The 48,503-nt window shown below is 66.1% G+C and carries 44 protein-coding genes; 24 read left to right on the forward strand and 20 right to left on the reverse strand.

Features of this window, described 5'->3' with window-relative positions:
• The coding region (locus AUL36_RS24230) for a hypothetical protein (RefSeq protein ID WP_192843837.1) at positions 1–195 on the forward strand (195 nt) is incomplete at its 5' end.
• Positions 196–280: 85 nt separating this feature from the next.
• On the opposite strand, the gene AUL36_RS13915 is transcribed toward AUL36_RS24230, so the two are convergent.
• Genes AUL36_RS13915 through AUL36_RS23830 form a run of 4 tightly spaced genes read right to left on the reverse strand, consistent with a single transcriptional unit; the run spans position 281 to position 2,737 of the window.
• Positions 281–1,273 carry a DUF3618 domain-containing protein gene (locus AUL36_RS13915; protein ID WP_062221755.1) on the reverse strand — a complete coding sequence of 331 codons (993 nt, stop codon included), beginning with the start codon at positions 1,271–1,273 and terminating at the stop codon, positions 281–283.
• Positions 1,270–1,665 carry a phage holin family protein gene (locus tag AUL36_RS13920; RefSeq protein WP_062221757.1) on the reverse strand — a complete coding sequence of 132 codons (396 nt, stop codon included), beginning with the start codon at positions 1,663–1,665 and terminating at the stop codon, positions 1,270–1,272. Before AUL36_RS13920 ends, AUL36_RS13915 begins: the two co-directional genes overlap by 4 nt.
• The gene (locus tag AUL36_RS13925) at positions 1,662–2,585 is read right to left on the reverse strand and encodes a hypothetical protein (protein ID WP_062221759.1); all 924 of its coding nucleotides are present in this window, start codon (positions 2,583–2,585) and stop codon (positions 1,662–1,664) included. Before AUL36_RS13925 ends, AUL36_RS13920 begins: the two co-directional genes overlap by 4 nt.
• Before the next feature lie 11 nt (positions 2,586–2,596).
• Positions 2,597–2,737 (reverse strand): hypothetical protein, encoded by a 141-nt coding sequence (locus AUL36_RS23830; RefSeq protein ID WP_156418389.1) that lies wholly within the window; start codon positions 2,735–2,737, stop codon positions 2,597–2,599.
• A 286-nt stretch (positions 2,738–3,023) separates the two neighbouring features.
• On the opposite strand from AUL36_RS23830, the gene dnaK reads away from it, so the two are divergent.
• The 7 genes from dnaK to AUL36_RS13960 all read left to right on the forward strand — a co-directional run bounded on the left by dnaK (position 3,024) and on the right by AUL36_RS13960 (position 10,670).
• Positions 3,024–4,952, forward strand: coding sequence for a molecular chaperone DnaK (dnaK, locus tag AUL36_RS13930; protein WP_058635866.1), 1,929 nt, complete (start codon positions 3,024–3,026; stop codon positions 4,950–4,952).
• A 246-nt stretch (positions 4,953–5,198) separates the two neighbouring features.
• A complete protein-coding gene (locus AUL36_RS13935; RefSeq protein ID WP_058635856.1) occupies positions 5,199–6,287 on the forward strand; it encodes an acyltransferase family protein in 1,089 nt (362 codons plus the stop codon).
• A 274-nt stretch (positions 6,288–6,561) separates the two neighbouring features.
• Positions 6,562–7,704, forward strand: a complete 1,143-nt coding sequence (gene dnaJ / locus AUL36_RS13940; protein ID WP_058601124.1) for a molecular chaperone DnaJ — start codon at positions 6,562–6,564, stop codon at positions 7,702–7,704.
• A gap of 88 nt (positions 7,705–7,792) precedes the next feature.
• The gene (locus AUL36_RS13945) at positions 7,793–8,476 is read left to right on the forward strand and encodes a class I SAM-dependent methyltransferase (RefSeq protein WP_244497129.1); all 684 of its coding nucleotides are present in this window, start codon (positions 7,793–7,795) and stop codon (positions 8,474–8,476) included.
• A gap of 93 nt (positions 8,477–8,569) precedes the next feature.
• The gene (locus AUL36_RS13950) at positions 8,570–9,202 is read left to right on the forward strand and encodes a class I SAM-dependent methyltransferase (protein WP_058601126.1); all 633 of its coding nucleotides are present in this window, start codon (positions 8,570–8,572) and stop codon (positions 9,200–9,202) included.
• Positions 9,199–9,777, forward strand: a complete 579-nt coding sequence (locus AUL36_RS13955; protein WP_062221761.1) for an NADPH-dependent FMN reductase — start codon at positions 9,199–9,201, stop codon at positions 9,775–9,777. Before AUL36_RS13950 ends, AUL36_RS13955 begins: the two co-directional genes overlap by 4 nt.
• A gap of 287 nt (positions 9,778–10,064) precedes the next feature.
• Complete coding sequence (locus AUL36_RS13960; protein ID WP_062221806.1) at positions 10,065–10,670, forward strand: HdeD family acid-resistance protein; 606 nt, start codon at positions 10,065–10,067, stop codon at positions 10,668–10,670.
• Positions 10,671–10,715: 45 nt separating this feature from the next.
• Here the strand turns inward: AUL36_RS13960 and AUL36_RS13965 are convergent, their stop codons facing one another.
• Positions 10,716–11,474, reverse strand: coding sequence for an SDR family NAD(P)-dependent oxidoreductase (locus tag AUL36_RS13965; RefSeq protein WP_058601117.1), 759 nt, complete (start codon positions 11,472–11,474; stop codon positions 10,716–10,718).
• A gap of 197 nt (positions 11,475–11,671) precedes the next feature.
• Between AUL36_RS13965 and AUL36_RS13970 the strand changes: the two genes are divergently transcribed.
• Positions 11,672–12,961: an ABC transporter substrate-binding protein gene (locus AUL36_RS13970; protein ID WP_062221763.1), complete on the forward strand. Its 1,290-nt coding sequence runs from the start codon at positions 11,672–11,674 to the stop codon at positions 12,959–12,961.
• Positions 12,958–13,647 (forward strand): DUF1345 domain-containing protein, encoded by a 690-nt coding sequence (locus tag AUL36_RS13975; RefSeq protein ID WP_202814760.1) that lies wholly within the window; start codon positions 12,958–12,960, stop codon positions 13,645–13,647. Before AUL36_RS13970 ends, AUL36_RS13975 begins: the two co-directional genes overlap by 4 nt.
• Here AUL36_RS13975 and AUL36_RS13980 read toward each other — a convergent pair whose 3' ends face one another.
• The gene (locus AUL36_RS13980) at positions 13,648–14,121 is read right to left on the reverse strand and encodes a GNAT family N-acetyltransferase (protein ID WP_062221766.1); all 474 of its coding nucleotides are present in this window, start codon (positions 14,119–14,121) and stop codon (positions 13,648–13,650) included.
• 134 nt (positions 14,122–14,255) lie between these two features.
• Between AUL36_RS13980 and hrpB the strand changes: the two genes are divergently transcribed.
• The 3 genes from hrpB to AUL36_RS13995 all read left to right on the forward strand — a co-directional run bounded on the left by hrpB (position 14,256) and on the right by AUL36_RS13995 (position 19,170).
• Positions 14,256–16,718, forward strand: a complete 2,463-nt coding sequence (gene hrpB / locus AUL36_RS13985) for an ATP-dependent helicase HrpB (RefSeq protein WP_062221768.1) — start codon at positions 14,256–14,258, stop codon at positions 16,716–16,718.
• A 421-nt stretch (positions 16,719–17,139) separates the two neighbouring features.
• On the forward strand, positions 17,140–18,546 hold the full coding sequence (locus AUL36_RS13990) for an ActS/PrrB/RegB family redox-sensitive histidine kinase (protein WP_082640207.1): 1,407 nt from the start codon (positions 17,140–17,142) through the stop codon (positions 18,544–18,546).
• A 48-nt stretch (positions 18,547–18,594) separates the two neighbouring features.
• Positions 18,595–19,170 carry an ActR/PrrA/RegA family redox response regulator transcription factor gene (locus AUL36_RS13995; RefSeq protein WP_062221770.1) on the forward strand — a complete coding sequence of 192 codons (576 nt, stop codon included), beginning with the start codon at positions 18,595–18,597 and terminating at the stop codon, positions 19,168–19,170.
• Between the two features lie 63 nt (positions 19,171–19,233).
• On the opposite strand, the gene AUL36_RS14000 is transcribed toward AUL36_RS13995, so the two are convergent.
• From AUL36_RS14000 to AUL36_RS14010, 3 genes are all read right to left on the reverse strand, one after another.
• Entirely contained in the window at positions 19,234–21,003 is a 1,770-nt protein-coding gene (locus tag AUL36_RS14000) for a putative bifunctional diguanylate cyclase/phosphodiesterase (protein WP_192843838.1), read from the reverse strand.
• Positions 21,004–21,311: 308 nt separating this feature from the next.
• Entirely contained in the window at positions 21,312–21,824 is a 513-nt protein-coding gene (locus AUL36_RS14005; RefSeq protein WP_058599180.1) for an MmcB family DNA repair protein, read from the reverse strand.
• Positions 21,825–22,063: 239 nt separating this feature from the next.
• Complete coding sequence (locus AUL36_RS14010) at positions 22,064–22,762, reverse strand: alpha/beta fold hydrolase (RefSeq protein ID WP_062221774.1); 699 nt, start codon at positions 22,760–22,762, stop codon at positions 22,064–22,066.
• Between the two features lie 245 nt (positions 22,763–23,007).
• Between AUL36_RS14010 and AUL36_RS14015 the strand changes: the two genes are divergently transcribed.
• Positions 23,008–24,060, forward strand: coding sequence for an aldo/keto reductase (locus AUL36_RS14015; RefSeq protein ID WP_062221776.1), 1,053 nt, complete (start codon positions 23,008–23,010; stop codon positions 24,058–24,060).
• An 80-nt stretch (positions 24,061–24,140) separates the two neighbouring features.
• On the opposite strand, the gene AUL36_RS14020 is transcribed toward AUL36_RS14015, so the two are convergent.
• The 4 genes from AUL36_RS14020 to AUL36_RS14035 all read right to left on the reverse strand — a co-directional run bounded on the left by AUL36_RS14020 (position 24,141) and on the right by AUL36_RS14035 (position 30,315).
• The gene (locus AUL36_RS14020; RefSeq protein ID WP_062221778.1) at positions 24,141–25,517 is read right to left on the reverse strand and encodes a diguanylate cyclase domain-containing protein; all 1,377 of its coding nucleotides are present in this window, start codon (positions 25,515–25,517) and stop codon (positions 24,141–24,143) included.
• 146 nt (positions 25,518–25,663) lie between these two features.
• Entirely contained in the window at positions 25,664–27,802 is a 2,139-nt protein-coding gene (pnp, locus tag AUL36_RS14025; RefSeq protein WP_058599176.1) for a polyribonucleotide nucleotidyltransferase, read from the reverse strand.
• Positions 27,803–28,127: 325 nt separating this feature from the next.
• Complete coding sequence (rpsO, locus tag AUL36_RS14030; RefSeq protein WP_058599175.1) at positions 28,128–28,397, reverse strand: 30S ribosomal protein S15; 270 nt, start codon at positions 28,395–28,397, stop codon at positions 28,128–28,130.
• A 259-nt stretch (positions 28,398–28,656) separates the two neighbouring features.
• Positions 28,657–30,315 (reverse strand): methyl-accepting chemotaxis protein, encoded by a 1,659-nt coding sequence (locus AUL36_RS14035; RefSeq protein WP_082655853.1) that lies wholly within the window; start codon positions 30,313–30,315, stop codon positions 28,657–28,659.
• Between the two features lie 335 nt (positions 30,316–30,650).
• Between AUL36_RS14035 and AUL36_RS14040 the strand changes: the two genes are divergently transcribed.
• The 7 genes from AUL36_RS14040 to AUL36_RS14070 all read left to right on the forward strand — a co-directional run bounded on the left by AUL36_RS14040 (position 30,651) and on the right by AUL36_RS14070 (position 37,108).
• Positions 30,651–32,393 (forward strand): alkaline phosphatase, encoded by a 1,743-nt coding sequence (locus AUL36_RS14040; protein WP_062221782.1) that lies wholly within the window; start codon positions 30,651–30,653, stop codon positions 32,391–32,393.
• Positions 32,394–32,471: 78 nt separating this feature from the next.
• On the forward strand, positions 32,472–32,936 hold the full coding sequence (locus AUL36_RS14045) for a hypothetical protein (protein ID WP_062221784.1): 465 nt from the start codon (positions 32,472–32,474) through the stop codon (positions 32,934–32,936).
• Between the two features lie 5 nt (positions 32,937–32,941).
• A complete protein-coding gene (locus tag AUL36_RS14050) occupies positions 32,942–33,613 on the forward strand; it encodes an ABC transporter ATP-binding protein (protein WP_062221810.1) in 672 nt (223 codons plus the stop codon).
• Positions 33,614–33,617: 4 nt separating this feature from the next.
• A complete protein-coding gene (locus AUL36_RS14055; protein ID WP_062221786.1) occupies positions 33,618–34,925 on the forward strand; it encodes an FtsX-like permease family protein in 1,308 nt (435 codons plus the stop codon).
• 99 nt (positions 34,926–35,024) lie between these two features.
• Entirely contained in the window at positions 35,025–35,894 is an 870-nt protein-coding gene (gene panC, locus AUL36_RS14060; RefSeq protein WP_062221788.1) for a pantoate--beta-alanine ligase, read from the forward strand.
• A complete protein-coding gene (panB, locus tag AUL36_RS14065; RefSeq protein ID WP_062221790.1) occupies positions 35,891–36,709 on the forward strand; it encodes a 3-methyl-2-oxobutanoate hydroxymethyltransferase in 819 nt (272 codons plus the stop codon). The genes panC and panB overlap by 4 nt, the downstream gene beginning before the upstream one ends.
• Before the next feature lie 6 nt (positions 36,710–36,715).
• Positions 36,716–37,108 (forward strand): VOC family protein, encoded by a 393-nt coding sequence (locus AUL36_RS14070; protein WP_062221792.1) that lies wholly within the window; start codon positions 36,716–36,718, stop codon positions 37,106–37,108.
• 781 nt (positions 37,109–37,889) lie between these two features.
• Here AUL36_RS14070 and AUL36_RS14075 read toward each other — a convergent pair.
• The 3 genes from AUL36_RS14075 to AUL36_RS14085 form a co-directional block, all read right to left on the reverse strand.
• Positions 37,890–38,321, reverse strand: coding sequence for a GFA family protein (locus tag AUL36_RS14075; RefSeq protein WP_062221794.1), 432 nt, complete (start codon positions 38,319–38,321; stop codon positions 37,890–37,892).
• A 167-nt stretch (positions 38,322–38,488) separates the two neighbouring features.
• A complete protein-coding gene (locus AUL36_RS14080; protein ID WP_058599165.1) occupies positions 38,489–38,824 on the reverse strand; it encodes a hypothetical protein in 336 nt (111 codons plus the stop codon).
• 171 nt (positions 38,825–38,995) lie between these two features.
• On the reverse strand, positions 38,996–39,466 hold the full coding sequence (locus AUL36_RS14085; RefSeq protein ID WP_062221796.1) for a hypothetical protein: 471 nt from the start codon (positions 39,464–39,466) through the stop codon (positions 38,996–38,998).
• Positions 39,467–39,671: 205 nt separating this feature from the next.
• On the opposite strand from AUL36_RS14085, the gene AUL36_RS14090 reads away from it, so the two are divergent.
• The gene (locus AUL36_RS14090) at positions 39,672–39,893 is read left to right on the forward strand and encodes a DUF1330 domain-containing protein (protein ID WP_306302834.1); all 222 of its coding nucleotides are present in this window, start codon (positions 39,672–39,674) and stop codon (positions 39,891–39,893) included.
• 712 nt (positions 39,894–40,605) lie between these two features.
• Here AUL36_RS14090 and AUL36_RS14095 read toward each other — a convergent pair.
• The 3 genes from AUL36_RS14095 to AUL36_RS14105 form a co-directional block, all read right to left on the reverse strand.
• Complete coding sequence (locus tag AUL36_RS14095) at positions 40,606–41,220, reverse strand: hypothetical protein (RefSeq protein ID WP_062221798.1); 615 nt, start codon at positions 41,218–41,220, stop codon at positions 40,606–40,608.
• A 429-nt stretch (positions 41,221–41,649) separates the two neighbouring features.
• A complete protein-coding gene (locus tag AUL36_RS23840) occupies positions 41,650–42,060 on the reverse strand; it encodes a hypothetical protein (protein ID WP_156418393.1) in 411 nt (136 codons plus the stop codon).
• A gap of 155 nt (positions 42,061–42,215) precedes the next feature.
• Positions 42,216–42,761, reverse strand: coding sequence for a hypothetical protein (locus AUL36_RS14105; protein WP_156418394.1), 546 nt, complete (start codon positions 42,759–42,761; stop codon positions 42,216–42,218).
• Positions 42,762–43,536: 775 nt separating this feature from the next.
• Here AUL36_RS14105 and AUL36_RS14110 point away from each other — a divergent pair.
• A complete protein-coding gene (locus tag AUL36_RS14110) occupies positions 43,537–44,748 on the forward strand; it encodes a pentapeptide repeat-containing protein (protein ID WP_192843840.1) in 1,212 nt (403 codons plus the stop codon).
• 411 nt (positions 44,749–45,159) lie between these two features.
• Here the strand turns inward: AUL36_RS14110 and gyrB are convergent, their stop codons facing one another.
• Positions 45,160–47,610 (reverse strand): DNA topoisomerase (ATP-hydrolyzing) subunit B, encoded by a 2,451-nt coding sequence (gene gyrB, locus AUL36_RS14115; RefSeq protein ID WP_062221802.1) that lies wholly within the window; start codon positions 47,608–47,610, stop codon positions 45,160–45,162.
• Positions 47,611–47,836: 226 nt separating this feature from the next.
• Between gyrB and AUL36_RS14120 the strand changes: the two genes are divergently transcribed.
• Positions 47,837–48,503: cytochrome P450 (locus AUL36_RS14120; protein ID WP_156418396.1), on the forward strand; the 667-nt coding region annotated here is incomplete at its 3' end.

Raw genomic sequence — 48,503 nt, forward strand, 5'->3', positions numbered from 1 at the left:
CGTATGCGTCCGCCCGCCCCCATCGCGCCGGCGCGCTCGGTGCGGCGCGGCGACCTGCCGCCGGATGCGGTTCTCGAAGGGCCGGCCCGCGTGGTGCGCCCGGAAGACCTGCCGCCCGACGCGGTGCTGGAAGGCCCCGCGCCCGGCGGTCGGGCAAGCGACCGTTCCCTGTTCCGAGACTTCTTCAACAACTGATCGCGAACCGGGCGAAGGCGACACAACGAAAAAGGCCGTGGGGCAGTCCCACGGCCTTTTTTGCATTTCTGGAGCCTGCCGCGCGTCAGATCGCCGGCCGCTCCTTCGAGGAGGAGGCGTCGTCCGGGCGCAACTCCTCCTTGGCCGCACCGGCCGCAGCCTTGGCGACGGAGGAGACCTTTTCGGCGATCGTCTCGCCCGACCCGTCGGAGGGCTTCAGCCCCTTATTCTCGGCCTCGGCGCTGCCCGCCTCGTAGGCTTTGGTGGCGGCGGTCTCGACCGCTCCGGCCATGTCGCGCCCGCGCTCCAGCGCATCGTCGCGCAGGCGATCGCGTGCCTCGCCCATCAACTCGTCCTCGACACGGGTGGAAGGCAGAGCCGCGCCGATGGCCGCCCCCACCGCCAGCGCCACCGCGCCGAGGATCAGCGGTTCCTTCTGCAAGGTGTCGAGCAGCGAGCGCTGGGCGTAGCGGCCGTAGGACGAGGCCTGATCGCCCAGATGCGAGGCGCTGCGATAGGTCGAGGAACCCGCATGGGCGAGGGCGTCGCGCGCATCGTGGGTGAGCCGCGTCGCGCTGTCGGAGGCGGCCGACGCGCCGCTCGACACGGCACCCGCCGCGCCGGACACGCGATCGGCCAGCCCGGAGGCCACCGAGCGCGTGCTGTCCGCCACCGCGCCGCCGGCCGAGCGTGCCCGGTCGGCCAGACCCGGCGACGCGTCGGCCTGCGAACCCGCGCGGGCAGCAACGCCACTCGTGCCGGAGCCTTCGCCGAGCGAAGACGGATAGCGCTCCGGCGACCGGCCGGTGTCATGGCCGTGGCTGCTCGACCGTGCGCCTTGACCGAGAAGCAGCCACGCGGCACCAGCCCCGATCAGGCCGAGGGCCAGCGGATTGTCGCGCACTTGCCGATTCAGATTGTGCAGCATCTCCGCGCCCTGGCCCTCGCGGGCATAGGTCATGAACTCGTCCACCATCTGGCCGGGAGACAGCTTGCCCTTCAAGCTGTCGAGCGTGGCGTCCAGGCTGGAGCGGCGATCTTCGGCCTCGCGGGCCAAGCGGTCTGTCTCGAGGCTCATCGGGTCTGCTCCTTGGCGAGTTGGCCGTCCTTTTGAAGCTGGCCGAGCGTGCGCTCGGGCGCGAGATTGACGGCTTCGAGGCTTTTCTTGCCAGCGGCCAGAAGCACGACGCCGATGGCGGCGATGATCACGCCGACCAGAAGCGCGGCCCAGGCGGGGTCCATGTATTTCGCCATCGCCGTGACCAGCGCGCCGGCGAGGATGATCAGCGACACGAGAAGGCAGATCGCGCCCGCCACGAGCGAGCCGCCGGCCAGTTGCATCTGGCTCAGCTTGTCGGAGAGTTCCGCCCGGATCAGGCGGCCCTCGGTGCGAAACAGCTCCGTCGCCTCGCGCAGGACATCGGCCAGAAGATCGGGAACGCTGCGGGTTTCACGCGGCTCGACGCTCATCGCTTGTCTCCCTGAAGGCTGGAGGAGGAGCCCGTCAGGCTCTGCGTGTTGGTAGAGCCCGATGTGCCGGGCGCGCCGAGATCGGCGCGAGACTCGGTGCGGCCGGCCGAGCCGGATTTCGCGCCGCCCGACAGAAGATCGGCATCCGGCGCGCCGGGGCCGAGCGGATCGGCGGCGAGCGCGGACGAGCCGGACGATGCGATGGCTTCGCTGGTGGGCACGCCCGACGCGAGGCTCCCCGGCATCGAAGCGCCCATCGCGCCGGCGGGCGGGCGCGTGACGGCGCTGGCGCCGGGAACATGGCCCGTGCTGCCGCTGGTCTTGGTGACGGTGCTGTCGTGACCGGACGACGCGCCGTGCGAGGCGTAGCGCGCGGCGCTTTCGCCGGAGCCCGTGTGGGAATGCTCGCTCTCGGCTGTCGGCAGAGCGCTCCTCACCCTGTCCGCGTCGGCATGATCGCCCGAGGCGCGGGCGAAGCGGCCCAGCGCCACGCCGGCCAGCGTCGCGCCGATCAGAAAGGCGGCGGGCTGGCGACGGGCGAAATCCGCGACCGAGCGCGTCACGTCCTGGAGATCGCGACCCTTGAGCGCGCCGGAGGCCTGCTCCAGTCCGGCCGCGACCTGCCGCACGAGGCCGGCGGCCATGGACTGGTCGCGCTCTCCGAGTTCGTCGGAGGCCTTGCGAATGGCGGCGGTAAAATCCTCCAGACTGCTGGCGGCGGCAGCTTTCCCGCTTTCAGCCGTCTCATAGGCCTTGGACCGCGCTTCGGACATGAGGCTCGACGCCTCGTCGCGCAGACTGGCCGAGGCCTGCGAGGCCTGCGCACGGGCCGATTGGCCTTCGCGTTCGGCGGCCTGCGACAGGGTCTGGCGATCGTCGCTCCAGCGCTCTGCGCCGGTTGGATTGTGCGTTGATGACATCCCGGACCTCCTCAGCGCAGCCCGAGAAACGACAGGATCGCCAGAACGACCACGATGAGGCCGATCAGATAGATGATACTGTGCATGGCTCCGCCTTCTTGTTGTGTGGGCGTCTCCTCCGCGTCGTCGGATGCGGCGAAGACCGTTCGCAAGCCAAGCGAACCATTCGGGGCGAAGTTCCTGCGCAAGGCTCGCCCAAAGGGGGGTTTTCCTTTGGGCGTCCATGCTTAGGCGGGTATGGAGCGGGAAAATCGCAAGCTGTGGCGCGCCGATCGAAACGGTGTCTTGCGCCCCTCAAGCCCCATTCATATATAGCCTCCAGCCTCGCCGGGAGGGATCATCCCCGCCCCTCGGCGACACGACGAATCCGCTAGGTGCCGCCTTTCGGAATGCCTCGAACGGGGGTCCGGGCTGCACGCTCTTAAAGGAGAAATGAACATGGCGAAGGTGATCGGTATCGACCTTGGCACGACCAATTCCTGCGTCTCCGTCATGGACGGCAAGACGGCGAAGGTGATCGAGAACGCCGAAGGCGCGCGTACGACACCCTCCATCGTCGCTTTCTCGACCGACGGCGAGCGTCTGGTCGGCCAGCCGGCCAAGCGCCAGGCGGTGACCAACCCCGAGAACACGCTGTTCGCGGTCAAGCGCCTGATCGGCCGTCGCTACGACGACCCGACCGTTGCCAAGGACAAGGGCCTCGTGCCCTACAAGATCGTCAACGCTTCCAACGGCGACGCCTGGGTCGAAGCGCATGGCGAGAAATATTCGCCGAGCCAGGTCTCGGCCATGATCCTTCAGAAGATGAAGGAAACCGCCGAAGCCTATCTCGGCGAGAAGGTCGAGAAGGCCGTCATCACGGTTCCCGCCTACTTCAACGACGCGCAGCGTCAGGCGACCAAGGACGCCGGCCGCATCGCCGGCCTCGACGTCCTGCGCATCATCAACGAGCCGACGGCGGCCGCGCTCGCCTACGGTCTCGAGAAGAACGACGGCAAGACGATCGCGGTCTACGATCTGGGCGGCGGCACGTTCGACGTGTCCGTGCTCGAAATCGGTGACGGCGTGTTCGAGGTGAAGTCGACCAACGGCGACACGTTCCTCGGCGGCGAAGACTTCGACATGCGCCTCGTCGATTACCTGGCCGGCGAGTTCAAGAAGGATCAGGGCATCGACCTGAAGAACGACAAGCTCGCTCTTCAGCGCCTGAAGGAAGCGGCCGAAAAGGCCAAGATCGAACTCTCGTCCGCTTCGCAGACCGAGATCAACCTGCCTTTCATCACGGCGGACGCGACCGGCCCGAAGCACCTGACGCTGAAGCTGACGCGCTCGAAGTTCGAAGCGCTGGTGGACGATCTCGTGCAGCGCACGGTCGGCCCGATGAAGGCCGCCCTCAAGGATGCGGGCCTGACGCCGAACGACATCGACGAGGTCGTTCTCGTCGGCGGCATGACGCGTATGCCCAAGGTCCAGGAAGTCGTGAAGGGCTTCTTCGGCAAGGAGCCGCACAAGGGCGTCAACCCGGACGAAGTCGTCGCCATGGGCGCGGCGATCCAGGCCGGCGTTCTGCAGGGCGACGTGAAGGACGTTCTCCTTCTCGACGTGACCCCGCTTTCGCTCGGCATCGAGACGCTGGGCGGCGTGTTCACGCGCCTGATCGACCGTAACACGACGATCCCGACCAAGAAGAGCCAGGTCTTCTCGACCGCCGAGGACGGCCAGAACGCCGTGACCATTCAGGTCTATCAGGGCGAGCGCGAGATGGCGGCCGACAACAAGTCGCTCGGCCGGTTCAACCTCGAGGGCATTCCGCCCGCACCGCGCGGCGTGCCGCAGATCGAAGTGACCTTCGACATCGACGCCAACGGCATCGTCAACGTGTCGGCCAAGGACAAGGGCACCAACAAGGAGCAGCGGATCACGATCCAGGCTTCGGGTGGTCTCTCCGACGCCGACATCGAGAAGATGGTCAAGGAAGCCGAGGCCAACGCCGACGCCGACAAGAAGCGCCGCGCCGCCGTCGAAGCCAAGAACCACGGCGAAAGCCTCGTCCACTCGGCCGAGAAGTCCCTCAAGGACTATGGCGACAAGGTTTCGGCCGCCGACCGTCAGGCGATCGAGGACGCGATTGCGGACCTGCGTGCCGAGCTCGACAAGTCGGACGCCGATGCCGACGCCATCAAGGCCAAGAGCGAGAAGCTCGGCGAGGTCTCGATGAAGCTCGGTCAGGCCATGTACGAAGCCTCGCAGAGCGATGGCGGCGCGGACGCGACCGCTTCGCAGGGCGGGGCCAAGGCCGAGCATGACGACGTGGTCGATGCCGACTTCGAGGAAGTGCAGGACGACGGCCGCAAGAAGTCGGCCTGATCTCCTTCTATCACTGCCAGCAGCCCCGGTTCGAAAGAGCCGGGGCTGTTTCTGTTTGGAGCGGATGCTCGGCCTCCCATAGGCGGCACCGCCCGACCTCCACCACCTGAAGGTCAAACCGATATCTCCAAGCAAGGCTTAACGTTAACCCGAGGTAAACCTCCCACTCTGACTGCCGGGTGAGCCCTTTCCGTCTATAATGGCCTTCAGCACCTGAGATGGACTGGGCCCTGAGAGGCGAAGCCGATGCATTTCCGCATTTTCGATTGCTGGCGTTTTGCCGCCGCGCTTCTCGTGATGACCTATCACTTCCTGTTCTTCGCGCCGGGCCAAGCCGCCTATACGGAAACCGATCTTCTGTTCCGGCTCCTGCCGCTGCTCGACATGTTCTTCATGATCTCGGGCTTCGTGATCATGAGCCGCTATGGCGACCGCATCGACACGCTGCCGGCCTATGCGACGTTCCTGCGTCGGCGCATCGCTCGGCTTTACCCCTTGCATCTTCTGACGCTCGCCTTCTTCGTCGGCGTGGCGCTGATCGGCCGCGCCGGCTTCGTGCATCTTCAACTGCCTGAGCGTTGGGATCTCCACGCGGTGCCGCTGCATCTCCTGGCCATCCATGCCTGGGGCACGACGAACGCACTCTCCTTCAACTACCCGTCCTGGTCGGTCAGCGCGGAAATCTTCTGCTATCTCCTGTTTCCCCTGGTGCCCTTCGTGGTGCGCAGGGCCGGCGCGCTCGGCCTGACGCTCACGCTCGCGGCTTATGTCGTGGCTCTGGAAATCGCCAGCCGCGCCGGCTTCTTCCCGAGTGGCCATTGGACCACAGCCGACACCTATGGCGCTTACCGCGCGCTCGCCGATTTCATGGCCGGCGGCCTCGCCTCGCTTCTTGTCACCCGGCGCGCGCTGAACGTGACCTCGCATGCGCCGGGCCTCGTCAGCCTGGGACTAGCCGTCGCCTGCATGGTGTGGCAGATCGACGTCCACGCCACGCTTCTCTTTTTGTTCGGCGCGATCCTCCTGATCGGCCTGTCGGAAAGCGCGCGGCCCGACTCCACCCGCGCTCTGGCGCCGGCGATGAAGCTCACCTGCGTTTCCTTCGGCATCTATCTCTGGCATCCCGTCATGGAGACGCTGTTCCTGTCGATCCTTTGGAAGCGCGTCATCGAGCCGACGGGCTGGATCGGCTTCCACGCCTATCTGGTGCTGCCGATCCTGGCCTCGATCCTCGTCGCGCTGCTTTGGCATTATACGCTGGATGGCCGGATCGCCGCGCTTCTGGCGGGCACGCACCGCCGCACCGCCCCTGCCGCGCGCCTCGCCAACGCCTGACGCATCGCGGTCAGCGCCTGAGTTTCTTCGATTTTTCGCGCCACGGCTTCCATTGCGAGAGCCGTGGCGTAAACATGACAGGTGGCTACGATACGGCCATGCGGCGCGCGCGGCCGTCTTTCTCGCGAGCCTTGCCTATGGTAACGCGCCGGAACAGCGCTTACATGCCAGAACGCGCCTTTGCGGCGCGCGCCGGGATCGGCTTGCCTCGTCTTTGCGACAGGGCGCGGCCATCCCGCATTCCACTCGGTGCGAGAACGGTGAAGCAGTGTCCGTGAAGGTCGATTACTACGAAACGCTCGGCGTCGCGAAAACCTGTGACGACAAGGTTCTGAAGGCGGCGTTCCGCAAGCTCGCCATGCAATATCATCCGGACAAGAACCCTGGCGACGCTGTCGCCGAGGCGAAGTTCAAGGAGATCGGCGAGGCCTACGAGGTTCTGAAGGACCCGCAGAAGCGCTCGGCCTATGATCGTTACGGACATGCCGCCTTCCAGAACGGCGGCGGTGGCGGTGGGTTCCGCGGCGACTTCTCCTCTTCCATGGCCGATATCTTCGACGACATCTTCGGCGAGATGATGGGCGGGCGTGGCCAGACCCGGCGTCAGGGCGGCAATTCGGGCGGGCGCGAGCGCGGCTCGGACCTGCGCTACAACATGGAAATTTCGCTGGAAGAGGCCTATCTCGGCAAGACCGCCGAGATCAGCGTGCCCACCACGATCCAGTGCGACGTGTGCAACGGTTCGGGCGCCAAGGCTGGCACCGCGCCGCGCACCTGTCCCACCTGCGGCGGCATCGGCCGCGTGCGCGCGGCGCAAGGTTTCTTCTCCATCGAGCGTACCTGCCCGACCTGCCAAGGGCGCGGCGAGATCATCGCGGACCCCTGCGGCAAGTGCGGCGGCGAAGGCCGCCTGCCCGAGGAGCGCAACCTTTCGGTCTCGATCCCGGCCGGCATCGAGGATGGCACGCGCATTCGCCTCGCCGGGGAAGGCGAAGCGGGCCTGCGCGGCGGCCCGGCGGGCGATCTCTACATCTTCCTGTCAGTCAAGCCACACGAATTCTTCCAGCGCGACGGGGCGGACCTCTTCTGCAAGGTGCCGATTTCCATGACCACCGCCGCGCTCGGCGGCTCCTTCGAGGTCACGACGCTCGACGGGGCCAAGACGCGGGTCAAGGTTCCCGAAGGCACGCAGTTCGGCAAGCAGTTCCGCGTCAAGGGCAAGGGCATGCCGGTTCTGCGCTCGGCGCAGATGGGCGATCTCTTCATCCAGATTTCCATCGAGACGCCGCAAAGCCTTTCGCGTCGCCAGCGCGAACTGCTACAGGAGTTCGAGGAAATCTCCTCGTCCGAGAATTCGCCGCAATCCACCGGCTTCTTCTCGCGCATGAAGGAATTCTTCGAAGGCCTCAGCGACTGAGCCTTCGCTGAAAGGGTCGGCTTGCCCTCCCTTTCCCGCCCTTCGGGCGGATCATCCAGGCATAGGTGGGGTCGATCCGGCCGCGCCTGTGTCTCGCGCCGGGAGCCATGCCCCGACACGGGTCCTGCCGGATCGCTTTGAGGGAGATCCGCGCCTGTCGACCACCCCGCTCCGCAAGCCGCCTTTGGCCGAGGCCAGTTTCCTGCGCGAATGGCTGCGCCAGCCGCTGAAGGTCGGGGCCGTGTCGCCCTCGTCCAAGGCGCTGGCCGAGCGCATGGCCTCCTACGTGCCCCTGCCGGGCGAGGACGGCGTGATCCTGGAACTTGGGCCGGGAACGGGCGTCGTCACCCGCGCGCTGCTGAAGCGGGGCGTGGAAGCGGACCGGCTTCTGTGTCTCGAATACGCGCCCGAATTCTGCGCGCTTCTGCGCTCGCTCTTTCCCGCCGTGCATATCCTGCGAGGCGATGCCTATCGGCCGGGGGCGGACCTCGACGCATGGCTGGATGGACGCCCCCTCGCCGCCGTCGTCTCCAGCCTGCCCCTGATGGCGCGACCGGAGGACGAGCGCAGCGCGGCGCTCGGTGCTTATCTTGATCGTCTGCCGGTCGGCGCGCCCTTCGTGCAGTTCACCTATTCGCCCGCCCTGCCGGTTCGGCCCGAGCGCGTCGAGGCGAAGGTGGAGGTCAGCCCCTGGGTGAAGCTCAACATTCCGCCCGCCCGCGTTCTCGTCTATCGGCGAGGCTGCCCCAAGCTCGCCGGCACCATCGGTTAAAAAAACATTTCCTTCGCATTTGCGTCATCAAGCTTGTCTCATTCCGGCGGTATGAGAGGTTAGCAGAAGCGACTCGAACCGGGAGGAATGGCGATGGAACGCCGTACGGACGCCGCGACGACGAACAAGGACGAGCGGAACGCCGATCTCGCCCGTTTTTTCGGAACCTGGATTCGCCATCCGATCAAGATGGGCGCCGTCGCCCCTTCATCCGCCCGCTATTGCGCGACCATGGTCGGCGCGGCGACGACGGAGCTGAACGGGCCGATCCTCGAACTCGGGCCGGGTCTCGGCGTCGTCACCCGCGCGCTTCTGAATGCCGGCGTCGCGCCCGAGCGCATCACCTCGATCGAATATGATCGCGAATTCGCCTCGACCCTGCGCGAGCGCTTTCCGCGCGTGAACGTGATCCACGGCGACGGGTTCGATCTCGATGCCACGCTCGGCGACGATGGCGAGACGAAGTTCGCCGCCATCCTTTTCGCCATCCCGATCGTCCACATGGAGCAGGCGGAGCGTCAGGCGCTGTTCTCGCGCTACTTCCGCCGTCTCATGCCGGGCGGCAACCTAACCCAGCTGTCCTATCTCTGGAAGCCGCCGGTCAAATCCGTGGCCGGCGTGTTCGACGTGTCCTCCACGCCGATCGTCTGGGACAACATCCCCCCGGCGCGCGTCTGGATCTATTCGCAGGCCGCGCCCTTCGCAGCGGCAGGCGCGGTGCATTGATCCCACGCCTTCTCGTTCTTTCCGGCTCGCCCCGGCCCGATGCGCCCGAATCGCGCCTCGCGGCCGAGGCGGCCCGGCTTCTGGCGGCTTCGAACACGCTGCTGACGGCAGCGAGCCTCGCCGATTATCCGCTTCCGCTCTTCGAGGGCGGGAGGGACGAGGCCTTGCCGCAGAATGCTTGGCTTCTGGCGCAGCGCATCGCCCTGCAGGATGGGGTCCTGATCGTCAGCGGCGAGCACCATGGCGGAATGCCGGCCCTGTTGAAGAACGCGATCGACTGGATCGCCCATGCGGCGGCGCGCGAAAACCGCCCGCTCGATCCGTTCCGCCGACTGGTGGTGGCGCTGGCCGCCGCCGCACCGGACGCGATGGGCGGCCGCGAAACCCTTGGACAATTGCGAACCGTTCTGGCCTATCTCGGCGCGGAGGTGATGACGCGCGAGTTTCGCTTGGGCGAGGCGGGCACGGCCATCGACGCTAGCGGCCAGCTGACGCGGCCGGGCGATGCCGAGCGGCTCAGCGACTTTCTGGATGGGGCGCTGGATCATGTGGGCGCATTGGGGCGTCAGGCCTGAAAGCATGCGGGATAGATCGGAGGCCGACACCACGGCTGGTTTAGACCGCCCCGTTTCGTTGCACCGGCTCCCCTCGTGGTTTTCCCGGCCTTCGAACACCTGCCAGGGAACGCGATTGACGCCCGGCGGCCATTGGGTATCCGGAGCGATCCGCCAGAGCGCGCCGTCCAACTCGTGATGAGCGCGCAGGCTGCATGGGCCGAACTTGCTTTCCCGCGATCTTTGGGCATGTTCCCCAGCGAAGGCGTCCTGCCGGCCAAATGGCCTATCGGCCAGAGGAGTTGCATGTGAGTTTCGATCCCGATCCGCCCATGGACCCAGCGACGGTGCGACGGGACATGCGGCGGTATCTCCACGCCCATTGGCGCGCCTTCAGCCTTCAGGGGTTGCTGATGGCTTTCGCGGGCGTTGCGGCGCTGCTTCTGCCCTTCGTCGCGACCATCGTCTCCACGCTCTTCTTCGGCTGGCTTCTGATCCTTCTGGCCTTCGCCGGGCTGATCGCCTGTTTCCGAATGCGCGGAGCGGAAGGGTTCTGGAGCAATCTCGCCTTCACGCTGCTGACGCTGCTGCTCGGCGCGATCATCCTGTTCGACCCGTTCGCTGGAGCGGTGACGCTGACCACGGCGCTTGCCGTCTATTTCCTGCTGGTCGGGCTCGCGACCTTTCCGCTGGCCCTCGCCTTTCGCCAGTCGACCGGGCGCTTCGTGCTTCTGGTCGTGTCGGCGCTGGTCAATGTGGCGCTGGCGCTGTTCCTCGTGATCGGCCTGCCGGGCACGGCGGTCTGGGCCGTCGGCAGCTTTCTCGGCATCTCACTGTTGATCTCCGGCATCAGCCTGCTTCTGGCCGCGCTCGACGCGCGCACCGGGCCGAAGGGCGGCTCGGGCCGGCGCTGAGCGGACACGCAAGGCGGGGCGCGCGGTCGCCCCGGCCGCGATCGATCAAACGTGCTGACCGCCATTGATGTGGATTTCCGCACCGTTCACATAGGACGCCTGTTCCGAGCAGAGGAAATAGATGATGTCGGCGACTTCGGCGGTCTTGCCGAGCCGGCGCATCGGGATCTGCTCCACGATCTTCTCGGTGCCCGGCGAGAGGATCGCCGTGTCGATCTCGCCCGGCGCGATGGCGTTGACGCGCACCCCGTCCGGCCCGAAATCGGCGGCCATCTCGCGCGTCAGCGAGGCGAGCGCGGCCTTGGACGTGGCATAGGCCGTGCCCGCGAAGGGATGCACCCGGCTGCCGACGATCGAGGTCACGTTGACGATCGAGCCCTTGGCGGCGGCCAGTTCCGCGTGGAGCCCACGCGCCAGCATGATGGGCGCGAAGAAGTTCACCTGGAACACGTCGCGCCAGACATTCATCGGCGTGCGGATCGAGTCCATGCGCGCGCCCTTCTCGGCTTTGGGCGAAATCGCGGCATTGTTGACCAGCGCGTTCAGCTGGCCGCCATTTTTCTGGAGCCGCTGGCGGATTTCCGAAACCGCGAAGCCGACATCCTCGGGGTTGGCGAGATCGACCTTGATGTGGTCCTCCGCGCCCGCCGGCCAGGGGCAATCCACCGCGAAATCCTGCCGCGAGCAGGTGATGACGCGCCAGCCCTCTCGCGAAAAGCGCTTGACCGTGGCATGGCCGATGCCGCGCGAAGCGCCGGTGAGGACGATCGTCTTGCGGGAATCGCGCGGCTGGGCTTCGGACACGGCGGAACCTCATGGATAAGAAGAGCGCCCACGCGCCTCGCGCGGGCGTTCGGCCGGTTGATTTCACGCGGACCTGCCCCTCCTTTAGCGCAAGGGTGCGCGGAAGGGAAAAGACTTCCTTCCGCCTCGCCCCGGCCTCCCGTCCCGCCGCACCGGGACGAGGCCGCGTGCGCGTTGCAAGGAAAGGTCGCCGCCACATGACACGAGGCTTGGAGCGCGAGGCGCAAGGGGAATGTGGGGTCGAAGCGAGCGGGCGCGCCGCCCGCTCGAGGGGATCGCGCTGGGGCCTGGGCCGCTCCGCCCGCGTCGCTCTCGTCAGCGCGCTCGCCCTTTTGGCTGCGCCGGCCGGCGCCGCCCCGTTGCCCGATCTTGCCAACTGGAGCGGGGTCGAGAGCGCGGCGCGGGGGACCAGCGTGCGGATCGCCGTGCCCAATGCGCCGCCCGCCGCGCTCGCCTATCTCCAATGGGCGTCGGGGGAACTCAGCCATCTTTACGGTGTGACGCTGGAGGTTTCCGCCGAGGCGAGTGCCGCGTCGGCGCTCGCTTCGACGAAGGGCGGAACCGTCCCCGATCTCGTCTGGATCGAGGGCGACGGCTTTCCCGCGATGATGAAGGCTGGCCTTCTCTCCGCTCCCTTTGCGGACCGTTTGCCCAACTGGCGCTTTGTCGATCTCGAACAGCATCCGAGCGTCCTGTCGGATGCGGGCGAGCCGAGCGATTTTCGTCTCGCGCCCTGGGGCCTGCAAAAGCTGACCTTCTTCACCGACACCGCGCGCACCGGCCCGGTGGAGGGCTTGCCCCGCTCGGCCGAGGCGCTGGTCGCCTATGCCGAAGCGCACAAGGGCCGGGTCGCCCTCCCCGCGCCCGGCAGCCTGACGGAGCGGCGCTTTCTGGAACAGATGCTGTTCGATCTGGCGGACGAGCCCTCCGTCCTTCTGCGCCCGGTGGAGGAGAGCGACTTTTCCAGCGTCAGCGCGCCGCTCTGGCGCGCTCTGGATCGGCTCCGCGCGGCCAGCTGGCACGAGGGCCGCTCCTTTCCCTGGAGCGACGGCGAAGCGCTCGACCTTCTGGCCAAGGGCGAGGTGGACGTCGTGGCTGGCCTGAACCCGATGGGCGCAGCCAGCGCGATCCGCCAGGGCCATCTGCCGACCACCGCCCGCCCCTTCCTGTTCGACGGCGGCACGATCGGCGGCACGCATTTCCTCGCCATTCCGCAAGCTGCCACCCAGCCCGCCGGGGCACTGGTCGCAGCCAACTTCTTCTTGTCGCCCGAGGCCCAGCTTCGCAAGGCCGATCTCGCCGGCTGGGCGGACTCGAGCGTGCTGGCCGCCAAGACCCTCCCCGCCCCGCTGGCGGATCGGATGCGCGCGGAAGCGCGAGACCCCGCCATCCCGTCGGCGCGGGCGCTGGGTTTCACCATCGCCGAGCCGCATCCCGGCTGGGGCGACAAATTGGCCGAGGAATGGGCGCGGAGGTCGAAGCCTTGAGCCAGACACCGCTTTCGCCAACCCGGCGCGCCCGCAACTGGCGCCGCTTCGGGCTGGTCCTGAAGAACCGGCCGCGCCTTCTCGTGTCGATCGCTTTGATGGCGGCGAGTTTCGCCCTCCTGCCCCATTCCATACGCGGCTCGACCCGCGCTTTGATCGCCTGGGATGTTGGGGTGCTCTCCTATCTCCTCTCGGTCGGGCGCATGATGATGCGCGCCGATCTCGGCCTCCTGCGCGCCCGCGCCCGGCGGCAGGACGAAGGGCGGCTCGCCGTTCTGATCGTCACCAGCCTTTGCATCTTCGCAAGCTTCGGGGCCATTGCGGCCGAGCTGCACGGCCTCGGCAACAACGCGACCCATAGCCCCGGCCGCCTAGCGCTTGCGGGCGTCACCGTGCTCTTGTCCTGGGTGATCACGCAGGTCGTCATGGCGCTGCACTATGCCGGGGAATTCTACGGCGACCCCAAGGCCGAAGGCGGCCTTGCCTTTCCGGGTGGCGACACGATGCCGGACTATCTCGATTTTCTCTATTTCAGCTTCACCATGGGCGCAGCGGCCCAGACCTCGGACGTCGCCGTCACCTCGCGCGGAATGCGCCAGCTCGTGCTGGCCCACACGATCCTCGCCTTTCTGTTCAACACGACGATCCTCGCGCTGGCGGTGAATGTGGGGGCGAGCGTGATCTGATTAGAACTCGAGGATCATGTCCCAGCGATCCAGCCCCGGCCCGTAGCCGTCCGGGGTCACGGACAGGGTTCGGAAGCCGAAGCGGGCGTAGAAACCTTGCGTGTGCTGGCTCGTGTCGAGCCTGATCCGGCGAAGGCCGGGCTTCGTCGCAGCCATGCGCAGACGCGCCTCGGTCAGCGCGCGCCCGAGCCCTTGGCCGTGGGAGGTGCGATCGACCATGCCCCAACACAGTTCGCCCGTTGCGCCATCGGCCGAGACGCCGAGCCCGCCGCAGGCGACGACGCGGCCTTCGCGCTCCAGAACGAGATAGGTGCCATCGGAGCGCTGCCGATCCAGAAAGCGCGCGAAGTCGGCGCGCTCGGACAGGGCGAAGAAGCGCGGCACATTGCCGTCGAACAGGGCGAGACAGGCGTCGCGGTCTTGGGGCTCATAGGGGCGCGGGCATGGGATGGCGCGATCGGGGTGCTCACTCATGCGCCCCGCATGGCCATTTTCGACGGGTCTGGCAAGATCGGGGGGCTGGACCGCTTCTCTCCTCGTCGCGCTTCTGATCGCACATCGGCCCGCGCCGCTGGACTTGCGCGCCGCCGCCCGCCAAAACGCCCGGCATGATCGCGCTGCCCACGCTTCCCGTTTCCGCCGTCCTGCCCGATGTCTCGCGCGCACTGGCCACCCATGGCTCGGCCGTGCTCGTCGCCCCGCCCGGCGCGGGCAAGACGACGCTGGTGCCGCTGCATCTCCTGAACGACCTGCCCGAGGGGCGCATCCTTCTGGTCGAGCCCCGGCGCATCGCCGCGCGCGCGGCGGCCAGCCGCATGGCCTCGCTGGCGGGCGAGGAGGTCGGCGGGCTCGTCGGCTGGCGGATGCGGCTCGACACGCGCGTTTCGGCCCGCACGCGGATCGAGGTCGTGACCGAGGGCGTGCTGACGCGCCTTCTCATCTCCGACCCCGAACTCAACGGGACGGCGGCGATCCTGTTCGACGAGTTTCACGAGCGCTCGCTGGACGGCGATTTCGGTCTGGCGCTGGCCCTCGATGTGCAAGGGGCGCTGCGGCCGGACCTGAAGCTTCTCGTCATGTCCGCGACGCTCGATGGCGCGCGCGTCGCCTCGCTCCTGTCGGATGCCCCGGTCGTCCAGTCCGAAGGCCGCGCCTTTCCGGTCGAGATTCGGCACCGCGACCGCGCGCCGGACGAGCCGGTGGAAGACGCCAGCGCGCGCGCCGTGCTGGAGGAGCTGACGGGCGGCTCGGGCTCCATCCTCGTCTTCCTGCCCGGCCAGCGCGAGATCGAGCGCACGCTGGAGCGGCTGCAAGGGCGCGTGCCGGAGGATGTGATCCTCGCTCCGCTCTTCGGCGCGATGGAAGGCGCGGCGCAGGATGTCGCCATCCGCCCCGCTCCGGCCGGGCGGCGCAAGGTCGTGCTCGCCACGACGATCGCCGAGACGTCGATCACGATCGACGGCGTGACCACGGTGATCGACAGCGGGTTGAAGCGCCAGCCGGTTTTCGAGCCCGCCACCGGCCTGTCGCGGCTGGAAACGGTGCGCGTCTCTCGCGCCTCGGCCGAGCAGCGCGCCGGCCGCGCGGGGCGAACCGCACCGGGCACCGCCATTCGGCTGTGGCGCGCCGAGCAGACGGCGGCGCTGGAGCCCTTCGACCGGCCCGAAATCCTTTCCACCGACCTTTCCAGCCTGCTTCTCGACTGCATTAGCTGGGGCGCGACCGATCCGGCGAGCCTGCCCTTTCTGGACAAGCCGCCCGCGCCGGCCGTCGCCGAAGCGCGGCTCCTCCTGGAAGACCTCGGCGCGCTGGACGAGAGCGGGCGGTTGACGGAGGCGGGCGAGCGCATGCGCGCCCTGCCGCTCGGGCCGCGCCTCGCGCGCATGGTGACGGGCGCGGCGCAGGGCGAAAGCCGGCGTCTGGCCGCCCGCCTCGCCGTGCTGCTGGGCGAACACGGACTCGGCGGCAACGAGACCGACCTGTCGGAGCGCCTGCGCCGATGGGGCGCCGACCGCAGCCCGCGCGCCAAGGCCGCCCATGATCTCGCCGCGCGCATCATGCGCCAGGCGGACGGGCCGGGCGAGTTGGAGAGCGACGAGCCCGGCGCGCTGCTCGCCCTCGCCTATCCCGATCGGATCGCCATCGCGCGCGGGGCGCGCGGCAGTTTCGTCCTGTCGAACGGGCGCGGCGGGGCACTGGAGGAAACCCACGCGCTGGCACGCGAGCCGGCCTTGGTCGTGGCCGATCTCGGCGGGCTGGCTCAGCCGAATACGCAAGCGCGCGTCGGGCGCATTCGCGCCGCCGCCCCGCTTTCGCGCGAGGCGCTCGAAGCCGTCATGGCCGCGCGCATTCGCGAGGAGGAGGTCGTCGCCTTCGACCCCGGCAGCCGCAGCGTGCGGGCGCGCCGCCTGCGCCGGCTCGGCCGCACCACCTTGAGCGAGGCGACCCTGCCGCTTCCCTCCGATGGGCGCGTGACGGAGGCGCTGATGGCCGGCATCCGCCGCCTCGGCATGGGCGCGCTGCCTCTGGGCAAGGACGGCGAGCGGTTGCTGCAACGCCTGCGCTTCGTGGCACAAGCCGATGAAAGCTGGCCGCGCTTCGACGACGAAACACTTCTGGACACGCTGTCCGACTGGCTCGGCCCCTATCTGCCCGGTATCTCGTCGCTCGGTGCCATCGAGGCGGGAAACCTGCATGAGGCGCTTCTCTCGCGCCTGCCGCCCGGCGAAGCGCGCCGCCTCGACACGCTGGCCCCGACGCATTTCCCCGCCCCCACCGGCTCGCACCATCCGATCCGCTATGAGGCGGACGGGCCGGTTCTGGCGATCCGCGTGCAGGAACTCTTCGGTCTCAAGGCGCATCCGCGCGTGGCCGGCGGGCGCTGGCCGCTGACGCTGGAGCTTCTGTCGCCCGCCCATCGTCCCATTCAGATCACGCGCGACCTGCCGGGCTTCTGGGCCGGCTCCTGGGCCGACGTGCGCGCCGACCTGCGCGGGCGCTACCCCCGCCATCCCTGGCCCGAAGACCCGGCGTCCGCCGCGCCCACGAACCGCGCCAAGCCGCGCACCTGAAACCGGGAACAGAACCCTGCGGATCGGCCCATCGGCCCTTTCCGCCCATGGGCGTCGCCGCCGATGCCCGCCGGCAACGCCCCCCCTCGCCGGTCCTCCGCCGCAGGGTGACGTGCCCGGCTCTGAAAATCCCTCTCAGAATCTTCGGCTGAAGGCGGGCCGAGGGATGTTTCGCCGGCCCGCATGGAGCGAGGCGCACCGATGGGAGGGCGCAGGGCCAAACCTCCGACACTGCGAAGGACGGGCCAGACGCCGAACTCGCTCCGAGGGATGAACAGACCCGACCGGCCGCCTCCGTAAAGGTTATGCAAGGCGCTGGTCAGCCAGTTCCGCGACCACCGCGCCGCGCGTCCATCGGCCACCCTGTCGGACGACATCGGATGTTCTATCTCTTGACGGATCAAGGGAAAGCTGCACCGCGATGATGAAACTGCCCGGTCCGTCCGACTTCGACGCCCCGACCTGGCCGCCGCGCCGCCTGCGCGAAAGCCAGCGGATGCGGGTGGCGACGTTGACGCGGCTGCGCTGGCTATCGGTCGGCGGGCAGATGGCGGCCTGTATCTTCGTCGCCTGGGGCCTGTGGTATCCCTATCCCGTTATCGCCTGTCTCAGCCTGATCGCGCTGTCGGCGCTTCTCAATATCGCGATCGGGCTGAGCTATACGCGCACGCAGCGCCTGTCGCCGCGTCAGGTCACGGCGATCCTGACCTTCGACATCCTGCAACCGACCGGCCTTCTGTTTCTCACGGGCGGCATTCAGAACCCGTTCTCGATCTTCCTGATCGTGCCCGCCATGATCGCGGCGGCCACGCAGCCGGCCGCCGTTACGATCGGCCTCGGCATTCTGGCGGTGGCGGCGGCGACCTTTCTGGCCTTCTTTCACTACCCCGTGCCCTGGCCGTCGGACCTGCCCTTCAACCTTCCCTTTCCCTATCTCGGCGGCATGTGGTTCGCGCTGGTGACGACGCTGGTCTTCGCCACCTTCTATATCTACCGCGTCGCCGCCGAAGCCCGCACCCTGTCGGACGCGCTGACCGCAACGGAAATGGTGCTCCAGCGTGAGAACCACTTGTCGGCGCTGGATGGCCTGGCGGCGGCGGCCGCGCACGAACTCGGCACGCCGCTCGCCACCGTCGCGCTGGTGGCCAAGGAAATGGGCCGCTTCACCCCGCCCGACCATCCGATGCGCGAGGACATCGATCTCCTGATCACCCAGACCGAGCGATGCCGGGCGATCCTGCGCCAATTGTCCAGCCTATCCTCGTCCTCGGAGGAGCATATGGCACATTTGCCGCTTCTCTCCCTGATCGAGGAAGTGATCGCGCCCCATCGCGATTTCGACATTGCCATTCGCGTGTCGGCTGGGCGCCGAACGGGGGCGGAGCCGGTGCTTCGGCGCAATCCCGGCATTCTCTACGGGCTCGGCAATATCGTGGAAAACGCCGTGGACTTCGCCACGGGCGAAGTCGTGGTGGATGTCTCCTGGACGGCCGATCATGTGGCGATCCGTGTGATCGACGACGGCACGGGATTCTCGTCCGATGTCCTGTCGCGGATCGGCGATCCCTATGTCTCGCCGCGTGAAAGCGAGCCGCGCCAGTTCGGCGGCAATCTCGGCCTCGGCGTCTTCATCGCCAAGACGCTGCTGGAGCGCTCGGGGGCGCAGATCACATTCGGCAACCGCCCGGAAGGCGACCCGCAGGGCGCCAGTGTGCAGATCGTCTGGGCCCGCTCGACGCTCGACACAAGACTGGCCTCCCAAAGTGCTTCGCCGTCCACACATTATGCAGCCGATAGTTTCAGCGAGTTTGACGTTTCCCGGCTTTGATTTCAGTCCCCTGGTGCCCCATATCTTGATGCACAAGGGATATGGGCCATGCTGACGCACGAGAACGATTCTTCATCCCTCGCCGAGATCCGTGTCGAGGGCGACAACTCCATTCTTCTGGTCGACGACGACAAGCCGTTCGTCACGCGCTTGGCGCGCGCTTTCGAACAGCGCGGCTTCGACGTTCGTACCGCCGAAAGCGTATCGGATGGAACGGGTGCCATCCGCGCCGCACCGCCCGCCTATGCCGTCGTGGATATGCGGCTCGGCACCGGCAACGGGCTCGATGTGATCGAGGCCTTGCGTCAGGCCAGGCCCGACGCGCGTGTCGTCGTTCTCACGGGCTACGGCAATATCGCGACGGCCGTAAACGCGGTGAAGCTCGGCGCGATCGATTATCTCGCCAAGCCGGCGGATGCCGACGAGGTGATCGCCGCCTTGATGCGCGATCCTAACATCAAGGCCGAGCCGCCCGAGAACCCAATGTCGGCCGATCGCATTCGCTGGGAACATATCCAGCGTGTTTACGAGATGTGCGATCGCAACGTATCGGAAACGGCCCGCCGCCTGTCCATGCACCGTCGCACGCTCCAGCGCATTCTCGCCAAGCGCGCGCCCCGCTAGACCGATCCGCTTCGGGCTCGCTGAATTCGATCCTGCGGGAAGCCTCTCATTGCCCCCGTGCGGTCATGTTCGGCCAGCCGCGTTCAGGCGTGTCGATAGGTGGGTCTGAGCCAGGATGAAGCCCGCGATGTCCTTTTCCGGCATCGGGCGGCTGATGAGGTATCCCTGCACCTCGTCGCAGCCATTCGCTTCCAGCCAAGCCAGCTGAGACGCGTATTCGATTCCCTCCGCCACGATGCGAAACCCCATCTGGCGAGCGATATTGATGGTTCCCCTCACGATCACCTCGCTGTCGCGGCATGAGCCGATGCCGTCCACGAAGCTTTTGTCGATCTTGAGTTGCCGGAAGCGACGGTCGCGGATCAGGCTCAGGGACGAGTAGCCGGTTCCAAAATCATCCAGCGCGATGGTGGCTCCGAGCGCCTTGAGTTCCGTCAGCGCTTGGCGCGTCAACGCGTCATTGTCGAACAGAGCGGTTTCCGTCATCTCCAGAACGAGGCGCGTCGGCGGTAATCCACTGTCCCGCAACGCTCGGGCGACCTCCAGCACGAAGCCCGGCTGCTTCAACTGCAACGGCGAAATGTTGACGGCCAGCGCGATCTCGGCTGGCCAGGCCAAGGCGTCCTGCGCCGCACGGCGAAGAACCCATAGACCGATCTTGCCGATCAATCCGCTTTCTTCAGCCAAAGGAATGAAGCGATCGGGACCGATCGGCCCCCTTTCGGGATGTGTCCAGCGCAGCAGCGCTTCGAAGGACGACAGCGAACGGGTCTGCATGTCCATGATCGGCTGATACACGAGATGAAGCTCGTCATGGTCGATCGCCCAGCGCAGATCAGCTTTCAGCTTCTGGCGCTCCTGCGTCTCTCCGGCCATGTCGTCCGAAAAGAGGCGATAGGTGTTCCGCCCTTCCGCCTTGGCCCTGTAAAGCGCGATATCGGCGTTTCGAGACAATTCCTCCAGATAGCCATCCTGGCTGCGCCCCAAGGCGATGCCGATGCTGGCCGTGACCACGAACGAATGCTCCATGATCTCGACCGGCGGGATGAGAGCCTCCAGAACCGTGCGCGCGAGTCTGGCCTGCGTCGCGGGATCGTTGCCACGAAGGTATAGGACGAATTCGTCGCCGCCGAGCCTCGCCAGAAAGACATCGTCGCTGACGACCGCCTTCAATCGACGGCCGATTTCGTTGAGGAGAAGGTCGCCCGCGCGATGACCGAGCGTGTCGTTGATCAGCTTGAATTCATCGACATCGATGTAATGAATCGCGACCGGATGCGCTTCGCTCATCAAAGCCCGTTCGGCAAACTCCTCGAAGGCCGCGCGGTTCGGAAGGCCGGTCAAGGCATCGATGAACGCGAGGCGCTCGACGCGAGTCTGCGCGTCGTGATGCCGGATCGCGATGGCGCAGAGATCGACGCAGGTCTCGACGATGCGCCGCTCCATCTCGCCGGGACCGCGATGGCTCGTTCGATAATAAAAAGCGAAGGTTGCAAGCACGCGGCCATTATCGCCGATGATCGGGCTCGACCAGCAGGCCCGCAGACCAAACGGCAAGGCCAAACCGCGCGCCACCTCCCAAAGAGGATCGCTCTCGATGTCGGTGACGACGACCTCTCGACCATGAAAGGCTGCCGTGCCGCAGGAGCCGGCCTTCGGTCCGCAGGGGATTGCATGAAGCAACGTGCGATAGGAGTCCGGCAGACTCGGCCCCGCCAGCAGATGCAGACGCCCATCCCCGTCGAGGGTCATGATCGAGCAGATGACATCCGAGGCCAGTTGCTCCGCGCTTCGGCACAGCAACTCCGCAAAGGACGAGAGGTCACGTCCCATCGCAATTTCACGGAGCATCTCCGTTTGCAATTCGAGCAACCTGATCACGACGAAATGGCTTCCTCAAGACTTGCCCACGGGCGCTCCTTGAAGTTGTATCCAAAATTCGTTGACAAAGCGGTTTGCTCGACCCTGCGTATCGAGGAAACTTTGGCAAGGGCCCTCGGCCTTGTGTCAGACTTGGGCCGCTCTATTTGGCATCAGCCTATGGCCTATTGCGCAAAGAGCGCGCGAGGGATGACAGACGGCTCAGGCGACCGGGCTGGGCGACTGGGCTGGATCGAGATGCCTGAGATTTTGGAACGCGCTCAACCGTCCTCGTCCAGCGCCAGACCGCCCTCCGTCAGGAACGGGTTGGCGCTCCATTCCGCGCGCAGGAGACGATCGGAGGCGATGCGCGCGAAGCGCAACGTCAGGGCCTTTCGCGTGGCGGGCGACATGCGCTCCTCCGGCGCCTCGCGCAGGATTTCCGCCCCGTAGCCATCCGACAGGATGAGGCCGCAGCATTCGGGAAAGATGTCGGTCGGAACGCCGGGATGGGTCGCGAAATACAGCCGGTCGCAATGCAGCCGATAATCCGGCCATTTGCGATCGACGCGGAAATCCTCGATCGAGGATTTGATTTCCACGATCGTGAACTCGCCCTTTTCCGACAAGCCGAGCAGATCGGCGCGCCGCCCGGTCACGAGCGGAATTTCGGGCAGGACGGACACGCGCATCTGAATCATCAGGCGCTGCACGCCCCGACGCACCAGCATGGCGCGTTCGGACTGGCGCCCGTCGATCAGCGGATCGCGCTGGTTCAGCGAAACGATAGGCATAACGGGGAGTTAACCTATGCTTGAGCTTATCGGCAAGCCAAAACGGGAACAAAAGCAAAACGCGACAGGGTGTCGCGTGAGGTTCGCAACGCCTGCGGATAGCTCTCGGGCAGATGGGAGGTGCGGCCTATCCCTTCCCGCCACAGGCCAAGCAGGCCTTCGAAGGTCAACACGGCGAAGGGTTCCGCGCGCGGGCCGAGCTCGCCTGATCGACGCGGTCCGCTTGTCCAACAACCCGCTCAGAGGCCCGGCGCTTCGTCCACGAAACGATGGCGGATTTCGGCGGCGACGCGCATCGGCGCCTCCAAGCTCGGCAGGTGGCCGCATTCCTCCAGAAGCACGAAGCGGGCGTCGGGCATGGCGCTCGCCATGGCCTCTCCGGCGGAAGGCGGCGAAAATTGGTCCTCCGCGCCCCAGAGAAGAAGCGCGGGGCAGGTGATACCAGAGACATCGGCTGTGCGATCGGGGCGCGAGAGCAGCGCCTCGTTCTGCGCCAGAAGAAGGCTCGCGCCGGCTCGCCCGGTCATCAGGCGGAATGTGTCGGCCGCCGCCGCACCGCGCCCTTCCGGCTCGAACACGATGCGCCGCGCCATGTCTTCCAGCATATCGGCTCCGCCATCGGCCTCGATCGCGGCGCGGCGGCGCTCCAGCGGCGCGGGGTCCGTCACCCCCGCCGGCCCCGCGCCCATGACCACGAGCCCCCGCACCTGGGCGGGCGCCATCAACGCCACCTCGCGCGCGACATGGCCGCCGAACGAGGTGCCGGCGACAAGAAACGGCCCCTCGCCGGCCGCATTCAGCACCGCCTTGGCACAGGCCTTCATGTCGGGCTCGGCCGGGATCACGGTCCGGTAGTCGAAGTCCGGCCGCAGCAGCGGCACGAGCGGTTCGTAGAGATCGCCGTCGCAGGCAAAGGCAGGAATGAAGACGAGGCGCATCGGGTCGCTCCGGTGTCGGGATCGGGGCACGGTTGCCTGATATAGGGCGCCATCCCCCGGTGCCGACGAGGAAGCGCGTCTTTCTCCACAAACGAAGTTTGCCCGCCTCCCCATTTGCTGCGCGGGCGAAGCGGGCGTAAGAGCCGGCATGGAACGTCCTCGATGCGACGCTCCGATCGGACCGGCCCGAGCAGGCCCGGATCGACCGCCGCCCATCCTTTGCGCCTTTCACGATCGGACCTTTCATGCAGACACGTCCTCTCGGCCGCACCGGTCTCCAGGTCAGCCGCATCTGTCTTGGAACCATGACCTTCGGCGAGCAGAACACGGAGAGCGAGGCTCATGCCCAGCTCGACCGCGCCCATGAGTTCGGCATCAACTTCCTCGACACGGCAGAGCTTTACCCGATCCCGCCCAAGGCCGAGACGCAAGGGGCGACGGAGCGCCATATCGGCTCCTGGCTGAAGGCCCGGGGCCTTCGCGACCAGCTGGTGATCGCGACCAAGGTCGTCGGCCGCTCCGACTCCACCTGGTTCCGCGCGGACGGGTCGAAGCCGCGCCTCGATATCCGAAATATTCGCGAAGCACTGGAAAGCTCGCTGAAGCGCTTGGGCGTCGAGGCGATCGATCTCTATCAGGTTCATTGGCCGGACCGGCCGACCTCGGGCTTCGGCTCCGTGCCGACGCGCTGGAAGTCGCCCGAAGAGGACCCGAGCGAAGTCGCCATCGAGGAAACGCTGGATGCGCTGGGCGAGCTCGTAAAGGAGGGCAAGGTCCGCCACCTCGGCCTGTCCAACGAATCCGCCTGGGGCACGATGCGCTACCTCGCCCATGCCGAGCGGACGGGCGCACCGCGCGTCGCCAGCATCCAGAACGCCTATAATCTCCTGAACCGGGTGTTCGAGCCGGCGCTGGCCGAGGTCGCGCTGCGTGAAGACGTCGGCCTTCTCGCCTACTCGCCGCTCGGCCAAGGCTATCTGACCGGCAAATATGCCGGCGGCGCGCGGCCGGCCGGCTCGCGCAAGGCCCTGTTCGACCGTCTTCAGCGCTATGAGAAGCCCGGCACGGCCGAAGCGGTGGACGCCTATGTCGCGCTGGCGGAGCGCTTCGGCTTGAAGCCCGCCACCTTCGCCAACGCTTTCGTTCTCGCTCAGCCTTTCGTCACGGCCACGATCATCGGCGCGACGACGATGGAGCAGCTGGAGGAATGCCTGGCGGCCGAACACGTCACCTGGACGGACGAGATGCAGGCGGCGGTGGATGCGGTTCACCAGCGCGTCGGCAACCCCGCGCCCTGATAGGGTCTGACCGGCCCACCCGCTTTTCGCGCGGGTCGGGCCGGCCTGCGTCGAAGGGCGTCGGGCCTATGGCCCCGCCTTCAATCCACGCTGGCGCGCTGGGGAACCTGGTTCGCGAAACACACGCGCGTCTTGCCGCGCCGCTTGCCTTCGTAGAGCGCATCGTCAGCGCGGCGCAGCAGCGTATCAGGCGTCAATCCGTCCTGTGGAGCCACGGTCACGCCGATCGTGGTGCCGACCTGAACCTCCACGCCGCTTTCTAGACGGATCGGCCGGCAGATCGCCTCGATCAAGGCTTCGGCCCGCGAGCGCGCGACGTCGGGAAACGGCACCGGGAGAAGCAGAACGGCGAACTCGTCGCCGCCGAGCCGGGCGGCGAGGTCGCACGGCGCCAATTGCGTTCGGATGCGATCGGCCACCGCGCGCAGAACCTGATCTCCCGCATCGTGGCCTTGGCTGTCGTTGACGGCCTTGAAGCCGTCGAGGTCGAGATACAGAAGCGCAAAGCCATGCTGCGACTCGATGAGGTTGCCGCAGGTTTCCTCCAGGCGCTCCGACAGCCGGATGCGGTTCGGCAGGCCGGTCAGCGGATCGTGCCGCACCTGCCATTCGCCGACGCTGAGAAGGCGGGCGGCCGCGTTGATCCGTCGATGGAGGAAATAGCCGCTGGCCGCACAGGCGAGCACCAGCGCCGCCCAGATCGGCAGGGCCACCCACAGAAGCTCGGCTCCCGCATGGGCGCTGCCCCATACGAAATAGGCGGTCGGCCGTCCGTCGATCGTGTCGATCGGCACGCTGGTCATATCGGAGGGCGGCTGGCGCTGCAATTGCAGGTTCTGAAGCGCCGAAGCCTGCTCCAGTTCCGTGATGATCTCCGCGTCGAGCCGTTTCACGAGGATCAGGACAGGCAGGTGCTGCTTGGCGGGAAAATCGCGCAGCGCCAAGGGCGTCACCGCCGCCATCGCCGGAATTCCGTCCGCCAGGAGATTGCCCACGGTGGCGTTGCCGGGCATCCAGCGGAGCACATCCGCCAGAAGCGGCTGGAGCCCCTGCGTCAGAACATCCTCGACCTTGGCTTCGATGCGCGCGCCGTCCCTGAAGGCGAAGAGGGTCTTGCCATCCGGTTGGACCACGAAAACGTCATCGACGCCGAAGGTGCGGAACACCGACAGGCCGACATTGGTCTCCATCCAGTCCAGATCCCTGGCGTCGATCACATGCGCGCCGACATCTTCCCAGGTGCCGTAATCGATGGTGGTGCGCTTGAGGTCGGTTTGGTTCATGCGCAGGGCCGCCGTCACCAGCCGTCGCTGCGCCTCGTCCATGGAGCGGGTCTGCTGGTTCGCCACCACCAGGATACCCGCCAGCAGGGCCGACAGGAGAACGCAGATCAGGAGGCCCAGCGGGACGATGAAGCGCCGGAGGGAGCGGCGGTAATGGCTGTCGAGACTGTTCATCGGGATGGCCGTTTTTTCACTCATCCTGCCCGAGCGAGATGAAGGAACAGCTGTCACGGAAGGCCGCGATTTAACGAAGGCACGAAAAAGGGACGGGTGTCGCCACCCGCCCCTTTCGATCGTCAGGTCCGTTTCAGACGGCGGACTTACTCCGCAGCGTCTTCCTTGGGGGCCTTCTTGACCTCTTCGCCGGTGGCCTGATCCACGACCTTCATCGAAAGGCGAACCTTGCCACGCTCGTCGAAGCCCATGAGCTTGACCCAGACCTTCTGGCCTTCCTTGACCACGTCCTGCGTCTTCTGAACGCGGTCTTCGGCGAGCTGCGAGATGTGGACGAGACCGTCGCGCGAACCGAAGAAGTTCACGAAGGCGCCGAACTCGACGCACTTGACGACCGTGCCCTCGTAGATCTCGCCGACTTCCGGCTCGGCCACGATGGAGTGGATCCACTTGCGGGCCGCTTCGATCTCCTTGCCCGAGGAGGAGGCGATCTTCACCGTGCCGTCGTCCTCGATATTGATCTTGGCGCCGGTCTTCTCGACGATCTCGCGGATGACCTTGCCGCCCGAGCCGATCACGTCGCGGATCTTGTCGGTCGGAATGTTCATCACTTCGATGCGCGGGGCGAACTCGCCCAGCTCGGCGCGTGCCGTGCCGAGGGACTTGTTCATCTCGCCCAGGATGTGGACGCGGCCGCCCTTGGCCTGATCGAGCGCGATGCGCATGATCTCCTCGGTGATGCCCTGGATCTTGATGTCCATCTGCAGCGAGGTGATGCCGTTCTCGGTGCCGGCGACCTTGAAGTCCATGTCGCCCAGGTGATCTTCGTCACCCAGAATGTCCGACAGAACCGCGAAGCGCTCGCCTTCGAGGATGAGGCCCATGGCGATGCCCGCGACCGGGCGCGCCAGCGGAACGCCGGCGTCCATCAGAGCCAGCGAGGTGCCGCAGACGGTGGCCATGGAGGACGAGCCGTTCGACTCGGTCACTTCCGAGACGGCGCGGATCGTGTAGGGGAAGGCTTCCTTGGCGGGCAGCATCGGGCGGATGGCGCGCCATGCGAGCTTGCCATGGCCGATTTCGCGGCGACCCGGCGAGCCCATGCGGCCCGTCTCACCCACCGAGTACGGAGGGAAGTTGTAGTGAAGGAGGAAGGTTTCCTTGTAGGTGCCCGTCAGGCTGTCGACGAACTGCTCGTCCTCGCCAGTGCCGAGCGTCGCGACCACGAGGGCCTGCGTCTCGCCGCGCGTGAAAAGCGCGGAGCCGTGGGTGCGCGGCAGGATGCCCGCTTCCGCCACGATCGGACGAACGGTGGAAAGATCGCGGCCGTCGATGCGGCTCTTGGTGTCCAGGATGTTCCAGCGGACGATCTTGGCCTGCAGTTCCTTAAAGACGGTGCCGACGTCTTCCTTGGAATAGCGGAGCTCGGTCGCGCCCTCGGGGAAGAAATGCGCCGTGACCTTCGCCTTCACTGCATCCACGGCGGCGTAGCGGGCCTGCTTGTCGGTGTTCTTGTAGGCGTCGCGCAGTTCGCCCTCGGCAAGCCCGAGCATCTCGCTCTCGAGCGCCGAGAAGTCGGGCGCATTGTGCTGGCGCGGCTCCTTGGCGGCGTGCTCGGCCAGCTTGATGATCGCGTCGATCACCGGCTGGAAGCCGCGATGACCGAACATGACGGCGCCGAGCATGGTCTGCTCGTCCAGCTCGCGGGCTTCGGACTCGACCATCAGGACGGCGTCCTGCGTGCCGGCCACGACGAGGTCGAGCTTGGACTCGGCCATCTCGTCCACATGCGGGTTCAGCTTGTACTCGCCGTTGATGTAGCCGACGCGCGCGCCGCCGATCGGGCCCATGAAGGGCACGCCCGAAAGCGTCAGCGCGGCAGAGGCGGCGACCATGGAGAGAACGTCGGGATTGTTTTCCAGATCATGCTGGAGAACGGTGACGACGACCTGCGTGTCGTTCTTGTAGCCTTCGGCGAAGAGCGGGCGGATCGGACGGTCGATCAGACGCGAGACCAGCGTCTCGTTTTCGCTCGGGCGTCCTTCGCGCTTGAAATAGCCGCCCGGAATGCGGCCGGCCGCGAAGGCCTTTTCCTGGTAGTTGACGGTCAGCGGGAAGAAGTCCTGGCCGGGCTTGGGGGACTTGGCCGAAACGACGGTGGCGAGAACGGTGGTCTCGCCATAGGTGGCGAGCACGGCGCCGTCAGCCTGACGGGCGATCTTGCCGGTTTCGAGAACCAGCGTGCGGCCGGCCCATTCGATCTCGACCTTATGGGTATTGAACATGAGAATATGCCTCTCGTGCGGGCCGCGATGGGCGGCCGGGGCAGAATTTCAAAACGCGCACGGGCAAGACGGCGGGGTGCTTCGCGGGGGGCTTTGCGAGCCGCCCGGTCACGCTGCGATCCGGGGCGCAAGCCCGCGAACCCACGCCGGGAAGCAACCGGCAATCCTGCCCCATGAGCGTTCCACTCGTCGGGAGGGCCAAGCCCTCCCTGGCAGCCCCCGCGATCGGCGCGGGTTTGCCGGGGCATGGGCCCTGCCCGAAGGGCGGGGCCAAGGGGCGGGCGGGGCAGGATCCGTGATCGGACCAGGCCCCGTCCGAATGGTTTTAGCGGCGCAGGCCGAGGCGCGTGATCAGCGTGGTGTAACGCGCTTCCTCGCGCTCCTTCAGGTAGTCGAGAAGACGACGACGCTGGGAAACGAGCTTCAGAAGGCCACGACGGGAGTGGTTGTCCTTCTTGTGGCCCTTGAAGTGCTCGGTCAGATTGGCGATGCGCTCCGACAGGATCGCGACCTGGACCTCGGGCGAACCCGTGTCGCCGGCCTTGGTGGCGTATTCCTTGAGAAGCTCGGACTTGCGCTCGGGCGTGATCGACATCGTGATGTCCTTCGTGTTGGAGGATGGGGTCGCCCATAGCCGGGATGTCGTCCAGCCAGGGCCATGAAAGCGCAAGGGGCGGCGTACCGCTCACCCTTTCGCGCTCCCGATATAAGCGGCTTTGCGCCAAAACACCAGCCCGGCCCTGAAGGCGGCGTTCCGGCCCCGAAAAACGCAAACGCCCGGCGGGGCCGGGCGGATGCGACGAAGGATCGTTTCGACGGAGCGGGGTGGCAACATTCGCCGCCCCAGGGTGGCGTCAGGCCGCGAGTTGCCGGGACGGGTGAATCGCAGCCTCGGGCTCGGGGCGGTGCTCCGTCCGCGCGGCGGTCGACGTTGCCGCCACCGGCACCCCAGCGCCCTGCGCCAGCTTTTCCAACTGGAAATAACCGATGCGGGACTGAAGCTCGTCCGAGTCGCCATTGAGATGGCCGGCGGCTGCGGACATCTGGACGGCGCCGTCCGAGTTTTCCTGCGTCACCTGATTCAACTGCTGCATGGCCTGGTTCATCTGCTCGATGCCGATGGACTGCTCGCGGCAGGACGCGGAAATTTCGCTGACGAGTTCGGACGTGCGCTGGATGCTAGGCACGAGCACGGTCAGCATCCGGCCCGCTTCTTCGGAAGCGCTCAGCGTTTGCTCCGACAGGGCCGCGATTTCCACCGCCGCGCCTTGGCTGCGCTCGGCGAGCTTGCGCACTTCGGAGGCGACGACCGCGAAACCCTTGCCGTGCTGGCCGGCACGCGCCGCCTCGATGGCGGCGTTCAGTGCCAGAAGGTCCGTCTGACGCGCGATTTCCTGCACCAGCGCGATCTTCTCGGCGATCTCGCGCATGGCCACCACGGAGGACTGCACCACCGTCTCACTCGACCGGGCGCCGGCGAAGGCTTCGCGCGCGACCTTTTCCGTCTGGGAGGCATTGTCGGCGTTCTGACGGATATTGGCCGCGATCTCTTCCATGGCGGAACTGGCCTGCTCGGAGGCCGCAGCCTGCTCGGCCGAGCCGGAGGCCAGCTGCTGCGACAGGCTGGCCGTGGTGCTCGCCGTACCAGACAGCGAATTGGCGGTGTTTCCCACAGCGGCGACGATCTCGTTGAGTTTGAGCCGCATCTGGCAGAGGGTCGTCAGGAGCGAGCCGATCTCGTCCTTTCGGCCATGCACGATGCGATGGGAAATATCACCCGAGCCGACGCGCAGCATGTTCTCGCGCAGAAGGGCAAAGCCAGCCGAGACGGTCATCAGCATCAGAGCCGCGAAACCGCCGCCGAACAATAAGGAGACGCCGACGATCGCGACCGTCTCGGTCCAGACCCTATCATAGCTCTCACCCGCCCGGGCGACGAAAGTCGTCACATTGGTTTTCGCAGCCTTGCTTGCCTGCGCCAGTTCATTGTCGATGCGCTGGGCGGCCGGCCCCTCGTCCTTGGTGATCGCGTTCAGGATCTCGGCCGAAGGGACGCCCGTGTTGATGTCCCGAAGGATCGCGTCCATTTGCGCCCGCAGCGATACGAGGGATGCGGATAGCGTTTGGACAGTCCCGCGCTCGCCGGTGGGCAGCGAAGCCTCGTAGGCTTTCAGCGAGACATCGACTTCACGCCAGATGCCGGCATATTCGGACTCGATGGCTCCACGCGCGTCGGCGGGAATAACCAGCGCCTTGAACATGAGACGGCGCGCTTCGCTGAGTTGAAGCTGCAAATGCCCGGACGCATCCACCTGCTGAAGCGGGCCTTCCGCCAATGTGGTCAAATCCACAAACGTTCGCCTGGACTGCTCCAGCGCCAGATAGCTCCCCGCCGCTCCCAGAACTGTCAGCAACAGAAACGATACAGCCAAACGAACCTTGAACGAATACCACATACCCATCGCCATGACCCCACGATCGATACCGACCTCATCAATTGCAAGCGATGACATACACAGCTTAACCCTCTGCCAACGCAGCGAGCTGAATTTTTACTTCCGAATCTTACAACTTAGAGGGGATTTAGCGACGTTCCGCAATCTTTTGATTTTAATAACCAAATATCTCGGTGCAAGGATAGCAGAAGTATCCGCATCATAGGTGCTTAATACAGATTACGGAAAATTAAATACTGCCGCAAACTTGAAGTCGACCAGAATGGCTTCCACATCCCGAATTGTAATAATATAACATTACAGATCAGCTGGGGGTTATACTCTGGCTCGTCACGAGAGTGTTACGCAGAGGTCCTATTGCGCATCCGATCCCACCTCACAGGAGGCCTTCGATGCGTCGTCTTCTTGCCCTGCTCGCCTTGTCCAGCGCGCTTCCCCTCGCGGCCCAGGCTGCCACCGTGATGCCGCTCGACCGCGCGACCATCCTCGCCGGCTCCCCTTTCGATATGAAGGTCGAGTTCAAGGGTGTCGTGAAGCCCGGTGACGTCACCGTCACGATCAACGGCAAGCCCGCCGCCGAGGTTCTGGGCCAGCCGGTCGAGTTCATCGAAAAGGAAGACGGCGTCGAGGCTTCCGCCGTGCGCATCCAGGGCGGCCACATCCTGGCGCCCGGCAGCTACAAGGTCGAAGCCAAGGCCGGCGACGAAACCCAGAGCGTGACCTGGGACGTGTTCGGCACGCCCGCCATCGCCAAGGCCAAGAACATCATCTTCCTGCTGGGCGACGGCATGACGGTCGCCAACCGCACCGGCGCGCGCATCATGTCCAAGGGCATGACCGAGGGCAAGGCGAACGGTCGCCTCGCCATGGACGATCTGGACCACATGGCCTTCGTCGGCACCTCGTCCACCAACTCGGTCGCCACCGACAGCGCCAACACGATGTCGGCCTACATGACCGGCCACAAGACGGCGATCAACGCGCTCGGCGTCTATGCCGACCGCACCAAGAATTCCTTCGACGATCCGAAGGTCGAGACCATCGCCGAGGCGCTGCGCCGCACCACCAAGAAATCGGTCGGCATCGTCGTCACCTCCGAGCTGGAGGACGCCACGCCCGCCGCCGTGGTGGCCCACACGCGCAAGCGCGCCGACAAGCCCGAGATCGTGGACATGATCTTCAAGGTGAAGCCGGACGTGCTGCTCGGCGGCGGCTCGGCCTATTTCCTGCCGCAGTCCACCCCGGGCTCCAAGCGCAAGGACGACAAGAACTACATCCAGATGTTCCAGGACGCCGGCTACGCGCTGGCGACCGACAAGGGTGAGCTGGAAGCGGCCAAGACCTCGAACCAGGACAAGCTTCTCGGCCTGTTCCACACCGGCAACATGGACTTCATGCTCGATCGCGGCTTCCTGAAGAAGGGCACCGTGTCGAAATTCCCGAACCAGCCGGGCCTCGTGGAGATGACGGAAGTCGCGCTCGACAAGCTGTCGAAGAATCCCGAGGGCTTCTTCCTGATGGTCGAAGGCTCCTGCATCGACAAGGCCTCGCATCCGATGGATTTCGAGCGCTCGATGATCGACACGATCGAGTTCGACAAGGCCGTCGGCGTCGCGCGTGAGTTCCAGAAGACCCATCCCGACACGCTGATCGTCACCACCGCCGACCATACGCACGGCATCTCGATCATCGGCACGATCGACGACGACAAGCCGGGCACCGACATGCGCGAGAAGGTCGGCGTCTATGCCGAGGCCGGCTTCCCGAACTACGAGGACAAGGACGGCGACGGCTACCCGGACAAGGTGGACGTGTCGCGCCGCCTCGCGATCTTCGCCGCCGACTTCCCCGACTATTACGAAACCTTCCGCCCGAAGATGGATGGCCCGTTCGAGCCCGCCGTCCAGAACGAAAAGAAGGAATATGTGGCGAACGAGGCCTATAAGGCCGTGCCGGGCGCGGTCTTCCGCGAAGGCAACCTGCCGCGTTCGGCCGACACGGCCGTCCATGCCGTGGACGACGTCGTGCTCCAGGCCGCCGGCCCCGGCGCCGACGAGTTCAAGGGCTACATGGAAGAAAGCGACATCTACCGCGTTCTGGCCGACGCTTTCGCGCTCGCCCCGCAGAAGAACTGACCGCTCGTTCTGAACCGCCATCTCGGGTCCCGGCGCTGACCGCGCCGGGACTTGTCGCCATTTGGAGGAGGCTTGCCCATGGCCAGTTTCGCCCCGACCCGCCGGCGCCTGATCGGCTCGGGTCTCGCCGCCCTTGCCACGCTCGCGCTCGCGCCGCGCCAAGCCCTGGCCGCGATCGAGCGGATCGGCTTCGACGATCTCTACGGCAAGATCAGCGTGCTCGGCCTGTCCTTTTCCGACAAGGCCAAGGCGCTCACCGGCCAGAGTGTCGAGATGCAGGGCTTCATGGCCCCGCCCCTGAAGGCCGAGGCGAAGTTCTTCGTGCTCACCGAAATTCCGATGTCGCTCTGCCCCTTCTGCTCATCCGACGCGGACTGGCCAGCCAATATCGTCGTGGTCTATCTGAAGGAAGCGCAGACCTTCGAACAGGCCAACAAGGTGATCGAAGTCTCCGGCCGCTTCGAGATCGGCTCCTGGACCGACCCCGAAACCGGCTTCGTCAGCCTCGTGCGCATCGTCGATGCCCGGTTCCGGACGGTGTGACCGACATGCCGGCGCTTTCCATTCGCGATCTCGACATTCGCTTTGCCGGCCTCGACGCGCCGGCGCTCGCCATTCCCGTCCTCGACCTGGCAGCCGGCGCGCGCGTGGCGCTGACAGGCGCGTCGGGTTCGGGCAAGACGACCTTCATCAACGCCGTCAGCGGACTGGAGCGGGTGCGCCAGGGCCTGGTGCGCTGGGGCGAGACGGATCTCGCCACGCTGGGTGAGGCCAAACGCGACCGCTGGCGCGCGGCCTCGATCGGCCTCGTGATGCAGGATTTCCACCTGTTTCCCGGCCTCTCCGTGATGGACAATGTGCTCCTGCCCCATCGCCTGTCCCGCGCCCTGCCGCTGGCCGAGGCGCGCGCCGAGGGCGAGCGACTGCTCGACCGCTTCGGCATCGTCCGACAGGCGCAAAGGGTCGAGACGCTGTCGCGCGGGCAGATGCAGCGCGTCGCCATCGCCCGCGCCTTGGCTGGCCGACCCGGCATCCTGATCGCCGACGAGCCGACCGCCAGCCTCGACGCGGAAGCGGGCGCGGCGGTGGGCGACCTTCTCCTCGAACTCAGCGCCGAGACCGGCTTCACGCTGATCGTCGCCACGCACGATCCGCATCTCGTGGCGCGCATGAGCCGCGTCTTGCGGCTCGCCAATGGCCAACTCGCGCCGGAGCACTGATCCCATGTTCGGTTTCATCTGGGCCGATCTCCGGCGGCACTGGGCGGGCGTCCTCGCCGTCGTTCTTCTGATCGCGCTGGCCAGCGCGCTCGGCACCTGCGTCACGCTCGGCGAGCGCGCCATCCGGCTCGGCAGCGCGCGCGCCGCCTCGGCCTTCGATCTGGTGATCGGTGCGCCGGGCAGCGAAACGCAGCTCGTGCTCTCGTCCGTGTTTCTCCAGCCCGCGCCCCTCCCCCTTCTGCCCGGTCGCACACTGGCAGCCCTGCGGGCCGACCCGCGCGTCGCCTATGCCGCGCCGGTCGGCTTCGGCGATTTCGTCGGCGACGATCCCGTGGTCGGCACCACCGGCGACGTCGTCGGCGGCCTCGGTGGCCTCACGGAAGGACGGACTTTCCAGAAATTGCAGGACGCCGTGGTGGGCTCCGCGGTCGCGCGCCCCATCGGCTCGCGCTTCAAGCCGCTGCATGGCCGCCTATCGGAGGGTGGCCATGTCCATGGTGCGATTTCCTACGAGGTGGTCGGGCGCATGAAGCCGACCGGCACAGCTTGGGACAAGGCCATTCTCGTGCCGATCGAGGCCGTCTGGCTGGCGCATGGCCATGAACCGGGAAGCAAGGACCATGGAGCGGACGAGACCGCCCATGGCGAGGAGGCCGCGCGCGGCGGCGTCGGCATCGCGGTGCTGGCAGCGGACTACGATCAGCAGGCCGAGGAAGCCCGCCGCAGCGTCGATCTGAACCGTCCCATCGATCCGGCCGCGCTGGAGCGGCCAGATGCGCCCGGCGTCCCGGCCATCGTGGTGAAGCCGCGCACCATCGCGGATGCCTACAAGCTGCGCCAGAACTATCGGCACGACGGAACGCTCGCGGTCTTCCCGGCCGAAGTTCTGACGCGCCTTTACGGGACGCTCGGCGACGCGCGCACGGTTCTGGCCGCCATCGCCTATGGCGCGCAGGCGCTGGTCGGCGCGGCGATTCTCTTCGTCGTGATCGTTCATGTTCTGCAACGACGCCGGCAGATCGGCGCGCTCCGCGCCTTCGGGGCACCGCGCCTGTCGATCTTCGCCATCGTCTGGGCCGAGATTTTCGCGATGGTCGGCGCGGGCGTCGTTCTCGGCTTCGGCTTCGGCTTTGCGGCCGCCAGCCTCCTGGCGCAGGTCGCGGGCGGGGCGAGCGGCATCGCGCTTCCCGTGGAGCTGCGCGCCGGCGATCTCACGACGCTTCTCCTGCTTCTCGCCGCCGTCGCGCTCGCGACGCTCGTTCCCGCCAGCCTTGCCTATCGCCAGTCCCCGGCCGAGGCGCTGCGGGGCTAAGAGCCGGTTCGTGGAGATTGGGCCTGTACCTGCGGGCCGGCGACTTGATACGACGGGGCGCCCGCGCCAAGCGGGCATGACGCAACGAGAGGCACCCCCTTGCAGCTCACATCCACGATATCAGCGCTTCGCGAGCGTCTCGACACCGAGCGCGCGGCCGGCCGCTCGGTCGGTCTCGTTCCGACCATGGGCTATCTGCATCAGGGCCATATGGCGCTGGCCGCGCGAGCCAGACGCGAAAACGATATCGTGGTGCTGACGATCTTCGTGAACCCGACGCAGTTCGGCCCGAACGAGGACTTGGCCACCTATCCCCGCGACCTGCCGCGCGATCTCGACCTCTGCCGGGCGCATGGGGTGGACGTCGTTTTCGCCCCCGATGTCGCGGAAATCTATCCCGAGCCGATCCGGACCCATGTCGATGTCGAGGGCCTGTCGGACGTCTTGATCGGCCGGCACCGGCCCGGCCATTTCCGGGGCGTCGCGACCGTGGTCACCAAGCTCTTCAACATCGCCCAGCCGCACCGCGCCTATTTCGGCGAAAAGGACTTCCAGCAGCTCGCCGTGATCCGCCGCATGGCGCACGATCTATCCTTCCGCACGGACATCGTCGGCGTTGCGACCGTGCGCGAGGCCGACGGGCTCGCGGCCTCCTCGCGCAATGCCCGGCTGACGCCCGAGGACCGCGCGGCGGCCGTAGTGATCTCCCGCGCTCTCGACGCAGCCGAACGCGCGGCCCGCTCGGGCGAGCACGACGGCGCACAGCTTCTGGCCGGAGCGCGCGCCATGATCGAGGCCGAGCCCCGCGCCCGGCTTCAGTCGCTCGACCTGTGCGACGCTCAATCCCTGGAGCCGCTGGAGCGCCTGTCCGACCGGCCCGCCGTGCTTCTCGTCACCGCCCATTTCGGGCAGGTCCTGCTGATCGACCAGCGCGTCCTGCCCCTTCCCGTCGAGGGAGGAGAGGCATGAGCGCGCGCAGCGAGACCAAGCGCCTCAGCGTGCCCGATATCCGCGCGCGCAAGGGCGGCACGCCGCTGGTCGCGCTGACCGCCTATAGCGCGCTGACGGCGCGGCTGGTGGATGCGCATGCCGACATTCTTCTCGTCGGCGACAGTCTCGCCATGGTCGAGCACGGCATGGACACGACGCTGGGCGCGACGCTCGACATGATGATCCTGCACGGGCAAAGCGTCATGCGAGGCTCGGCCCGGGCCTTGGTCGTGGTGGACCTGCCCTTCGGCACCTACGAGGAAAGCCCGCAGGCGGCCTTTCGCAGCGCCGCGCGCGTTCTGTCGCAAACCGGCTGCTCAGCAGTGAAGCTCGAAGGCGGCGCGGGCATGGCCGAGACGATCGGCTTTCTCGCCGCGCGCGGCATTCCCGTGATGGCTCATATCGGGCTGACGCCGCAATCGGTCATGACGCTCGGCGGTTTCCGCACGCAAGGGCGCGAGCGCGCCGAATGGGAGCGGATCGAGGCGGACGGGCGCGCGGTGGCGGAGGCCGGCGCCTTCGCGGTGGTGGTGGAAGGCGTGGTCGAGCCGCTGGCCGAGCGCATTACGGCCGCTCTGTCGGTGCCGACCATCGGTATCGGCGCTTCGGCGCGCTGCGACGGGCAGATCCTCGTTCTGGAAGACATGCTGGGCTTCAACGCGCGCGTGCCCCGCTTCGTGCGCCGCTTCGGCGACGTCGGCGCGGCGATCGACAAGGCGGTCGGCGACTATGCCGAGGCCGTGCGCGAGCGCAGTTTCCCCGGCCCGGACCATGTCTATCAGCCGAAGGACTGACCATCCTTGCGCCAGTCCCTCGCCCTGACGGCGCTTCTGGTGCCCGATTACGACGTGGGTCTCGGCTTCTATGTCGGCGTGCTCGGCTTCGACCTCGTGGAAGACCGAGCCCTTTCGCCTGACAAGCGCTGGGTCGTGGTACGTCCCAAGGGCTCGGCGGGCGGCCTGCTGCTGGCGAAAGCCGCCGACGCGCGCCAAGCCGCCCGGATCGGCGATCAGACGGGCGGGCGCGTCTTCCTGTTTCTGGAAACGGACGATTTCGCGCGGGAGCACGCCGCGATGCTGTCGCGCGGCGTCCCCTTCGAGGAAGCGCCGCGCCGCGAACCCTATGGCACGGTCGCGGTGTTTCGCGACCCGTTCGGCAATCGCTGGGATTTGATCCAGCCGAACGCAGACTGACGGGAGCGGCCGGGGCAGGACCAACCAACCCTTAACTAACTTTCCGACCGGACCCATCAGTGGGACCGATTAAGCCGCTCCATCCAAGCTCTTCGTATTCCTGAACTTCGCGATGACAGCGGTCTTCTGTCTAGCTCTATCGCGCAAGGGCGCTGGAGAGCCAGCTTGGGGTCCGATTCTTCTCCTGAACGCTGCGACGGCGCTGTTTCCATCACTCCGGCATCACGAGCGCTCCTCAATCGAGGCTGGCGGTTCGGAAGGGTGATGGCGCACCGCTTCTCCCTGATCCTGCCGGTCTCTCCGGTCCTCGCGATCAGGGTGGTAATGTGTCGCTCGCGTGGACGAGCGGGCTTGCCGCGACACGGCTGGCCGTGTCCGTTATTGGCGTCCTGGCACCGCTCCGCCTGCTGCTGCAGATCGGGATCGGACGCTGCGATCCCTACACCGTCATGGTGACCACGGCAGCGTTGCCGGCCCTGACTTTCGCGATCGAAGCCATCTCACCGGCTTATGCCGGGTCGTGGCTGACAGCGGTTGGCGCCGCGATCGTTTGGGTTTCTCGTATCGGATGTCGCCGCGAAAAGGCGCTGACGGGCGTCCGCCATCGCATGTCGTCAGCGCCCGAACGGTCGGGCAATCAGTCCGACCGCCCATCGACACGGGCGAAGCGGTCGCCTAGACGCGATCCAACCGCTATCGACACGTCCTTGCGGTTCCTGGCTCACCTACGTCTCCGCCGAAAGCTGCCGTTCACCAGAACCACTGGCCTCGGACCGCCATGCTAGACTGGATTGCGTTCGTACCGCAGAACCCCGTCGATGCGTGGTCCCGCCGACGATGCATCGGTTGGATGCCGTATGCCGTCGTTGACGGGCACCTCATCGAAGTCGAACGGGCTCACGCCGTCCAGACAGGCGACATTGATTCCGTATTGGTTCGGATTCGAGCGACGCTGATGGTGGGTATAAATCCCACAAACGGAGCAGAAGTAGTGCTTCGCGGTCTTGGTCCCGAACTGGTAGAGAGTCAGGGCGTCCATGCCTCGCGTGATCTCGATATCGTGCAGGTTCGCGGAAACCGCGATCGCCCCACGCATCCTGCAATAAGAACAAGTGCATCGCCGTGCAGTTCGCAGACCGTCTGTCAGTTTGACGCGGAAGCGGACCGCGCCACAGTGACAGCCGCCTTGTCGATCTCCCACTTCGGGTTCCATCACTCCAACCTTCTCGTATCATGACGCGGAGCGTCAATCCGAACTGGCGCCTCGAACGCACCGAAAGCGATTACATCACCGGATGCCAAATGGGTCGATGCCTGCTTCTGAACTCCAAAGCCGACAGTCCGGACGCCACCCAGCCTTCCCTTAGGAATAGGGCCGGGTCATTGATACCCATAGGAGCGCAGTAGATAGCTCGTTCCGAGCATTCCCCCAAATCCCGCGACAACACAGGCGAGCGCCACGATGTTTCCGAACGGCCTCATACGCTTCCGCTCGGCGTCACGCATGAGCGGTTCCGTTCTGGCTCCCAGCAGCATCATTACGAGACCCATAACGATCAGGGGCCCGACCAAGAAGGAAGCCATCGACCAGACGCTGACCTCGGGCGCGCCTTGTCGAGCGAGCCTCAAACGGTCGAAGATGGTAGGCCATGACATAGCAATCCCGGCCACCACGCTGCCAAGTCCGTAAAGGCGAGCTTTCACATCGTCATTCATGGGTATCTCCCGTGATGGATCGAGCGGAGTTGGCATGCTTCCATTCGCTCACGCAACCGCAGCAATCGATCCCTTCACGCATTCATAAGGACCACACCATCAGGCCTGGGATCGAACACATAGCAATGTGTCGAGGACCCGGCCTAGGCATCGGGAGGCGATGCCTGCGGTTTACGATCCGGCGCTCGGATCGACATATTGCTTCAACACGGCGATGTCTGCGAAAGGCGCAGGCCACAGCACGATTCGGTAGTGATCGTTCCCATCGAGCCCGTCGTCGCTCAATGTTCTCAACCCACCGTGATGGGCTCTGACACGGTAGGTGCCTGCCGGAACCGTTAGGATGTCGATCGATCCCCCGGTGCATTCGTGGATCTCGAGCTTGCCGGACGGCACGGCGAGACTGGCTTCGGCGACATGATCCCATGCATCGAGAGCGACCTCGGGCGCTTCGTCCCTGATCTCGACCGTGACCGGCACCTCCATGTTGCGTTCGGGCTGAACGACGATCACGAATGGGGCGGTTTTGATGCGCAGAACCGTATCGGCCTCCGTATAGTCCGTAGGCGCATCCGGGCTCTCCCCATGATCCCACAGGTAAAACTGGTGGTAGTCGGCCAGGATTCTGTAGCGCTTGATCATGCCGGGCTCTGCCGTTTTTCACGGGCTGGGAACGCGACCGTACCAGATTGCAAACGTTTGCTATACGGAGATAGACTGGCCCCGTGCGGCCGTAGAGGCGGCCACCTGCGCCGCGTGGAAGCGGCCGTTCGTTGGAAGTCCGCCGGCATCGGGATGGAAGACTACGTTTCGTTAGGTAGATTTCGTCAGGGATCGAGGGTCGTTGATGCCTGTCTATCCGATCCCCAACGTCACCGTGCGTGATGCTGCGGCCTTCGAGACTTATCGCTCCCGCGCGGCCGCATCGATCGAAGCTTTCGGCGGCCGCCATCTTGTCCGTGGCGGAGCGATCAGCGTCCTCGAAGGAGAACCGCACCACCCCGCCATCGTCGTCGTTGAGTTCCCCGACGCAGCAACGGCGCGGAGGTGGTATGCCTCGCCAGAATAGGCCGCTGCCCTGGAAGTGCGGGATCAAACCCTCGTTCGCAGCCTCATCCTTGTGGATGGAGTGAACCTCGGTCGAGGATCGGGAACCATCCGGCAGGCTGCGTTGGCTCTACTGGCTCATCGCCTTGGAGCAGATCAGCCGGAAACCACCCCGCCGAACTCATCGCAGCAACGCCCCGTCCGTGACGTTCAAGTACTATCCCGGTTTTCTTGACAGCGGACGTTCCTGATGTGTCGCGGGACGCCAGGATGCGTTCACGGGCGTTCGGGTGTTGCGGACCAGTTCCCCGGATGGCTTCGATACGAGCGGCAGACTCGTCGGGTGATCGGGTCGAGGTGTCCAGTTCCAGATCGTGGATGCCAGGAACGTGGACCGCTGTCTGCCAAGCCACGATCGGTTGGGGAACCATCCCAATGACGGTTTCCCTGGCATAGACGCCTTCCTTCTTCCACCGGGCTCGGCTGCACACGACGATTCTGAAAGGACCGAAAGCTGCCGGTCCGCTTTTCGGCCGCAAGGCAGAAAAGCGGAGGTTCAGAGATTTGGGTTGTGCGGACCTGCCACCAGAGGACCACCCCGCCATGCCGAAGTGAATCTCTTCGTGCTTCCAGGGGGGTGTTCCCGAAACTCTCTCGCCACAGGGCGTGACGTCAGCGGTCGATCCGAGGCTGCCTAGCGCCTCGGATCGGATCAACCCAGCATGGCCAGGCGGTCACATGGGGGGAACGACGCCCTGGTTTCCCACCACCACGAAGGCGGTGGACAGCGTACCGTCGGGGGCCTTCGTGGCGGGCACGAAGACCGGCGCGCCAGGCTTCAGATCGGCTGCGCTCGCATCGGCGAAGGTTACGACGGGTATGTTGGCCGGGAGCGAAACCGTCTTGGAGCCGGTGGGATAGGTCAGGGTCAACTGGCGGCCCGATACGTTCTCCACCGCGTTGGAAACCGTGGCATTGGTCATCGTGGAATTGGGTTGCAGATCCCACGGGAAGCTGCCCTCGTTGGCGCCCTTCATTGCTGCAGGAAAGATCAGGACTTCCAACGCCCCTGCAGGCTGGCTGCCGGATGCGGGAGTGGAGGCGACCCCGACATAATCTCCCGGCTTGATGTCACTCGCTGCGGCCGTCTTGATACCGCGCAGGCCGACATTCGGTGCCATCTGGATCTTCACCACAGGCCCCTCACGCGAGTTCACGGACAGGGTCTGGCCCTCGACGGCCGCGATCGTTCCGCGCACGCGTGCCGGCTGTCCGTCCTGGGCTTGTGCCCATGAGGTTGCGAGAAGCAGCGAACCGACGACAAGACTCATGGAACGGGACAGGCGCATGGGGCACTCCGTTGGTTGAGGCGCGATCAAATCGCGACCAGGTTTTCATCCATAAGCTTCTGCCTTCGCGTTGGTTTCGTGGCGAAGCGTTGCGAAATCCCGCAAGCGTCCTCGTCGGCGGCACATCGGGCGGCTGCGATCGCGGCCCGACGATCGGACGCCGGCTCGATGATGCCGCCACGGATCGAAACGCACCTGTTTGTCCCAACGTCCACGACGCTGACCGACCGCCATCTGCGTCATGGGAGGCGGGGAGCCCGGGGGCGATAGCCGTTCCGATGTTGGGCGAGAGGGAGGGCAGGCTTCGCGCCGTCACGCACGGGACGGCTGTTCGGCGCGAAGCCAGATCGTCCGGGCATGCCTATGTCTCAATCAAGCCCGGGCGATAAAGACCCGGTGGCGGTGACCCGCCGCCGGGCCATTGGGCGCTCAGTTCGCCGGAGGTATCGGCGCGCCGAGAGGCGCGGGCGGCGCCGGCGGCACGCTCATGTCGGGGATGCGGTCGGTGAGCGGCTTGGCGGCCGCCAAGCAGGCCGCCATCGGCTCGTCGCCGCAGGTGACGCGGATGCCGGCGTCACGGCCGAGCCGGATCTCGACGCCCTTGCCCATCGGCGGGGGTGGCGGCGGCCCGCGATGGTCGCCCGGTCGCGGCGCTTCGCCCGGCGGGGGCGGTGGCGGCATGTCGCCGGGCGCGGGACGGGCGTCCCCTCCCGGTCCCGGCATCGCCGCTGTGGCCGGTGGCGGGGGCGGAGGAGCGTTCGGCTTGGGAGCCGTCTGCGCCGACGCGAATGAGGTAAGCCCGACGGCGAGCGCCGTTGCGAGCAGAGCTGACTTGATCATGGGGTTCTGTCCTTGAACGAAATGCCCGATCCGGCGCCTTGCGGATGGAGCTCGAGCCGCGGTGCCCGAAGAGATGGACATCGAAGGGGCCTGCGATCGATCCGGCGGTCTCGCCGGACATTTGGATGAGAAGGGGCGGCCTGGCTGCGCGACGCTCAGTTCGCGTCGGGGGCAGCGTCCGGGCCGGCTGGCCCGGCATCGCGGAGGCCATGGCCGGGCGCGCGATGAGGCGGCGGGGGCGGATCGAGCTCGTCGATCCGCTGATCGGCATGCTGGATGGCGCTCGCATGGAGGAACCCATCGCGGAAACGGCCTTGAACCGTCACCGTCTCGCCAGCGGCAACGAGCTTTCCTCCTTCCCCCGCACGCCCGGTTTCCACCAGAGCTTTCGCGGTGCCCTCGCTCAGGACGAACTTGTTGCCGTAGACCTCGGCGACCTGTCCGGCGATGCCGACCGAGGACGCGTTCGAGAGTTGGCTGATCGGCGTGGTCGCAAGGCTGGTGTCGAATGTGACCTCGGGGTGCTGGCTCGCGCTCCAGGCCGCCGCGCCGCCGGCAAAGCCGAGCGCCAGGATGCCGAGGGCACCCGCGCCCAGAAGAGCGTTCCGCCGGGATGGCCGCGCTCGGCGCGCCGCCGGCGAGGATAGGTGCGACGCTTCGGCGCGAGCCTGATCGGGTGTGTCGTGGAGATCGTCGGTCATCGTCATCATCCTTTGGGTTTCGGTGATGACGGTCTTAGGCCCGGTCGGCACACAGCACGCTGAACCGGTCAGTTCAGCTTCGGTTCATGTGGTTGTCCTGGTCACGCAGCAGGTTCGCCACGTCGGAAATGATGCCCACCTCCTCACGCGGTGACCGAGTTCGGGCGCGCCTCTCCGATGGATCGCCTCCACAGATCTGGAGCCGGTCAAGAAAACAACGTCGAAGGCCAGGGTGCTCCGGTGAGGTTCCGGTATCATCGGCCTGCGGCGGGCTCGAGCGAAGCCATGACGTATCCCTGTGAAGGAGGACCTTCGGTCCGAGGCCGTTATCGATGTGAGCCAGCGATGCAAACGGTCAGGGCGGTTGGAGCCGAAAGCGGCCCGTCAGTTTTTTGGGCGAGATCGCGCAGGAATGGCTCTTGTGCTGTCGACCCGTTCGGAACGCTCTGCTTCCCGCCAAACGAACCGATCGCTCTGCTTCGCGTGCCGTGACTTGAAAACCGCACGCCCTGACCTCTGTCCCATCACGGATCAGTGATGGGTTGCGAGGCGCATGACTATGGAAAGCTCGATGGCACAACGGAGCGCCATCGGCACTCAAACGCCAGAATCTGGAAGTTCGCCGGACGATCGCTCTGATGCTCAGCAGCGTTTGGACGCCTTCTTGGCTTGGCTGGCTGCGGATCGAGGTCTGGATCGGTATCCGATGCCTGCGACGGTCGCTCTGCGCAGCACGCGGGCCGATGGCCCTTCGCTCGCTCGCGCACTTGCAAGCATGGACGCCCCCGCTGTCTGGTGGGACGCCCAAGGGCGAAGGCTGAATCTCAGCGATGCCGTGCTGTCGGGCTTTTCCCTCACGGATGCGGATTTTTCCAGCGCCAATCTGAAACGCGCCGATCTGACGAAGGGCGTCGGACGCGGGATGCGGCTGGACGGTGCGCTGATCGAAGAAGCCAGCTTCAAGAACGGGGACTTCAGTGGAGCTTCGTTCAACGCTGCGGTTGCAGGCCAGGCCTCGTTCCAGGGGGCGATGCTCGAGGATGCACGGTTCACATCCGCCCATTTGCGCTTTGCACGGTTTCAGGCAGCGCTTCTGGACGGGACCGATTTCGAAGCGGCCGACGCGTGGGGGGCAGACTTCACGGGAGCCGATGCCGACCGCACCGTATTTCGCAAGGCCCGCCTCGACGAGGCGAACCTGTCGGACGTCAATCTGACCTTTTCGGACTTCGAAGGAGCCAGCCTCAAAGGAACGAAGCTGCGCGGATCGAGATTGCGCGGATCGAACTTCGCAGGCGCCACGCTCAGCGGCACGGATTTCGAAGGGGCCGACCTTTCCGAAACGCGGCTCATTCGTCTCGACCTGTCGAATTCCAACCTCAGGCACGCCCGCTTCAACGGTGCCTGGATCGAGGGATGCCGGCTCCGGGTCGAGCAGCTCGATGGTGCCGTAGGCGAGGAAATCGACCGAAACTATGACGGCGCGCGCGGGAGCTACAGCGTGCTGGAGGCCAATTTCACCAGCATCGGAGCCAAGGCGGAGGCCGGTTGGGCTTACAAGAAGGGCCGCAAGATGGGCTGCCTGAGTTCCTGGACCAAGGCGCGCGAAGCCACGCACCGGAAAGACTGGGGCCCAGCCCTGCTTCATACCTATGCCTGGGCCTCGGATCGGTTCGTGGAATGGCTCTGCGACTACGGAGAGAGCATGTCGCGGGTCTTGCGGGCTTTCCTGATCCTGATCGCGCTTTTCGCCGCCCTGTACGGTCTCTTGGGTGGGCTCGTTCCGCATGGAGAAGAGACCGCGACGCACAGTTTGATCGACATCGTCAGCTACAGCGCGCTCAACATGATGACCTCCAACCCGCCGGAAATCGGAATGTCCGTGGTCGGACGCACCGCCAATATCCTGGTCGGACTGCAGGGCGCTCTCGGTATCATCCTGATGGGACTGTTCGGCTACATTCTGGGAAATCGCATTCGGCGTTGACCGGTGGCACAGAGCACGAAAGGGGATCGCAAACCCGACCGAATGCGAGGGCCTTGGTCCATCGTGGTTGAAGAAGCAAGCATAGGCTGCCCCCCCTTGAGACGCACGCAATGGGCCGAAAGCTGCTGGTCCGCTTTTGGGCGAAAGCTAACTCCTGCCGTCAACGAGATCAGAAAGACCGAAGTTGCGGCCCATCTTCGGGAGGATCAAACTCGCGACGAAAGCTAGTTGGTTAGATCCAGAGGACCGCTTTGGAGGGGAGCCAAGACGCTCGGAACAAATCCGGGATGGATGCAGAAAGCCGCCTGGATCAACTCCGGCGGCTTCCTTTGGTCAGCTTAAGGGCTTGCAGGTTGAGCGCAATCACTTGCGCCAGGGGTGCAATCACTTGCAGGCGCGCGGTGCACGCCGTCAGATGTCGAGATTGGCGACTTGCAGCGCGTTGTCCTGGATGAACTCGCGGCGCGGCTCCACCTCGTCGCCCATCAGGCGGGAGAAGAGCTGGTCGGCATCCGTCGCGTCGTTGATCTTGACCTGAAGCAGCGAGCGCACTTCGGGGTCGAGCGTGGTTTCCCAGAGCTGCTCGGGGTCCATCTCGCCAAGGCCCTTGTAGCGCTGGGTGGACAGGCCCTTGCGGCCGACCTCGAACACGGCGTTCACGAGATCGAGCGGCCCGAGAATGGCGCGCTCGGTTTCCTTGCGCTTCAACATGGGCGACAGCGGATAGACCTCCGCCAAACGCGCCGAGAGGCGATGCAGCGCAATGGCGTCCGCCGAATGGATCAGCGCCGCGTCGAGCGCCTGCACGTCGAGAACGCCGCGCACGGTGCGCTGGAAGCGATAGCCGCCCATGCCGTCGGATTCGCCGATCCAGCCGCGCTCGGTTTCTTCCGACACAGTGTCGAGCGCCTTGGCGATGCGGTCGGCCATGACCTCGGCCTCGCCCTGGTTATCGGCAACCGAGGGCGAGAGCGCGCCGGCGACGGCCGCCTGTTCCACGATCTGACGGCTATAGCGCGAATGGAGACCGGACAGGAGCTGGCGCACGACGAGCGCGTCCTCGACAACGGTGCGCAGGTCCCGGCCCGACCGTGCCTCGCCGCCGTCGAGATGCAGGATCGCATCTTCAAGGCCGGTGTCGATCAGGTAGTTCTCCATCGCCTTTTCGTTCTTGAGATACTGGCTCTGCTTGCCGCGCGTCACCTTATACAGCGGCGGCTGGGCGATATAGACATAGCCGCGCTCGATCAGCTCCGGCATCTGCCGGAAGAAGAAGGTGAGGAGAAGCGTGCGGATATGGGCGCCGTCGACATCGGCGTCCGTCATGATGATGATCTTGTGGTAGCGCAGCTTGTCGGCGTCGAACCCGTAGGTCGAGCCCTCGAACGTGCCGATACCGGTCCCGAGCGCGGTGATCAGCGTGCCGATCTGGTCGGACGAGATCATCCGGTCGAAGCGCACGCGCTCGACGTTCAGGATCTTGCCCCGGAGCGGCAGGATCGCTTGGTTCTGACGCGAGCGGGCGCCCTTGGCCGAGCCGCCTGCGGAATCGCCCTCGACGATGAAAATCTCGGACTTCGCCGGGTCCTTCTCCTGGCAGTCGGCGAGCTTGCCGGGCAGCGTCGAGACGCTCATCACGTCCTTGCGCACGGTCTCACGCGCCTTGCGGGCCGCCTCGCGGGCCGCCGCCGCCTGGACCATCTTGCCGACGACCGTGCGCGCGTCGGACGGGTGCTCCTCGAACCAGGCGTTCAGCGCCTCGTTCATCGCGCCCTCGACGACGGGGCGCACCTCGGAGGAGACGAGCTTGCCCTTGGTCTGCGAGGAGAACTTCGGGTCCGGCACCTTGACCGAGAGAACGCAGGTCAGACCCTCGCGGCAGTCGTCGCCGGTGGGCTGGACCTTCTCCTTCTTGAGCTGGCCGGACGACTCGGCATAGCCGATCACCTGCCGGGTCAAGGCTCCGCGAAAGCCCGCCATATGCGTGCCGCCGTCGCGCTGCGGGATGTTGTTGGTGAAGCACAGGACGTTGTCCTGATAGCTGTCGTTCCACCAGAGCGCGGCCTCGACGGTGATGCCGTCGCGCTCGGCCTTCACCGTGATCGGTTCGGAAAGCAGGGGCTTGCGCGCCCGGTCGAGATAGCGAACGAACGCCTCCAGGCCGCCTTCGTAGAAGAGTTCGCTACGCTTCTCGTCGGCATGGCGCTTGTCGGTCAGGATGATGCGCACGCCCGAATTCAGGAAGGCGAGCTCGCGCAGGCGATGCTCCAGCGTTCCGTAGTCGAATGTGGTCACGCCCCGGAACGTGTCGGTCGAGGGCAGGAAGGTGATGGCGGTGCCCGTTTCGTCGCCCGCCTCGCCCGTCACTTCCAGCGGCGCGTCGGCCACGCCGTGGGTAAAGCTCATCTCGTGGATCTTGCCCTTGCGGCGGATCTTCATCTTGAGCCACACGGACAGGGCGTTGACGACGGACACGCCGACGCCGTGCAGTCCGCCCGAGACCTTGTAGGAATTCTGGTCGAACTTGCCGCCGGCATGGAGCTGGGTCATGATGACCTCGGCCGCCGACACGCCCTCGCCCGTGTGAATGTCGGTCGGGATGCCGCGCCCATTGTCCGTCACGGTGCAGGAGCCGTCCGGGTTCAGCGTCACGGTGACATGCGTGGCATGGCCGGCCAGCGCCTCGTCGATGGCGTTGTCCACCACCTCGTAAACCATGTGGTGCAGGCCCGAGCCGTCGTCCGTGTCGCCGATATACATGCCCGGCCGCTTGCGAACCGCGTCGAGACCCTTCAGCACCTTGATGGAATCGGCGCCGTATTCCGCGCTGGCGGTTTCTGTGGTCTCGGGGGCTTCGGACATGGCATTCCTAACGGGTCATGGCGCGGCGGGCGGGGCCGCGCGGCTCGTCTGTTCGACCGCCTTCATATAGAAGTTTTTGCATCGCAATCCAAGCTTTACGGGCTTTGGACGGCCAAGGGAGAGAAACGCGCCTTGGTTCGGTGGCCCTTTCGTCGCCATGATCGCTTTCCCATATCGACAGGACGCCATCGACGCCGCTTGGCGTCGCCGCGCAGGAGAGACGTTGATGACCGACCTGTCGTCCCCGATGAGCGATCTGGCTCCGTTTTTGGCCCCCGCCCCGCGCCCGCACGACAAGCCGCTCGGCTTCTTCGCCTTCCTTCTGACGGCCTCGCGCAACCCGATCGAGCTCTGGGGAGAGAGCGCCTTTCACGAGCCGGTGCTGCGCAACGACTGGCTGAAGACGCCCACCATCGTCGTCAACGATCCCACGCTCATCCGCCGCACGCTGGTGGAGAATGCCGCCAATTACGTCATGCAGCCACTGCGCCAGCGCGTCCTGAAGCCGCTCCTGCGCGACGGGCTGCTGACGGCCGAGGGCGATCTGTGGAAGCGCACACGCAAGGCCATGGCCCCGGTCTTCGCCCCGCGCAACGTGGTGGGTCTCGCCCGCGTCATGGCCGACCGCTCGCAGAACTTTGCCGATGGGCTGGCGGCGCGCTCGGAGGGCGTTCTCGACATCTCGCACGAGATGACGCTCCTGACCTACGACATCCTCCAGGCAACGCTGTTTTCCGACGATATCACCGGAGAGCCGACCGAATTCGCCCGCGCCATGGACGTCTTCATGGCGCATATGGGCCGGGTCGATCCGCTGGATATTCTGGATGCGCCAAGCTTCCTGCCGCGCATCGGCCATTGGCGGGGGCGCTCGGCAGCACGCTATTTCCGCA

Source organism: Aureimonas sp. D3, assembly GCF_001463805.1.
Taxonomy (GTDB): Bacteria; Pseudomonadota; Alphaproteobacteria; order Rhizobiales; family Rhizobiaceae; genus Aureimonas; species Aureimonas ureilytica_A.

Coding starts and splice junctions, on each gene's coding strand:
- AUL36_RS14015 (WP_062221776.1), top strand. CDS start 23,008: ATGCAGACACGTCCTCTCGGCCGCACCGGTCTCCAGGTCAGCCGCATC.
- AUL36_RS14035 (WP_082655853.1), bottom strand. CDS start 30,315: ATGTCATCGCTTGCAATTGATGAGGTCGGTATCGATCGTGGGGTCATG.
- gyrB (WP_062221802.1), bottom strand. CDS start 47,610: ATGTCCGAAGCCCCCGAGACCACAGAAACCGCCAGCGCGGAATACGGC.
- AUL36_RS14090 (WP_306302834.1), top strand. CDS start 39,672: ATGCCTGTCTATCCGATCCCCAACGTCACCGTGCGTGATGCTGCGGCC.
- rpsO (WP_058599175.1), bottom strand. CDS start 28,397: ATGTCGATCACGCCCGAGCGCAAGTCCGAGCTTCTCAAGGAATACGCC.
- panB (WP_062221790.1), top strand. CDS start 35,891: ATGAGCGCGCGCAGCGAGACCAAGCGCCTCAGCGTGCCCGATATCCGC.
- AUL36_RS14080 (WP_058599165.1), bottom strand. CDS start 38,824: ATGAATGACGATGTGAAAGCTCGCCTTTACGGACTTGGCAGCGTGGTG.
- AUL36_RS13925 (WP_062221759.1), bottom strand. CDS start 2,585: ATGTCATCAACGCACAATCCAACCGGCGCAGAGCGCTGGAGCGACGAT.
- AUL36_RS14005 (WP_058599180.1), bottom strand. CDS start 21,824: ATGCCTATCGTTTCGCTGAACCAGCGCGATCCGCTGATCGACGGGCGC.
- AUL36_RS14110 (WP_192843840.1), top strand. CDS start 43,537: ATGGACGCCCCCGCTGTCTGGTGGGACGCCCAAGGGCGAAGGCTGAAT.
- AUL36_RS14055 (WP_062221786.1), top strand. CDS start 33,618: ATGTTCGGTTTCATCTGGGCCGATCTCCGGCGGCACTGGGCGGGCGTC.
- AUL36_RS13935 (WP_058635856.1), top strand. CDS start 5,199: ATGCATTTCCGCATTTTCGATTGCTGGCGTTTTGCCGCCGCGCTTCTC.
- AUL36_RS14045 (WP_062221784.1), top strand. CDS start 32,472: ATGGCCAGTTTCGCCCCGACCCGCCGGCGCCTGATCGGCTCGGGTCTC.
- AUL36_RS14000 (WP_192843838.1), bottom strand. CDS start 21,003: ATGGGACGTGACCTCTCGTCCTTTGCGGAGTTGCTGTGCCGAAGCGCG.
- AUL36_RS23840 (WP_156418393.1), bottom strand. CDS start 42,060: ATGATCAAGTCAGCTCTGCTCGCAACGGCGCTCGCCGTCGGGCTTACC.
- AUL36_RS13970 (WP_062221763.1), top strand. CDS start 11,672: ATGACACGAGGCTTGGAGCGCGAGGCGCAAGGGGAATGTGGGGTCGAA.
- AUL36_RS14105 (WP_156418394.1), bottom strand. CDS start 42,761: ATGACCGACGATCTCCACGACACACCCGATCAGGCTCGCGCCGAAGCG.
- AUL36_RS14010 (WP_062221774.1), bottom strand. CDS start 22,762: ATGCGCCTCGTCTTCATTCCTGCCTTTGCCTGCGACGGCGATCTCTAC.
- AUL36_RS14085 (WP_062221796.1), bottom strand. CDS start 39,466: ATGATCAAGCGCTACAGAATCCTGGCCGACTACCACCAGTTTTACCTG.
- AUL36_RS13980 (WP_062221766.1), bottom strand. CDS start 14,121: ATGAGTGAGCACCCCGATCGCGCCATCCCATGCCCGCGCCCCTATGAG.
- AUL36_RS14095 (WP_062221798.1), bottom strand. CDS start 41,220: ATGCGCCTGTCCCGTTCCATGAGTCTTGTCGTCGGTTCGCTGCTTCTC.
- pnp (WP_058599176.1), bottom strand. CDS start 27,802: ATGTTCAATACCCATAAGGTCGAGATCGAATGGGCCGGCCGCACGCTG.
- AUL36_RS13915 (WP_062221755.1), bottom strand. CDS start 1,273: ATGAGCCTCGAGACAGACCGCTTGGCCCGCGAGGCCGAAGATCGCCGC.
- hrpB (WP_062221768.1), top strand. CDS start 14,256: ATGATCGCGCTGCCCACGCTTCCCGTTTCCGCCGTCCTGCCCGATGTC.
- AUL36_RS13950 (WP_058601126.1), top strand. CDS start 8,570: ATGGAACGCCGTACGGACGCCGCGACGACGAACAAGGACGAGCGGAAC.
- AUL36_RS14050 (WP_062221810.1), top strand. CDS start 32,942: ATGCCGGCGCTTTCCATTCGCGATCTCGACATTCGCTTTGCCGGCCTC.
- AUL36_RS14075 (WP_062221794.1), bottom strand. CDS start 38,321: ATGGAACCCGAAGTGGGAGATCGACAAGGCGGCTGTCACTGTGGCGCG.
- AUL36_RS14020 (WP_062221778.1), bottom strand. CDS start 25,517: ATGAACAGTCTCGACAGCCATTACCGCCGCTCCCTCCGGCGCTTCATC.
- AUL36_RS14040 (WP_062221782.1), top strand. CDS start 30,651: ATGCGTCGTCTTCTTGCCCTGCTCGCCTTGTCCAGCGCGCTTCCCCTC.
- AUL36_RS13995 (WP_062221770.1), top strand. CDS start 18,595: ATGCTGACGCACGAGAACGATTCTTCATCCCTCGCCGAGATCCGTGTC.
- AUL36_RS13920 (WP_062221757.1), bottom strand. CDS start 1,665: ATGAGCGTCGAGCCGCGTGAAACCCGCAGCGTTCCCGATCTTCTGGCC.
- AUL36_RS13990 (WP_082640207.1), top strand. CDS start 17,140: ATGATGAAACTGCCCGGTCCGTCCGACTTCGACGCCCCGACCTGGCCG.
- dnaK (WP_058635866.1), top strand. CDS start 3,024: ATGGCGAAGGTGATCGGTATCGACCTTGGCACGACCAATTCCTGCGTC.